The sequence below is a fragment of the Helicobacter cetorum MIT 00-7128 genome, from assembly GCF_000259255.1.
GTDB classification, from domain to species: Bacteria; Campylobacterota; Campylobacteria; order Campylobacterales; family Helicobacteraceae; genus Helicobacter; species Helicobacter cetorum_B.
Genome location: NC_017737.1, coordinates 1,151,788 through 1,209,458 on the forward strand (window position 1 = coordinate 1,151,788; position 57,671 = coordinate 1,209,458).

Sequence of the window (57,671 nt, forward strand, 5' to 3'; positions counted from 1 at the left end):
AATACACGCTTTTAGTTACAAGAAAAGATAGAATCAAGCCTATAACACTCTTTTTTATTGATAATATTAATGCGTATCGCAATGCTGATTATGCGTGGCTCAAAGATTTGTTTGAAGAGATTTTAAAAGAACAAATTACAAAAATGAAAAATAGCAAAGAAGTCAAAGAAAATAACTTTTACTATGAGTTTTTAGAAAAAAGCCTTAAAGATATTTCTAAAACGCATGGAGGGTATTTTTGCAAGGATAATAGCCAGAGTGATGAAGATATTGCTAAAGAAGTAGAAGAGATTTTGCATGACAAAGAGGCGTTATTAAGTTTAGAGAATACAAGGCGTTTTATTTTCTCGCAATGGACTTTAAAAGAGGGGTGGGATAACCCTAATGTTTTTGTGATTTGTAAAATGCGCAGTAGCGGGAGTGATATTAGCAGGATTCAAGAAGTGGGGCGAGGCTTGAGACTGCCTGTAAATGAATATCAAAACCGCATTAGTGATGAAGAATTTTTTTTAGAATACATTGTGGGCGATGATGAAAAAAACTTCATTAAAGAATTAAAAGATGAGGTAGAGGGGGCTGTTAACTATAGTAAGCTTGATGATGAGGTATGTCAAAATATTATTCAATATTATCCGGATAAAACAGATGATATTATTATCTATGAATGCTCTCAAAATAAAATTATTGATAGCATGAGAGCTTTAAATATCATTGATTTTGAAGGCTTAAAAGAGCTATACCCCTTAGCTTTTAAGGTCAGTAGTGGAAAAATAGGGAGTTCTAATAATACCAATAAGGTAAAAATTAGAGCGCATAAATACGCTGAATTGAAAGCATTATGGGAAGAAATCAATCAAAAACGCTTTTTAATCTATCATATTGAAAATGAAGAGAAGTTTTTAGAAATTGTTAAAGAATGTTTTCAAGATAGCCATTCAAAATGGAAAAAAACTCAATTAGTGTCTCAAGCAAGTGCATATTTTGGAGGCGAGGTAAAAAAATATAATAAGCAAGAATTGCAAAAAATCAAGGGCATGGAATATGAAGAGTTTTTATTAAAACTTGCTAAAAAACTCAGCGTGAAAAAAAGCACCTTACATAGAGCCTTTGAGAGCTTGAAAACACAAAAAGATTTTGATTTAAAAGATTATTTAAATGATAGCAATGTGGTTTATATAGAAAAAGAGTTCAAACGCTTTTTAGCCTATGGGAGCGTGAATTTTGAAATTAGCTATGCAAAAATAGAGGCTAATGTCCATCCAAGTGCGTTTAGTGATAATAAAGGGTATGCATTAAAAGAAATTAATGTGAGTAATTTAGGCACTTTAGGCGAAGAAGACAAAGAGGCACAAGAAAGCTTTTTGTTAGAAAAGGTGGTGTGTGATAGCAAGATTGAAAAGTCTAATATTAGTCAAATCATAGAAGATAAAGATTTTAAAATTAAAGTGTTTAGTAAAATACCTAAAAATTCTATTAAAATCCCTTTAGCTGGGGGATTTAGCTATAGTCCTGATTTTATGTATGTGATAGAAGATAAGGAGAGTAAAAAAGAGTTGCATTGCATTATTGAAAGCAAGGGCAAAAGGGACGAAGCCTTAAGCAAGGAAGAAGAAAGGAAAATCAATCAATACGCCCCTAAATTTTTTGAAAGCCTTAAGAATGTGAGCTTTAAGACACAATTTGAAGATACAGAAATCACAGAAATTCTAAGAGAGGTATTAAGCAAGAAAAATAGTTAGCTTAATATCTTGATAAATAAAAATTTGAGATATATTGGCTTGCATAATGAAACTTTATTTTTGCAAAATATTGCAATTGCTGAAATGCTTTTAGCCTATGTGATGAAAGCTTGTTTGAATTAAAAGAAAGAAAATCTTTCTTTTAAGGTGTAAAAAACTTAATCCAAAAATACATCTTTTAAAAATCTCTTTAATAAAAATATTTTAATAAAGTTTATCTTTTGTAAAAATCATTTGCTAATACGATTTATTAAATAAATCCTACAAATTAATTTTTATTGTTATTAAAAAATTGTATCAATAAGGTAAATTATTACTATTGCAACGATGATTTTAGGTGCCCATTAGCTTTTATAATAAATGCTTTTTGTGTGGTGCTAGGCTAAGAATTGACAATATCCAAAAAGCCATAAAAGAAAAGGGGTTGAGACTTTGTAATTATCTTTTAAAAAATGAAGTCTTAATAAAAATAGAGTAGGGGAGTTAATCATGTCTTTTAAAAGACATGATTAAGTGCGTTTATTTCTTTGCCCTTTTTCTCATATTGGGGTCTAAAATCTTTTTTCTAATCCTGAGATTTAAAGGCGTAACTTCTAAAATCTCATCTTCTTCAATCCATTCTAACGCCCTTTCTAAAGCCATGGTTCTTGGTGGAGTGAGTTTAATCGCATCATCGCTCCCACTAGCTCTCATGTTGGTTAAATGCTTGGACTTAATAGGGTTAACATCTAAATCATTATCTCTACTATGCTCGCCTATGACCATGCCTACATAAACCTTAGTTTGTGGATTGATAAAAAGCACGCCTCTTTCTTGGATATTAAAGAGCGAAAAAGCGGTTGCTTCGCCATTTTCCATACTAATTAACGCCCCATTTTTGCGAGATTCCACACTCCCACTAAACTCTCTAAATTCTAAAAAGCTATGGTTCATCACGCCTTCACCCTTAGTGTCGGTCAAAAACTCACTTCTATAGCCTATAAGACCCCTTGCAGGAATTTCAAATTCTAATCTTGTATAGCCATCACTCATAGGATTCATGGCTTTCATCTCGGCTTTTCTCTTGCCTAATCTCTCAATGATAGCCCCACTAAAGTCTTGGGGAGTGTCAATCACTAAATGCTCAAAGGGCTCGCATTTTTTACCATTCTCTTCTTTAATAATCACTTCAGGGCGTGAAATACTAAATTCAAACCCTTCACGGCGTAAATTCTCCGCTAGGATTGTGATTTGTAATTCCCCACGCCCACTCACTTTAAACTTACCTTCGCCCATTTCTTCGCATTTCATAGCGATATTAGTTTGCATTTCTTTTAATAATCTGTCTTTAAGTTTGTTAGCAGTTACATGCTTTCCTTCAAGCCCTGCTAGGGGGGAATCATTGACTGCAAAATACACGCTCATAGTAGGCTCTTCTAAATGCATGGGGTCTAGTGGAATAGGATTATTTGGATCTACCACGCTATCACCTACATCCATTGCATTAAATCCGGCAATCGCCACAATATCGCCCGCATGGGCACTTTCAATCTCGGTTCTTGCTAGTCCTAAAAAGCCTATAAGTTTAGTGATACGCCCACTCTCTTTGCTCCCATCACTCTTCATTAAAAGAACGCTCTCATTCTTTTTAACCGAGCCATTAAACACTCTAGCGATACCAATTTTTCCCACATAATTATCATAATCAAGCGTAAAAATTTGCATTTGCAATGGTTCGCTAGCACTTCCGCTAGGACTTGGCACATGCTCTAAAATCGTTTCAAATAAAGGCTCTAAACTTTTCTTTTCATCATCTAAATTTTTCATCGCATAGCCATCTCTAGCAGCAGCATAAACTACAGGAAAATCTAGTTGCTTATCATTAGCCCCCATGGCTACAAATAAGTCAAAAACCTCATCTACTACTCTATCAGGCTCAGCGGCAGGCTTATCAATTTTATTCACCACAACAATGGGACAAATTCCAAAGCTCAAAGCCTTTTTAACCACAAATTTGGTTTGAGGCATAACTCCTTCTTGAGCATCTACTAAGAGCAAAACGCCATCTACCATTTTTAAAACCCGCTCTACTTCGCCCCCAAAATCAGCGTGTCCGGGAGTGTCAATAATATTGATTTTAGTGTCTTTATAATGAATGGCAGTGTTTTTAGAAAGGATAGTAATCCCTCTTTCTCTTTCTAAATCATTGCTATCCATAACCCTTTCATCTACCTTTTCTCTCTCACTAAATGTGCCAGATTGAGAGAGTAAGCCATCTACTAAAGTGGTTTTTCCATGGTCAACATGCGCAATTACGGCGATATTTCTAATATTTTTCATAAATGTCCTAACAAGCAAAATTAAGCTAGAAGTATAACACAATATGGGGGTATAATAGCCCTAGATGTTGGAATTTTTTAGTTAAATCTTTTTTTGTAGAATAAGTTTTTGATATTTTTAAGAAATATTTATCCATGTAATTTTATAGCATAGAATTGTCAAGTTGATAGTCTTTGACACCATGTATAGAACCGCCCCTAAAACCTTTATTTCTTTAGATGAGAAAACCGCAAGGAAGCAGCCCTAAGGTATCATTTAAAGCAAGCTTTAGAGAGAAGTCATAGTGTAGAAGAATTTACAAACACTTTAAAGCTAAGCGCTCAAAAATCTAAATTCTCTAATGAAACGATGAAAAAAATTGAAGAGATTACAAGCGGAGTCAAAACTGCGAGTGAAGAGATAAAAGAGCAAGCTTTAGATTTTTCACATATCAAGTTAAACAACAATGAGATTAAGGAGCTTTTAAATAACCAAGAAATTCCTACAAGCGGTAAGGGAGCCATTACTTTTGGTAGAAATAATTTAAATTCTGAAATAGTAGAGTTTTTGCATAAAAACAGCAAGAAAATGATTATTGAAAAAGCTACACTAAAGAATTAGAAGTTTTAAAAGACGCTCATTTCTCACACCCAAACAATGTAAGAGCGAGTTTAGACTATCAAGCTATCAATCATATTCTAAAACGGCATGGAGTCAACTCAAACAATGCTAAAGCTGGAGAAGTGCCAATCAGCTATGATGACTTAGCTAATTATAGGAATTTTATTGATAATGCAGACGCTGTTTTTAAAACCATAGATAACGAAAATAAAAATGTTGTTATAGGTTTTAAGCAAGTAAATGGCTATTATGTAGTGGTGGAGCAAGTCAATAGTGGCAAAAATGAACTAGCACTAAAAAGCATGTATAAATCAAATGGAAGTTTTAAGAATAACACGAGTTATAAAGCATTGCAAGACACCAAACCCTCTAAGGGCGACCATGAGTTGAATGCACATGGCGATGTCTATGACAATTCTACCACAAACTTAAGCCCTTTAGAGTTAGCCAACCTAGAAAAACAACAAAAACTAGCTAAAGAGCAAGAATTAAAAGAGCTAGAAAGCCAAAGATTACAAGAAAAAATCCAACAACAAGAATTAGAAAACAAAAAAATAAGAGATGCCAAAAATTCTACTTTAGGCAAGAGCGAACTAGACAGAGAGATAACTAAGAATGCAGAAATACCTTTTAAAGAGCTAGAAAACGCCCCTAAAAATGCAAAAGAAAAAGAAAAATCATATAATGAAAGCTTTGAAACTAAAGCTAAAGATGAAAAAATGCCCAAACTCTCTTTTAACGAGATTAAAGAACTGATTGATAAAAGCCCACGATATGGCGATTCAATGGATATTATAGGAAATAATAAAGTTACGCCTGAAGTGGTGGAAATACATAGATAAAAACAACAAAAGAGTTGCAATTGAGAAACTAGAGCCTAGCATAGCTAAAGAATTAGGTTTAAAACATATTAATAATGCTAGAGCAGTGATAGATTATAGCGCTATCAAACACACTTTAAAAAGACATGGAGTAAATTCGCCTAATGCTAGATTAAGCAAACAACCGCCAATAACTTATGATGATATAGCCAACTATAGAAAAATAGCCAATAGCGCTGATGAAGTTATCAAAACAAGGGGAAACAACAATGAATTAAGGATTTTAAGCTTTAAGCAAGAGAATGGCTATTATTTCATAGTGGAACAAGTCAGTAAAAAACATAATGAAATCAGCCTTGTTACAATGTTTAAAGAGAATGGAAATTATAAGAATGGTAACACCTATATTGAAACGACTAAAAACTCAAATTAGCCACCACCATAAGGATAAACCTTTTGTGCTTTGGATTATTAGTCCAACGCTAATTCGTTTTGCCTTTAGTCTAGTGCGGATTATAGCATAGTTTTTAGTTTGCAAGATTTTTTAAGGCGTTTAAAGAAATGTTTGCTAAAACAAGCGCTAATTTTCATAACCTAAATAATGACGCTACGCTTAAAAATTTCAATCTAGCCCCCTATCTAACTGATTCATTAGATACCACCGCCAAAATGCTAGAAAGTGGCAATAGAAGTGATAATTTTAAAAAATAAGGAGCAACAAAATATGTCAAGCATAACTAACACTTTTTTAAGAGAGCAACTCTACATTGTCGTTAGGAGAGTATTCAACAAACACCACATTAACCTTAACTTTGAATTTAACGATATTTTAGGCTATAAAATAAAGAATTATCGCCTAGAAATCACTCTAAAAAGAAAGAAATCCCATACCTTAGAGCTCTTTTATCAAATCCATTTAGCAAGAGATAGATATATTAAGACTATCTAGAGCTTATATATCTCAAGTTTAATAATTCTTCAAAATAAGAAAGCTTTAGTTTTTTTAAGATAGTAGTTGTATTCAAAATGGCTCCAGATGTAGGATTCGAACCTACGACCAAGCGGTTAACAGCCGCCTACTCTACCGCTGAGCTAATCTGGAATATCGCTCAAAAAAGAAACAAAATTATAATAGATTTTTTTGATAATGTCAAGAGAATTGTAGTGTTTTTTAAAAAGCATACTAATTTTTATTGTAAGGTTTGGCTTTTAGGGGGTAAAATTCCCTAATGTCATATGCAAATATCTAAAAATCTAAAGATTTTTCCTACAAAATGTATTATTGATTTTTGCGCTTATGTGGTTATATGCAACGAGAATAACTCCATGAATCAATAAGATATTAAGCTGTTTTTTATATTTTTCATACTTTAATGTTTTTTTAATTTTGAAACTTTAAAAAGTTATTATATAAAGTAGAACCTTTGCAAGATTTATCATTAAGTGTCGGTCTTGCTGATATTGGCGCTAATTATAAGACTATTAAGAAGAAGTAAAATTTTAATATATTATCTATTAAAATTTAATATGTTTATCAAACTCTCAAACACTTAGCGCACAAAGGGTGGCAATCTTCATGGGGGTTGCTTAAAGAAAGATTACGCATATTATAGGTTAGTTGGATAGACGGAGTTGCATCATCTAAGCTATACCCCCCCTCAAAGAAAATGTGTCTATAGCTTTTAATGTGTAAATCATCAAAGCCATGGGTTAAGTCAATTTCTTCGCCCTCCATAACCATGTTGCGATACACTTTTTGATTGGCTACGCCCATATGCTCTGGATTGATAGATAAAAACCACTTGATTTTTGCATGTTCTAAAGTAAGCACTCCTCCTACACAATCAGGTTGCTCCATATCTAGGGTATTATCCAAAACATCTCCAAATAAATACAATAATGCATCAAAAATATGAACTCCAACATTAGTGGCTAACCCACCACTTCTATCTATATCCGCTTTCCATGATGAAAAATACCATTTCCCACGCACCGTAATATAGGTGAGCGTAATATCAAAAACTTTATTGGGGTTTTTCTCTAATTCTTGTTTAATTTTTTCTTTTAGCATCATTACGCTTGGGTGCAAGCGTAATTGTAAGATACTAAAAACTTTTTTTTGATACTTTTTTTCTAGGTCTTTTAAATCTTGTATTTCGCTAGGGTCTAAAACTAAAGGTTTTTCACAAATGACATTCAAACCATGTTGCAAACCAAAACGAATATAATCAAAATGTGTGTGATTAGGGGTGCAAACGCTTAAATAGTTTACTTCCTTACCCTCATTTTTAGACCTTTCTAAATAACTTTCTAATTCCTCAAGGCTTGTAAAAAATTCTGATTCTGGGAAATAGCTATCTAGTATCCCCGCACTATCATGAATGTCAAATGAACAATCTAAGGTATGACCAGTTTCTTTGATAGCCTCTAAATGTTTGGGGGCTATATAGCCTCCTGAGCCAATCATTGCAAAGAGCATGTAAAACTCCTTTAATCAATTTGCGTTTTTAGCACTTGTTTGATTGCATGTTAGCAAAAGAATGGATAATTTTTCTTTAGATTGCATTGCTTGTTGAACTTTTTAGGCAAATTTAATCATTTATCTTAATGACTATTGATTGAATTTACTTTTGATTAGCCTTAATGATAAGAAGATTAAGATTTTTATTAAGTATTAAAAGTAGGGGATGCAACTATTTTTGCACCTCCAATAAAATACTCATTTGATTATATGTTGTGATTACTGACAATTGTGGCATTCTATAGAGCGGTCTAGAACACTTTTTTCATCTAAAGTTGGGCTTTCAGAGCGTAAATAATAAGTGGATTTTAGTCCTAATCTCCAAGCGAGCGTGTAAATTTCATGCAAGGTTTTACCGCTTGCACTTTCTATGCGTAAGAAGACATTGGTGCTTTGCCCTTGGTCAATCCACTTTTGACGCACCGCTGCAACTTTGATTAAATCTTTAGCATCAATATCATAAGCAGATGTATAAAAATTCCAAGTTTCTAAGCTCAAATTAGGCACAACTACAGGAATCAGTCCGCTCAAATTTTCTTCAAACCATTTTTTCTTGTAAATAGGTTCAATCGTCTGAGTGGTGCCTACTAAAATTGAAATAGAGCTAGTGGGAGCAATCGCCATTAAATAGCCATTACGCATGCCATTTGCTTTGACTTTTTCTTTGAGACTTTGCCAATCGCAAGTGTAATCAAAAAGCCCTCTTTCTGTAAGCTTTAAGGCTTCTTTATTCGCTTTATCAATCGGAAAAATACCTTTACTCCACTCTGAGCCTTCAAAATCCTTATAAACCCCTTTTTCTTTGGCTAAATTCGCACTTGTATCAATCGCATAATAGCTGATTTGCTCCATTAAACAATCAATTTTTTCTAAATGCTCTTTAGAACCCCAAGCGATTTTATTTTCTGCAAGCATTTGTGCTTCACCCATAACGCCTAGTCCTATCGCTCTGTTTTGTAAATTTGTGGCTTTGACTTTGCGGTTAGGATAGAAGTTCAAATCAATCACATTATCTAATAGCCTCACCATAATAGGCACGACCCTTTTAATATCTTCTTCAGTGTTAATCTTGCTTAAATTGATACTTGCTAGATTACACACAGCCGTTTGCCCATCTTTTGCAACCTTAGTAGCGATATAGATTTGCTTGCCCTTAAGGGTGTCTGTGCTAGTGAGCTTGTTGGCATATTTAGTGATATGACTATCTGTGGTAACTAATTCTTTTTCTTCAAAAAACTCTATGGTGCCATCAGTGTATTCCACTTGCATATAGTAGTGGTTTGGTGCGGTATTTTGAAAAATCTCAGTGCATAGATTAGATGAGCGTATAATTCCTGCATGAGCGTTTGGATTACACCTATTTGCGTTGTCCTTAAAAGCTAGAAAAGGTAAGCCTGCTTCAAAATAATTCATTAAAACCTTTTTCCATAAGTCTTTAGCGTTAATGTATTCTTTAATGATTGTGGGGTTTTTTTCATACTCTAAATAGCGTTTTTCAAACTCTTCTCCATAAAGTTCAGCCAAATCTTTACACTCATAAGGGTCAAACAAAGTCCACATAGCATCTTCTAAAACCCTTTTCATAAATAAATCACACACCCAAAGAGCTGGAAATAAATCATGGGCTCTTCTTCTCTCATCACCACTATTTTTTCTTAAGTCAATGAACTCCATCACATCAATGTGCCAAATCTCTAAATACACCGCAATCGCACCTTTTCGTGTGCCTAGCTGGTCTACTGCAATAGCCACATCATTAGCGATTTTTAAGAATGGAATCGTGCCTGCACTGGCATTTTTATGCCCATCAATATAACTTCCAATGGAACGCACTAAAGAAAAATCCCAGCCAATGCCCCCACCATATTTGGATAATAACGCCATTTCTTTATAGCTATCAAAAATCCCTTCAATATTATCAGGCGTGCTACCAATATAGCATGAGCTTAGTTGGTGCTTTGTAGTGCGAGCGTTTGCTAGAGTTGGGGTTGCACACATCGCTTCAAATTTGCTTAAAACTTCATAAAACTCCAAAGCGATTTTATTAGGTTCTTCTTCGTTTTGAGCTAAAAACATTGCAATGCTCATAAACATGTGCTGGGGTAATTCAATAGGGTTATTGTCTGTATCTTTTAGTAAATAGCGGTCATACAAAGTTTTAATACCCAAATAGTTGAATTGAAAATCCCTTTCAGGCTTGATTTGACTATTCAAAAATTCCAAATCAAATTTCTCTTTAAAGCCCTTGAGCATGCGATTTTTTTCTTCAGCGTTTTCAAAATACTCTTTCAAATGTTTATAGCCCGTAAAACCGCTCACTTTATGATATAAATCATATAAAAAAAGTCTTGAAGCTACAAAACTCCAGTTAGGCGTGTCAATATCTATCTTATCTACAGCGGTTTTAATTAAGGTTTGCTGGATTTCTTCGGTAGTAATCTTATCTCTAAACTGCAACCTTGCATCTACTTCTAGCTCACTTTGGCTCACGCCTTCTAAATTTTCTGTAGCATCTTTAGTGTATTTTTGAATCTTTGTAATATCCAAAGGTTCAATACGCCCATTGCGTTTAGTTACCGTAATCAAAACTTATCCTTGCATGTTTTTCTAGTTAAAAAAGTCTGTATTATAGTCTTATTATTTTTTAAAAAACTTAAAATAGCCATTTTCAAAGTTGGTTTGAGTAGCACGAGAAGTCGTTAGTGAACCACTAGGAATATCTTTAGTTGCTGTTGTGCCACTACCTATTAGGACATTAGAGCCGATATTTATGGGAGCCACAAGCTGGCTATCGCTCCCTATAAAGACATTTTCGCCAATAATCGTTTTATGCTTGTTCTTACCATCATAATTACAAGTAATTACACCTGCTCCGACATTCGTGTTTTTTCCTATCTCACAATCTCCTAAATAACTCAAATGAGACGCTTTAACGCCTTGAAAATGAGCGTTTTTAGTTTCTACGAAATTTCCTATTGTGCTTTCTTTTAACATGCATTTAGGACGCACATGGGCAAAGGGTCCTATGCTACTATTAATAATTTCGCTATCTTCTATAACGCTATAGGCTTTAATGTGAGCGTTTTCTATTTGGCAAGTCCCACTCAAACGCACCCCTTGTTCCAAGATACATTCACCTTTAAAGTTAACGCCTTTTTCTAAGTAAATGCTACTTGGTAATTGCATAATAACCCCTAAATCCATAGCATTCTTTCTCAATCTTTCTAACATAATCTCTTCAGCTTTAGCTCTCTCTGCTTGGCAATTTACCCCCAAAAAACATTCTTCTTCTAATAAAATTGCATCAATCTTTTCATTTGTGCCTAGTGCAATTAAATCTGTGAGATAGTATTCTGATTGAGCGTTTTGATTTTCTAACTTGGATAGATTTTGTTCTAAAAACTTTCTTTCAAACAAATACACTCCAGCATTCACGCTTTTAATTTCTTTTTCTTTAGTATTAGCGTCCTTTTCTTCTATAATCTTTTTAACTTGATTATTTTCTAAAACAATGCGTCCATAACCTTTAGGATGAGCCAAATTTAGCATGCCTATGGCGTTATTGTTGCTTTCTAATAGGGGGGCTAGAGCGTTTTTAGTGATTAAGGGCATGTCCGCATTCAAAATTAAAATTTTTTCATATTTGGTAGGAATAGGCGTTTTATCTTCTCGCATGATAGCCCCCCCAGTGCCTGAATACTTTTCTACTAATTGCGTGTGGAAAACCACTTTATCAAAACGCTTTATGACCGCTTCTTTAATACGCTCTTGTTGATGGTGTAAGATGAGATGCACATCATCACTAATTGAAAAAGCTACTTCTAAAATGTGAAACAACATAGGCTCTCCACAAATAGTGTGTAAGCTCTTGGGCAAGCTAGAATGCATGCGAGTGCCTTTGCCAGCGGCTAGTATGATTACAGAAAGCATTGAAATCCTTAAATTTAGGGGGTTATTTTAGGGAATTTTAACATGCATTGTCTTATAATTTGGCTTGTGTTTTTAATCAAATGTTTAAGGCTAGAATTTTGCGTTTCTTAAAAATCATTCTTTTGATACTTGCCATAATTTGTCCCTTAATGAGTGCAGATAGCACCTTGCCTAGTGTCAATCTTTCTTTAAACGCTCCCACAGAGCCCAAGCAACTTGTAACTACGCTTAATGTAGTTGCACTACTCACACTCTTAGTTTTAGCTCCATCACTGATTTTAGTGATGACAAGTTTCACTCGTTTGATTGTTGTTTTTGGTTTTTTAAGAACCGCTCTAGGCACGCAACAAACCCCACCCACTCAAATTCTAGTCTCACTCTCTTTAATATTAACTTTTTTTATCATGGAACCTAGCTTGAAAAAGGCTTATGAAAATGGCATTAAACCCTACATGGATAAAAAGATTTCTTATACTGAAGCGTTTGAAAAAAGTGCTTTACCCTTCAAAGAATTTATGCTTAAAAACACACGAGAAAAGGATTTAGCCCTTTTTTTTAGGATTAGAAACTTGCCTAATCCCAAAACCCCTAATGATGTGAGTTTGAGTGTTTTAATCCCAGCGTTTATGATAAGCGAATTAAAAACGGCGTTTCAGATTGGCTTTTTACTCTACTTACCTTTTTTGGTAATTGATATGGTTATAAGCTCTATTTTAATGGCAATGGGTATGATGATGCTCCCACCTGTAATGATTTCTCTACCTTTTAAAATCTTAGTGTTTATTTTGGTAGATGGGTTTAATTTATTGACAGAAAATTTAGTAGCGAGTTTTAAGACAATTTAAAAGCAAGTTTAAAAGTGTTTTTTAAGAGAGATGTCTAGGAAAATCCTAAACATGCTATTTAGGATTTGATGTTTAGGACTTTCTAGGATTAGCCTCAGTTACCCTAATGGTGCGCCCCATAAAATCTGTATTATCCAACTCGCTAATAGCTTGATTAGCACTATCGCCTTGCATTTCTACAAAACCAAAACCCTTAGGTCTCTTTGTTTCTCTATCACAAATTAGCTTGACACTAAACACTTCGCCAAATTTACTAAAAAGTTCCTTAACCTCTTCGTTGGTTGCACTATAAACCAAGTTTCCTACATAAATATTTTTCAAAATAAAATTCTCCGTTAAACAGATAATAACTACTATAGTAATTAATGATAATGCTAAAAACAAAATAACACTTTCAAAGAAATAAAGGCGATTAAAAAGGCAATTGGATACTATAGAGTATGAGAATTCTACTTGATAATAGCTTAAAATTTTCTAAATCAACATAAAATAAATTAAAAAGAGTTTTGTAAATTTATAATTTTTATTTTAATAATCAAAAAATACAATTTTACTCATTTCTTAATACACTTAAGGGGTCAATATTAGAGGCTTTTTTAGCTGGATAATATGAAGAAAGTGCGACAATGATAATGGAACCAACAAGAGTTAAAATAAAATCTATCATAGATAAATCTAGGGGCAATTTATCCATGCCATAAACATCAGCTGGTAATGAAATAATGGGGAATGTGCTTAAAATATACATACCTAAAAATGCCAAGATAACCCCTAAAATTATCCCACCAATTCCTATAGTATTACCTAAGTAAAAGAAAGTTTTTTGAATTTCTTGTTTGCTACTTCCCATGCTAAAAAGGAGGGCAATTTCTTTGCGTCTATTCATCACTACCATTAAAAGCGAACTAATTATATTTAAAGATGCCATTAGAATAATTAGCATAAGCACAATAAAAAGCGCTCTTTTTTCTAATGCCATAGCTGAGAAAAAGTTACCATTTTGTTGCCACCAACCCTCAATGCCTATGCCATGATGATTGATAGAATTAAGGGCTGTGCGTAAAGAATGGATATCTTGCATAGGATTTTTAGAATACACATGGATACCATCATATAAACCTAGTGGTAAGCGTCTAATAGCACTTATAGCCTCAAGGCTAGTATACATGTAAGTCATATCATATGATTTGAGTCCAGAGTCAAAATCTCCTTTGATAACAAAGCGTTTCATAATTGGCGAAAGTGTTAAGCCTGTTGGCTCTAACTCAGTAAAGAATAAATCTGCTTTAGAGTTGGTTACAAGGCGTAAATTTTCTTTAAGGCTTTTTCCCATAATCAAACTAAAGGGATTATCTTTAAAAGCTTGTTTATCTATAAATTGCAACGCATTGGCTAAAACTTCATTAATGCGTGTTTCTTTAGAAATATCTACCCCAAAAACAACGCCCCCATTCATAGAACCCTTATTTCTAGCAAGTGCTTGGGTATGCAAATAGGGGCTAAAAAGCATTTTGGGGAATCTTTTTTCTAATTCTTCAAGCACTTCTTGATTGATGCCATAAGAACTTGTCGCATAGAGTGTTAGGGGGTAATTCATTACAAAGAGCTTTTTTTCAAACTCTTTTTCCATGCCATTCATAATTGCCATAGCCACAATTAAGACCATAACCCCAATAGCCACGCCAAAGAAAGCTAAAAGGGCAGTTATACTAATAAAAGGTTGGCTTTTATCAAAACGCAAATAGCGTTTTAAGAGAAAAAAAATTAGCGTTTGCTTACTTGGCAAAAATACCCTTTTTAGGACCGCTTTTACCACAGCAATGTTTGTATTTTTGTCCGCTACCACAATGACACATTTCATTTCTTGATGGGGTTTTAGCAAAAGTCTTTGTAGGGACAACTAAATCGTTTTCAAGGTTATCTTGGTATGACATGCTTTCTTGTTCTTTTTCTTCGCTTAAATTATCTAAATAACGCTCTGCATCATTAGAATCTTCTTCGCTTTCAAATTGAATCTTAGAAAAGGTTTTAATCGCCTCAATCTTGATATTATCAATGAGTTCTAAGAAGAGATTGTAACTCTCTTTTTTGTATTCTACAAGGGGGTCTTTTTGGTTATAGCCCCTTAAATTAATGCCGGTTTTGAGATTATCCATAGTGTAGAGATGTTCTCGCCATGCGTTATCTAAAATCTGTAGATACACGATGCGTTCAATCCTACTTCGTTGCTCGCTATCTATTGATTTCATTTTATTTTCGTAGGCGCTCTCTAGGGTGTTAGCAACAAAAGTTTCTATATTTTCAGCTTGCTCTAAGCTATCAAGCTCAATATCCACATTAAAATCTTCTTTTAACATGTTTTTAAGCCCTAAAAGTTCATCTTTAGATAAATCTTGATTGTCAAAGGCTTTGATTTTAGAAAAGATTTGATTGAGTGCATATTCTCTATTTTCAGAAATTTTTGCGCTAATATCATAATTGACATCAAGCAATTCATCTCTAAACTTATACACGCTTTTGCGTTGCTCATTGGCTACATCATCGTATTCTAACAAATGCTTTCGGCTTTCAAAATGCAAGTTTTCAACCTTTTTTTGTGCGTTTTCAACTGCTCTTGTTACAAGCTTTGATTCAATATGTTCGCCATCTTTAAGCCCTAGTCTTTCCATAACCCCCTTAATCCTATCGCTTCCAAAAATGCGTAACAAATTATCTTCCAAACTCAAATAGAATTGACTTACCCCTGGGTCTCCTTGTCTTCCACTGCGTCCCCTTAATTGGTTGTCAATTCTCCTGCTCTCATGCCTTTCGGTGCCAATGATATACAATCCGCCAAGCTCTTTGATTTCATCAGTAAGCTTAATATCAACGCCCCTCCCTGCCATATTAGTCGCAATCGTAACCGCCCCTTTAAGCCCAGCATCTTTGATGATTTCAGCCTCTTTGGTGTGTTGCTTGGCGTTTAAAACGGTATGCGGGATTCGCTCTTTTTTGAGTAGGGCATGCAAGGTTTCACTCTTTTCAATGCTTGCTGTGCCAACCAAAACGGGCTGACCCTTAGCATGTAATTCTTTAATCTTAAGAATCACTGCATCAAATTTTTCTTTTTCACTCTTATAGATTAAATCATTCAAATCTTTGCGTTTAATTACTAAATTTGTAGGGATAGACACCACTTCCAAATTATAGATTTCTAAAAATTCTGTCGCCTCTGTTTGAGCGGTGCCTGTCATGCCAGCAAGTTTTGAATACATTCTAAAATAGTTTTGAAAGGTAATATCTGCTAGGGTTTGACTCTCTTCTTTGATGCTCACGCCCTCTTTAGCCTCTAAAGCTTGGTGTAAGCCTTCACTAAATCGTCTTCCTTCACTTAAACGCCCTGTAAATTCATCTACAATCACCACTTCATTATTAGCTACGATATAATCTTTGTCTATAAAAAAGAGATAATTCGCTTTTAGAGCTTGGTCTAAATGGTGCGATAAAGCGGCGTTTTCAATCTTATATAAATTATCCACTCCAAAGAGATTTTCAGCTTTTTTAATGCCTTCTTCAGTAATCATAATCGTGCGATTCTTTTCATCTATGGTGAAATCAGTCTCAGCTTGCATGTTTTTAGCGACTTCATCAGCTTTGTTATAATTCTCCATGCGTTTATCCACAGGCCCTGAGATGATTAAAGGGGTTCTTGCCTCATCAATTAAAATAGAATCCACTTCATCAACAATAGCAAACGCATGAGATTTTTGCACTTTATGTTCTAAAGAATACTTCATGTTATCTCTTAGATAATCAAAGCCAAATTCGTTATTGGTGCCATAAACAATGTCTTTAGAGTATATTTCTAAGCGTTCATCTTCATCTCGCACATTTGCTGTAATAGTGCCTACACTATAGCCTAAGAAATTATATAAAGGCTCCATTTCTTTGGAGTCTCTATGAGCTAGGTAATCATTCACAGTTACTACATGCACGCTTTCACCCTTAAGAGCGTTTAAAGCCACAGCTAGAGTAGCTACTAGAGTCTTACCTTCGCCGGTTTTCATTTCAGCGATTTTGCCATCATTTAAGACCATGCCCCCAATGAGTTGCACATCAAAATGACGCATACCTAAAATTCTTTTGCTTGCCTCTCTAGTTATAGCAAAGCTCTCTGGCAATACTTCCAAAAGGGTTTTTTCTTGTAAATCTTTTTCTTGAGCTTGCACACGAGTTTTTAACTCTTTAAAAGCCTCTTGAAGTTCAACATCATTCATTTTTTCATAAGCAGGCTCTAATTCATTGATAGCTAGGACTTGCTTTTTGTATTTTTTTATCCACCTATCATTTTTAGTTCCAATGACTTTCCCAATTATTTTTTTTAGCACAACAATCCTTAAGATTAGCAAGATTAGCGCTCTTATAAGTTTATAAAAGCGTCAGTTTTTTGGGAATTTTATCATGCTTATAATAAAAGTCTTGTAAAATAGCTTGTTTTATTTGACAAAAATACAAAATTTTAAGGTCTTAGTCTGTGAAAACATTTTTTTTAAAAATCCTTATGGCTCTAAGCTTGAGTTGTGCCATTATTTATGCGCAAACTTCTTTAAAAACTTCTCTTTCAACACAAGAGCAAGTTTTAAAAAATCTACAGAGCTTTAGTGCACATTTCAAACAAGTGCTAAAAGGGGAGCGCCAATTAGTTTATAGGGGGGTTTTAAGAGCTAAAGCTCCTAATTTAGCGTTGTGGGTGTATGAAAAACCACTTAAAAAAGAAATCTATATGAATGCTAAAGAAGTTACTATTTATGAGCCTCAGCTATTTCAGGCAACTATTACTAAGTTACAAGAAAAAATGGATTTTTTTACCATTCTCAAGCAACTTAAAAAACAAAAAGATGGCTCGTTTGAAACAACCATTCATAAAACTACTTATCGTTTGCGCTTTCAAGACAATAAACCAGCATTTTTAGAATTTAAAGATGAAATGAATAATTTGGTTAATATTACTTTCTCACAAGTAGAAATTAATCCTAATATTTCTAGTGAAATCTTTATTTTTACTAAAAAAGATAAAAATATTGACATTGTGCATCAATAATTTAAACTGCTTATTAGAAAAATTTAGCTAGAATGGTGGGGTATTTAAGTAATTTGTAGCAGTGGGGCTGACTTGGATTTCGACAAGATTCTTGTTGCACAGATAGCATGTCAAGTGCTTCTTGTAAAACAGCAACAACAATAACTGTAAACAATACAAATTACGCTCCAGCTTACGCTAAAGTTGCGTAAGTTAACTCCATTTGGAGCTGGACTGATTAGAATTTCTAGTGTTTTAATCACTCCATAACCCTAAGCTAGATGCGTTTAAAAAGTGGTTCGCTTTTTAAATTAAGATAAAGAACCCTTAGGATTATCTTAAGGTTTTAGAAAATTGAACCAAAGGTAGTCTTAAGGCTAAAAAACTAATCAATTTTCTAAGCATGTAGAAGTCTGTGTTTTAGAACAAGATTTTTGGACTGGGGTTCGATTCCCCACAGCTCCACCATATCAATAATGAGCGTTTTTATTTTATAGCGTATTTTTAAGGAAAACAGATGCACAAAATTCTCTCTTCTCTTACTAAATGGTTATTGCTTTCTTTTTTTGTAAGCTCGCTAATGGCTATTGATGTAGATGAGCTTTCTGAGGCTGAGGCTGATAGTGTTAAATTGAGTGATAAGCTTGTTGTTTTAAGTGATAAATTATTGGAAAAGGCAGTAGATAGAGGGCAAAATTCTAAGCAACTTGAAGAGCTTAATGCTTTACATGAAAAAATCAAGCATTTGCGCCTTAGTTTAGAGCCTAAACCTAAGGATAAAAAAAATAATCCAAATTTTAAAAACCATGAAAGTCCTGAAGTGATTGAGATTGGCGAAACAATCCGTAAGGCGCTAGGTAGCCCTATAGACCCATCAAGTGCGTTAGAAATTGCCACTCAAATTGATAAGCAACTAGATTCTTATACGCAAGCTGATGTTGATGTTAAGCCCTTAAAAGATGTGTTGTCTCAATTGGAGGATTCTTTGAGGAAATCTATTAAATTTCAAGAAAAGTGGCTTGATTCTCAAAAACCCAATTAATGCCTAAACCCCTTGTTTAATCCCTAGAATTTATTGGGATTGAACTTAACTTTTTAACTCTTTTTTATTAAATATTGCTTTTTGATACAAATTTTGTAACTTTTGTAGCTATATAAACGCTGTAAGAATTGAGACCAACTTAGACTTTTAAGATTATTTATGATTTTCTGATTGTTATAGTGATTATGCTTAAGCGCTATTATTCTTATTTTACATATTGATTGAATGGATATTAAAAATTAAAATAATGGTTTTTAATGACTAAGTTAGTAATTTTAGTTTAAAAAATCAAATCTTGTCCGATATAGTCTTAACCATTGGCAAGGATGCCTTTGGGCTTAATAACAAGGAGTTACAAAAATGGCTTTTCAGGTCAATACAAATATCAATGCGTTGAATGCGCATGTGCAATCTTCTCTTACTCAAACTGCACTTAAGAATTCATTAGAGCGCTTAAGTTCAGGTTTGAGAATCAATAAAGCAGCTGATGACGCATCAGGCATGACAATTGCGGATTCTTTGCGTTCTCAAGCGAGTGCTTTAGGTCAAGCAATTGCCAACACTAATGATGGCATGGGGATTATCCAAGTTGCAGATAAGGCAATGGATGAGCAGTTAAAAATCTTAGATACCGTCAAGGTTAAAGCCACTCAAGCGGCTCAAGATGGTCAAACTACTCAGTCTCGTAAGGCAATTCAAGCTGACATTGTGCGCTTGATTCAAGGTTTGGATAATATTGGTAATACCACCACTTACAATGGTCAAGCATTGTTATCTGGTCAATTTACCAACAAAGAATTCCAAGTAGGTGCGTATTCTAATCAAAGCATCAAGGCTTCTATTGGTTCTACTACTTCTGATAAAATTGGTCAAGTAAGAATTGCTACTGGTGCACTCATTACAGCATCTGGTGATGTAAGTTTAACTTTCAAGCAAGTAGATGGTGTGAATGATGTAAAATTAGAGAGTGTAAAGATTTCTAGTTCAGCAGGCACTGGTATTGGTGTGTTAGCAGAGGTTATTAATAAAAACTCTGATAAAACAGGCATCAAAGCTCAAGCCAATGTTATCACTACAAGTGATGATGCGATTCAATCTGGAAGTATCACTAACTTAACTTTAAATGGTATTCAGTTGGGTAATATTGTGGATATTAAGAAGAATGACTCTGATGGAAGATTGGTTGCAGCTATTAATGCGGTTACTTCTGATACGGGCGTGGAGGCTTATACAGATAATAAGGGTCGTTTAAACTTGCGTAGCGTTGATGGGCGTGGTATTGATGTTAAAGTAGATGACAATCAAGATGGTTCTCAAATCGCTATTAAGAATGTTAATGGTGGTCAAGAATTAACACAAGGTTCTACTAACTATGGAAGACTTTCTCTTACAAGATTAGATGCTAGGGATATTAATGTGGTCTCTGCCTCAGATTCAAGTAAGATAGGTTTTACAGCAATTGGTTTTGGTCAAAATCAAGTAGCAGAAACCACAGTAAACTTGCGTGATGTTACAGGTAACTTTAATGCAAATGTAAAGTCAGCTAGTGGTGCAAACTACAATGCAGTTATTGCTAGTGGCAATCAAAGTCTTGGTTCTGGGGTTACAACCCTAAGAGGTGCGATGGTAGTTATGGATATTGCTGAGTCTGCAACTAAAATGTTAGATAAAGTGCGCTCTGATTTAGGTTCTGTGCAAAATCAAATGATTAGCACTGTGAATAATATCAGTATCACTCAAGTGAATGTAAAAGCCGCTGAATCTCAAATTAGAGATGTAGATTTTGCTGATGAAAGTGCAAACTTCAATAAAAATAATATCTTAGCACAATCTGGTAGCTATGCTATGAGCCAAGCTAATACCGTTCAGCAAAATATTTTGAGACTTTTGACTTAGTCTTAAAAGTATTTTTAAAGTGGGAGCTAATACTTTTGGTATTAGCTTTCACAAGCTACATTAACTGCTACAAATAAACTTTTAACTTCTTTTTAATTTAACACAATTCTTTTAAGGTAGAATTTATGTGGAATAGCTTAGATATTTTAAAAGCTTTAAAATCGCTCAATTTATTGGAAAAATCGCCCCCTTGTTGGTGGCCTAATGCGTTTAGTTTTCAAGCTTTAATAGGGGCAATTTTAACCCAAAATACAAAGTTTGATAATGTATTAAAATCTTTAGAAAATCTAAAAAATGCTAATATCTTAGAATGTGATGATGAAAATAATCTTAAAAAAATTGCTAGTATTGGGGTAGAAAACTTAGTAGAATATATCCGTCCTAGCGGATTTTTTAATCAAAAAGCTATGCGTTTAGTAATGTTATGTCAAAATATTCAAAAAGATTTTGAGAGTTTTGGAAAATTTAAACTTGAAGTAACTAGAGAATGGCTTTTGAATCAAAAGGGTATTGGTAAAGAAAGTGCGGATGCCATTTTGTGTTATGTGTGTGCTAGAGAAGTTATGGTAGTAGATAGATATACTTACCAATTTTTAAAAAAATTAGGTATAGAAATAGAAGATTATGATGAATTGCAGAGTTTTTTTGAAAAAGGTATTGAAGAGAATTTAAGCCATGCTCTAATGCTTTATGATAATTCTATTTCTTTAGCTGAGCTTTATGCGAGATTTCATGGAAAAATTGTAGAATTTTCAAAAAGAAAATTAGAATTAATAATTTAAAATGACCTTTTTGCTTAAAAATATTTTAGGATTGAATTTTTTTATTGCTTGTTTATTTGCGCAAACGCATTCTTTAAAGTTTTTTAAACCTTTAGAGCCGACAAAAAAATATTTTGGCATGTTTAAAATTGGCTATCTTTATCAGCATGTGCAATCTATGAAAACTGCCCCTATACGCCCTAAAAACCGAGCGCCTATTTTTGTAAAAAAGGCATATGATGATTTTTCTTTGGGTCTTGATTTTGGCAGAACCATAAAAAAGAGAGTGCTACTAGGAGGGTATTTAGATTCTGGTATGGGAGGGTCATATTTTTTGAGTGCAGGGTTTATGACTGGTGTTAGACTTTTTAAGGGGTGGGTTATTCCAAAAATTACTCTAGGTTATCAGTTGCAGATTTTAGGGGTCAAAATGGATAAACATCAATACAATATCCAATCAGCTGTAGGAACAATAGGGGTATTTTTTAATGTAGCCAAAAATTTTGGTTTAAGTATAGAGGCTAGAGGGGGGATTCCTTTTTACTTTATCCAAAGCGAATTTTCTAAAGCCTTTAAAACGCCTAGGTTAGATATTTATTCCATAGGGATAACTTTTACTTTTTATGACTTTATAAAGTTTTTAGGATAAAATACGAGATTAAGGGTTAGCCTAGACAATTGAATAAAGACAACAATAAATAAATATATAAGGATTTATAATGATTTTCATTGATGCATGTTTTAGAAAAGAAACACCTTATACACCTATTTGGATGATGCGCCAAGCGGGGCGTTATTTGAGTGAATATCAAGAGACTCGCAAAAAAGCAGGAAATTTCTTAGAATTATGTAAAAATAGTGATTTGGCTACAGAAGTTACCTTGCAACCGGTAGAAATTTTAGATGTTGATGCAGCCATTTTATTTAGTGATATTTTAGTTGTGCCTTTAGAAATGGGTTTAGATTTAGAATTTGTTCCTAAAAAAGGCCCGCATTTTTTACAAACTATCAATGATTTAAAAAGTGTAGAAAGTCTGAAAACTGGGATAGTTAAAAACTTGGATTATGTTTATGCTACGATTTCACAAACTCGCAAAAAGTTAGCTAAAGATAAGGCATTAATAGGTTTTTGTGGCTCACCTTGGACTTTAGCCACTTATATGATAGAGGGTGAGGGGAGCAAAACTTATTCTAAAAGTAAGAAAATACTCTATAGTGAGCCTAAAATTTTGCACGCCTTATTGCAGAAACTTAGTGAAGAATTAATAGAATATTTGAGCCTTCAAGTTCAAGCAGGAGCTAATGCGCTTATGCTATTTGATTCATGGGCAAACGCATTAGAAAAAGAGAAATTTTTAGAATTTAGTTGGGACTATTTAAAATACATTGCCAAGGAGCTTAAAAAGCGCCATTCTAATATTCCTATCATTCTTTTTCCTAAAGGGGTTTGTGGGTTTTTAGATGCAATTAGTGGGGAATTTGATGTGTTTGGAGTGGATTGGAGCACACCCTTAGAGATTGCAAAGAGTGTTTTAGGAGATAAATATGTCTTGCAAGGCAATTTAGAACCTGCACGCCTTTATGATAAAAATGCCTTAGAAGAGGGGGTAAAAAAGATTTTAAAAATTATGGATAATAAGGGGCATATCTTTAATTTAGGGCATGGAATGTTACCGGATTTGCCTAGAGAAAATGCCAAATATTTAGTGCAATTAGTGCGTAAGTTATCTAGTAAGTAAGGGGCTTATTGATGAAAAGAATAATAAAGTGTGCTAGTTTGTGGTGCTTATTTGGCGCTTTGTTGTTAGCCCAAGAAGATTCTATAGAAGATGAAATTTCTGTAATGTCGCATTCTAAATCCCCCCAAGAAATCAAGCAAATTCTAAAGGAGTATAACCATAAAAATTTGAGCTTAATCAATCCTAAAGATTCTCAAATTAGTGCGCCATTTAATATTTCTAATAACCCTCAAGGATTTTTACCTTTAAAGCAAATTGATGCGCCCATTGCCTCTAGTATTACACAAGAAATTGCCAAATATCATGAAAAAAGCCATAAAGTTGCCTTAGGACTTTATGAGCTTATCAAGGGTGCTGATAGCAATCTAAGCCTGCAAGCTCAAGAAATGAATGTCAAGCAAGCGATGAAAAATCATACGATTTCAAAAGCATTGTTTTTACCCACTCTTGATGTGCATTATGATTTTAAAAATGAAAATAGGGATACGCCAGAATTTAAGCGTTTTAACACACAACAACTACAAGCAAAAGTGAAGTTAAATGTGTTTAATGGGTTTAGCAATGTGAATAATGTCAGAGAAAAGTCTGCGAGCTATCGCTCTAGTGTTGCTAATTTGGAATACACACGCCAAAGCGTGTATTTGCAAGTGGTGCAACAATACTACCAATATTTTAATAACTTGGCTCGTTTAATTGCGTTGCAAAAAAAATTAGAGCAAATTAAAACAGATATAAAAAGGGTTTCTAAGCTCTATGACCAAGGCTTAAGCACTATTGATGATTTGCAAAGTTTAAAAGCACAAGGTAGTTTGAGTGAATACGATATTTTAGATGTGCAATTTGTGATTGAGCAAAACCGCTTAACTTTAGAATATTTGACAAACTTAAATATAGAAAATTTAAAAAAGACAACTATTGATGTGCCTAATTTGCAACTTAGAGAGCGTCAAGATTTAATCTCTTTAAGAGAGCAAATTGTCGCACTCAAATACCAAAACAAACAGCTTAATTACTATCCTACCGTGGATATATACGACTCTTGGCTTTATTGGATTCAAAAGCCTGCTTATGCGTTGGGGCGTTTGGGAAACTTCTATCCCGGGCAACAAAACACTGCTGGAGTAACGGTAAGCTTGAAAGTTTTTGATGATATAGGATTGTCTTTGCAAAAGCAATCCATTTTATTAGGTCAATTAGCGAGTGAAAAGAATTTAGCGTATAAGAAGTTGGAGCAAGAAAAAGATGAACAGCTATATAGAAAATCGCTTGAAATCGCACGAGCTAAAATTGAATCTTCTAAAGCTAGTTTGAAATCGGCAAGTATTTCTTTTGCAAACATTAAGAGAAAATACGATGCTAATTTAGTGGATTTCACCACTTATTTGAGGGGTTTAAGCACTCGTTTTGATGCGGAAGTAGCTTATAATATGGCATTAAATAACTATGAAATGCAAAAAGCAAATTATATTTTTTATAGCGGACATAAAATACAAGATTATGTGCATTAAAGGGGAATAAAGTGATAAAAAATTTTTTAATGGGGCTATGCTTGAGCATTTTGAGCATGCAAGCTAGTGATGAAGTTTATGCAATTTTTAATGTGCGGGCTATGCAAGATTCTAAATTAACTTTGGATAGTTCTGGCATTGTGAATACGATTAGGGTTACTGAGGGGAGCGTGGTTAAAAAAGATGAAGTGTTGCTACTTTTATACAATCAAGATAAGCAAGCCCAAAGCAATTCTATTGAACAACAACTATCTTTTGCTAAAAAACAATATGAGCGTTATAATAAAATTGGCACAGCTGTAGATAAAAATACTTTAGAGCGCTATAAATCTGATTATAAGCGATTAGAATCAGATTATGCCTTTTCGCTTGCAATGCTTGATAAAACTATCCTAAGAGCACCTTTTGATGGCGTAGTAGCGAGCAAGAGTATTCAAGTAGGTGAAGGGGTAAATCCTAATAATACGGTGCTTTTAAGGCTGATTAGCCATCAAAAAAAGCTTGTATTAGAGTTTGATTCTAAATATATTGGTGCAGTGAAAGTAGGGGATATTTTTATTTACTCTATTGATGGGGATTCTAGTAAGCATGAGGCTAAAATCACTAAAATTTATCCTGCTATTGATGAGGCCACAAGAAAAGTAAGCGCAGAAGCTCTCGCACCCAATAATATGGCAGTAGGACTTTTTGGCGATGGATTTATCCAAGTTAAAAACCGCAAATAGAAAGTATTAGAGTATGTATAAAGTAGCGATTAGTCGTCCTATTACGACATTAATGTTTGCGCTTGCGATTATCTTTTTTGGGACAATGGGGTTTAAGAAATTAAGTGTTGCTCTTTTTCCTAATATTGATATTCCTATTGTGGTAGTTAATACGATTTATCCGGGAGCTAGTGCTGAAATTATAGAAAGTAAGGTAACTGATAAGATTGAAGAGGCAGTTATGGGGGTTGATGGGATTAAAAAGGTTACTTCTAATAGCGCTAGGAATGTAAGCTCGGTTGCGATTGAATTTGAGCTAGAAAAACCTAAAGAAGAGGCTTTAAATGATATTATCAATAAGGTTTCTTCAGTCCATTTTGATGACCCCAATATTCAAAAACCTTCTATAGATAAGTTTGATACCAATTCTCAAGCTATCATTTCACTATTTGTAAGCAGTGAGAGTATTCCTATTGCGACCATTAATGACCATGCTAAGAATGTGATTAAACCCATGTTGCAAAAGATTTATGGGGTAGGGGGCGTGCAACTTAATGGTTTTAGGGAACGCCAAATTAGAATCTATGCTGACCCTACCTTAATGAATAAATACAATATCACTTATAGCGAACTTTACAATGTGCTTAAAACAGAAAATTTAGAAGTAGATGGGGGGCGCATTGTTAATAGCCAAAAAGAACTAGCCATCTTGGTGAATGCTAATAGCTATAAAGTCTCTGATGTAGAGAATATTCAAGTGGCTAATCATGTGCGTTTAGCAGATATTGCTAAAGTAGAGATAGGTTTGCAAGAGAATACTACTTTTGCAAGTTTTCAGCACAAACCGGGTGTTATTTTAGAAATTCAAAAAATTGCTGGAGCCAATGAAATTGAAATAGTAGACCATGTCTATAAAGAGCTTAAACATCTCCAAGATGCAAGTTTAGGATATGAAATCATACCCTTTATGGATACAACAACTTATATCCGCACCTCCATTGAAGATGTTAAGTTTGATTTGATTTTAGGGGGGATTTTAGCGGTTTTAGTAGTATTTGTATTCTTGCGTAATGGCACGATTACTTTGGTTTCTGCTATTTCTATTCCTATCTCCATTATGGGAACTTTTGCCCTTATTCAATGGATGGGCTTTTCTTTAAATATGCTTACTATGGTAGCTTTAACTTTAGCCATTGGTATTATTATTGATGATGCGATTGTTATTATTGAAAATATCCATAAAAAATTAGAAATGGGCATGGATAAACGCACAGCAAGCTATGAGGGGGTTAAAGAGATTGGTTTTGCGGTTGTTGCAATTTCTGCAATGTTACTATCAGTGTTTGTGCCTATAGGGAATATGAAAGGGATTATTGGACGCTTTTTTGAAAGCTTTGGAATCACGGTAGCTCTGGCAATTGCGCTTTCGTATGTAGTTGTAGTTACAATTATTCCTATGGTAAGCTCTATTGTGGTAAGCCCCAAACAATCTCGCTTTTATCATTGGAGTGAGCCATTTTTCAAGTCTTTAGAAGTTCGTTATGTGTCTTTATTGCAATGGGTTTTGAGCCATAAACTTATTATTTTTTCATCAGTGGTAGTGATTTTTTTTGGTTCGCTTTTTGTCGCCTCTAAATTAGGCATGGATTTTATGCTTAAAGAAGATAGGGGCAAGTTTAATGTGTGGCTTAAGGCAAGTCCGGGTGTGAGCATTGATTATATGGTTAATAAAACTCAAGCTTTCCAAAAAGCTATTGAAAAAAAGCCTTATGTGGATTTCACTACTTTACAGGTGGGTTATGGAAGTATTAAAAGCCCTTTTAAAGCTAAGATTTTTGTGCAACTTAAGCCTATTAAAGAGCGCTCATTAGACCAATTTAAAATCATGAGAGAATTGCGCCAAGAATTAGACAGCATGCCAGAGGCTAAAGATATGCTTAGTATTAATTTTTCAGATATTCCTTTATTAGGCGGTGGGGATAGTTCGCCTTTCCAAGTCTTTGTCTTTGCGCATTCCCAAGAGATTGTAGATAAGAGTGTAGCTAATTTGAAAAAATTCTTATTAGAAAGCCCTGAATTAAAAGGTAAGGTTGAAAATTATCACACTAGCACGAGCGATTCACAACCCCAATTACAATTAAAGGTTTTAAGGCAAAACGCTAATAAATATGGCGTAAGCGCTCAAGCAATTGCATCAGTGGTGAGTTCAGCTTTTTCAGGCGAAAATCAAGCAAGCTATTTTAAAGAAGATGGCAAAGAGTATGACATTGTTATTCGTGTGCCAGATAATAAGCGTATTTCTATAGAAGATGTTAAGCGCTTGCAAGTGCGTAATAAATATGATAAATTGATGTTTTTAGATGCTTTAGTAGAGGTGAAAGAAACGACAAGTGCCTCCAATATCACTCGCTATAATCGTGAGCGTAGCATAACCGTTTTTGCTAGTCCTAATAAAAGCATGGGAATTTCTTTGGGAGAAGTCTTAAAACAAGTTACTAAACATTCTAAAGAATGGTTAGTTGAAGGGGCTAATTATAGTTTCACAGGGGAAGCCAATAACGCTAAAGAAACAGGTCAAGAATTTATCATTGCTTTAGCAACAGCTTTTGTGCTAATTTATATGATTTTAGCAGCCTTGTATGAGTCTTTATTAGAACCTTTAATTATTATGATTACCATGCCTTTGAGTTTTTCGGGTGCTTTTTTTGCTCTAGCATTAGCGCACCAACCTCTAAGCATGTTTTCTATGATGGGCTTAATCTTGCTTATAGGAATGGTAGGAAAGAATGCAACGCTTTTAATTGATGTGGCTAATGAGCAACGCAAAAAGGGTAAAAATATTCAAGAGGCAATTTTGTATGCGGGCGAAACTCGCTTAAGACCCATTCTAATGACTACTATTGCTATGGTTTTTGGAATGCTCCCTTTAGCTCTAGCTGTTGGAGATGGAGCAGCGATGAAATCCCCTATAGGGATTGCTATGAGTGGGGGGCTTATGGTATCTATGCTTTTAAGCTTATTGGTTGTGCCAATTTTTTATCGTCTTTTAGCGCCTATAGATGATAAGATTAAGCGTTTTTATCAAAATCAAAAAGCCCTATAAATGAAAAAAGCTTTAGCAATTTTTATAGGGTTGCTTGAAATATTAGGGGCATTTGAACCTAAGAGTAGCCATATTTATTTGGGAGCTGAAGTGGGTCTTGCACCCATTCAAACCATGCCAAAATCTCCAATAGACTCTAGCTACACCGCATTTTTGTGGGGGGCTAAAGGGGGGTATCAATACGCTTTTTTAAAAACTTTGGCTTTGAGGGGGGATTTTTCTTATATTATGACTATTAAGCCCACAGCATTAAATACGATTGTAACTTCTTTGTTAAGTCTAAATGTTGATGTTTTAAGTGATTTTTACACCTATCAAAAATATAGCTTTGGAGCGTATTTTGGACTTGGGGTAGGGTATTTAGGACAAAATATGCGCTTAGGTGCAGAAAATAGCTCTTTTATGGGCTACAATGGTTTGGTGAATGTAGGCGTGGGTAGCACGATTGAAGAACATCATCGTGTTGAGCTTGGAGTAAAAATCCCTTTTTCAAAAACAAAAAACATTTTTAAGCATTCTAATTATTTAAATAGCGTGTTTATAAGCGCATCGTATAGTTACTTGTTTTAAATGAAACATTCTATGATTAGCATTGTCCCCTTTGATTTGGGGTTTTGCTATTTTGATACCTTGATTTTTAAAAATGAAATTCAAAAATTCCAAGATAGTGTCAAAAAATTATGTATGGCAAGTTGTGATTATAGTTACATAGAAACGCAAGATAAAAAAGAAATACTTGCAACCATAAAAAGCATAGTTTTAATTTGATACTAATCATATAAAAATTAGAGTATAAAAAGTTTTTTAATCTAGCATTATTGATAAAAGCCTATTAAGCCTTAAGGCTAGTGTGATAGCTTGTAATCACGCATTGAGATTTTATAAAAATCCTATTAGACTAGCTAGTATATTCCGAGTTTTTTACATGCAATATATAGTGATTTTATTTTAGTGCGCTTTTAAGCTCCTTTTGGAGCTTAATTTAAGGGTTTGATTAGAGATTAGCCACAGATTCTTTATGGCTTATAACAGAGCCTTTTACCTTTATGCAAGAGTAGTTTGCTGGGGTTAGCATATGGGTGAGTATCCATAGGGGGTAGCGTGTCTTTTTGACACTTGCATTGACTAATTTCATATCTTTAATCGCATTATTTTCTTCAATGGTTTTTGAGAATTTATAAGCTCTTTTTTTACTATTGAGATGATTTGACTTATGATTATACACATAAGAAATAAGCGCCTTTTTTATCGCCATATTTTTATGCAATTCATTTTTATGGCTCTTTTTATGCGTCCACCACCAATCTATATAGCATGACCTACCCATAGCGATTTCATTTTTATCTAGCTTGACTTTTTTATTGGTATTCACAATACCCAAATTGCTTGTGCAACCAATTAAAAAGAGCGTGCAAGTCATTCCAAGCAATCTTTTAGACCAACTTAAATTCACCAAAGTAATCTCCTTAAAAATAAATATGATTATTAAAGTAATATACTTCAGTTAATGGCTCCATTTACTAGAATACTAATGAGAATTGATTGTATAAGAAAAATGCTTACAATGATAGCTTGGATTATCCAAAGACCATAGATTAAAAGGGTATGATATTCTTATTTTAATATTAAAATATTATCTATAATATCTTTATAATATTATATATTGACAAATAAAGACGATAATTAAGGATAAAATCCAATATTAAAGAACCTTAGGATTAAGAGAAATGCCTGAATTATTTCTAATAATCTCCACACTTCGTTGTTTGAAGGTGTCTAAATTAGGGTTGCAGTTTTTTAATGCACCTAGTGAATCATTGAGGGTTGGCTGAATGTCTTTAGCATATTTTTTCATAATCATTGATAGAGAAAGGGCGGTGTTTATGGGGTTAAAGGCGCTTGTTTGAGACAAAAGAGAATATTCAACCACCACCATTTGATTAATAATATTTGTAATAATAAGCGCTATAGGCTGATAGATTGAAGTATCAAAAGCCTTTTGACAAACCTTGATAGCGTGGGGCTTGTTAGTAAGGTTAGTAAAGAGAGCATTTAAAGTATCTTGCTTGATTTGTTGGTAGGCATTATTAGCGACAAACATATCCTTTGGATAAGTTTCACTCATCAACAAACTTGCAAAAGTAAGAAAAAGAATAAGCGCACGCATTTAAAATCCAAAGACATAGTTTAAGTAAATAGAATACACTCTTCTTAATTTCACATCACCCCCCATGCCCATGTAGTAGGGGTCATTAATAGTGGGGATTCGCACCCCATATTCTGCGCCATGCAAGTAATTTGGCACATTATAAAGATGTTTTTTGAATTTAGCACCAATGCTTGAGCCCCCTTGATATTTAGAGCCATTACTTGCGCTTGTCCAATGTATTCTTACGCCAAAATTAAAAATAAATTGCACATAGGTAGAATTAATTTTGCCTACATGCTCATACTTGCTTAACAAATCAGATTTCCAACTTTGACCCGCAATAGCCACTCCTGTAAAAAATCCTACATCAACATGGCGGTTACACATTTCTTTATGATAGACATTCCATAAAGCATCCATGCCAGCTCCCCAAGTAAACAAATCTAAGGTATTCGTATAAAGCCCTAAATCCACTTGCGCATGGTTATAATCAAATAAGCCATAATATCTTAATCCAAACCATTTCTTTTTGCCAAAGAATTGGCGAAAACCAAGCATGATATTAAGACCATTAAGAGTTGCATTCTGCTGGCTCTTTCCCGGGCGAAATGCCGGAATATAAGGGGTTGTGCCGGGTTTAATAGGATTGTTATCAATAAGAGCAATTTGGTTTTTAATATATTGATTTTTGCTTTGAAGACTATTGGCAAGTTCTTGCATTGTGCCCACTTGATAGCCAATGCCAAAAAAATAGCCATTTTGCTCCGCTTGTAAAACCCCTCCTAAAAGCCCTATAGCTAAAGCATATCTTTTCATTTTTATTCCATTGTGTTTTTGAATGATAGTTCAAAACCATACTTAAAGAAAGTAAACTTAAAGACCAAAAGAGTGTTAAAACGCCTTTTTATGCAATAGAATCTAAGAGAGCTTGGCTTTGAGATTCAAGTTGTTTAAAGCCCTCTACAAGCTCATGCATGTTTTCTTGGTCATAGCCTTCCAAACAACGCTTAGCAAAATCTCTTGTAGAGGTTAAGAAGTGTTGCATAGGATAAGCTTGCAAAATAACAGAAAGCTCATCTAAATCCGTATTTAAGCGCTCTTCTTTGTTGTTAGAATGCACGGTGTCTCTATAAAGGCGCATTTTGAATGCCATCAAACGGAAAGAGGCAACAATTTTAGAGAGTTGCTCTTTAGCAGAACTAGCAATACTAGAGCCTTGTTGGCTTTGAGCGTTAAAGGAATTAAGTGTTTGACTAAAGATTTGGATAGTGCCTAAAGCGGTCTGTAAAAGCTCATTAGCCTCACTAAATGCTTTTAAAAGCGCACTTGTTTGCTCATTAAAGATTTTAAAAGTTCTTTGCACGCTTTCTACGGAATCTGAAGTTTTTTCGCTTAATTTTCTTACTTCATCAGCTACCACAGCAAAACCTCTGCCATATTCACCAGCTCTTGCAGCCTCAATAGCAGCATTTAGGGCTAAGAGATTGGTTTGACTAGCAATTTCATCAATGCTAGAGACCACCTTAGAGGCCTCTTGAAGTTCTTCATTAAGTGTGTTTAGGGTATTGCTAGAATGCTCGTTAGTTGCACTTAGGGTATTCATATGCTCTTGCATGAGTGTGAAATCTTTCAAAGCCTCTTGGCTATTTTGAGCTACTTCAGCGCAGATAGTATTAGATTGTGTGAGTAAGTCTTGACTATGAGAGAGTCCTTCTAAAATCTTTGGCATCCCAGCTGTTCCCATGCCTAATTTTTCTAATTCGTTATTAAGCTCATGCATAACCAAAGCTTTTTTAGCGCTCAAAATCCCTTCTACTCCCTCTTTAATTGCTTGAGAGTTGGTGCGGAAAGACTTACGAAAGCCCGAAGTAAATACATTACGATAAGTTACGCCTTTTTGAGCAAGACTTGTGCAAGTAGCAACTTCTCGTTGGAATGCCTCTACTTGGTCTAATAAATCGTTGATTCTTAGGGCTAGGGGATAGTAGTCGCTTTGTGGGTCAATATCAATAATGCGTGCTTCTAATTCGCCACTAGAGGCAAGGGCAACAACTTTTTCAATAGATTTTAGTTCTTTTAGAGAGGGTTTTTTATTAAAAAACATGTTCAAAGACCTTTTTAAGAATTTTGCAATGCGTTCATAAGTGCATCAAAAGTGGTATTATGAGATATTAAGAGTTCGCCTAAAGTTTTTTGAGCAAGCGCCATTCCGCCGATTTGTCGCTCTTGACTTAAAAGGGTTTGATAAATTGATGAAATTTCGCCGATAGCTTTAGGATTAGGCTTTCTGCACACTGAATAATAGCCAATCACATTACCATGCATATCAAATGAGGGGGTTACATTAGCAAATACCCAATAAAAATCTCCATTAAAACTTTTGTTCTTAACAAAAACATTAGCCTCATTTTTGGTTTGAAGTGTTTCCCAAAGGTATTTAAAAGCAGTCTTAGGCATATCTGGGTGGCGCACAATATTATGGGGCTTGCCTAATAACTCTTGCAAATTTTTAGCCCCAACAATTTTTACAAAAGGCTCATTAGCATAGGTGATTACGCCCTTAGTGGTTGTTTTTGAAACTAAAAAGCCCTCTTCTTCTACAAAGCGTTCCATGATTTTCCTTGATGAAAGATTATTTGCAACGACAACTGAATTGCTGAATTGCTGAATTGCTGAATTGCTGAATTGCTGAATTGCTGAATTGCTGAATTGCTGAATTAAATTATAGCAAATCATTATTAAAAATAAGCTTAATTCAATAAGATTATATGTGTAATTATTTTATTTTAATACCTAATTAATACCTAATACTTTTTATAAATCTTATGAGGCATGTCTGTTATGATAAATGAATGATTTGCATGGGTTTAAAATGCGCTTACTATCAAAAGAAGGGCTTAATAAATCTTTTGTAGGGTCATAATCTTTAGTCCTAATGCCAATAAGCTCTAATAAAGTATGCAAGAAATTATCACTCATAAAAGGTTTATTAAGGGCGTTTTGTATAACTTGGATTTTATCTTGGTGGTGTTTAGCATAAAGGGGCGAGGCATAGATAATAAAGGGTATTTCTACGCCATAAGCATTGCAATGATGCAAGGCTTTATCCCAACTTTCATAGACATCTTGAGCATGGTCGCTAATATAAATAACCAAACTTTCTTTATCTTTGAAAAATGAAACAATACGATTTAAAATGCTATCAGTGTAATACAAAGAATTGATATAGTCAGCTACCACTTGTTTGTCGGCATTAGTGCGTGTTTTTAAGTAGGAAAAATCAATATCTTTGGGTTTAAACTTTTCAAAACTTTTGGGGAAACGGACATTATAAAGAATATGAGAACCACTTAAATGAAATACGATAAAATTTTTATCTTTAAGTTTAGATTTTTCTAAAAGAGGCAATAACGCCTCATCATAAGTGTTAATATAGTCTGCTTTGATAAAATGGCGGTGCTTAAAAACAGAAGATAAAATTCCAAAGCTATTGCTATGCTCTTCCCAACCCTTTTCTTGATTGGAAAACCAAAAACTTTCATAACCAGCTGTATTGATAATAGCCCCTAGATTAGCATAGGTATACCATGGTCTTTTTGTGCTAGATTTTTGCGTATCATTATTAGCATAGGTCAATAGCACCTTAAAGCTTGCAGATGTGTGTGCAGCAGGGCTAATCACTCTGTTAAAAATATAAGCTTGAGATTTTGTGGGACTTACCCCCCCCCCCCATTATTTTGGGCTAACGCATTTGTAAAGGGCATGTTTAAAAGGGGGTAACCATAAGCTTGCATAAAGTTTTTGCTTGCACTCTCACCTATCACAAGCACCACATTAGGCACAAAATCTTTTTGAGAAATATGGACAATAGAAGAGCTTATTTGTCTTATTTGAGCGTAGCTTTGCAAAGCATTCCTAGAAGTATCTAAAGAGCGTTTTGTAAAAATAACGCCCTTAAATAAAGCCACATAACGAGCTGTGCCTCTTAAAGAATAGCTTTCTTGATGATAGGCTTTAATGGCATGGGGGATTTCTATGAATAAAATAATCGCACTTAGAAAAAGGGCTATTTTTCTAGGTATTTTGATTTGCCAATTAATTTTATAGATTAAAAAAATGCCTAGAGTGATAGCTAAAATAATTATGAATAAAATGCCCTTAGAATGCAAGATAAATTCCTTGCTTTCATTTAAATTGCTAGAAAGTATAATATCTATTAGTTCTTGGTCTAATGGCATGTCAAAAATAAGTTTGCCTACAATAGCCAACATGCTAAACCCTAGCCAAAGAATTAAAATTAATGGCTCTAAAAATTTTCTTAATAAATGATTACAAAAAGAAAGCACACAATAATACACTAAACACCAACTCAAAGCATAAAAGAAAGCCTTAAAAACAAAATTTAAAGAGCTATCTATATAAAAACAGCTTGCTAAAGTGTTGGCAAACACGAGCAATAAAAAAGAAAAATTTATTGCAATAAAAGAGCGAGATTTAAGCATGAAATTCCTTTGGAGATTTTACAACAACTATTTTACAACAATTTATATATAGGGGAGGGGGTTATTCTAGCTCAAATTCTTTGGCTAAGAATTTTGCTGTATAGCTTTTAGTGAGTTGATAATTTTGTGCGACTTCTAAGGGCGTGCCTTGAGCAATGACTTGTCCGCCTTTATCCCCCCCATCAGGTCCCATATCTATAATGTAATCAGCGTTTTTAATAATGTCTAAATTATGCTCAATCACTAGCATGGAGTTTCCTAATGCCACTAAGGAGTGTAAAACTTGTAAAAGATTATTTACATCTTCAAAATGTAAACCTGTGGTAGGCTCATCTAAAACATAGAGCGTTTTTCCGGTGTCTTTTCTGCTCAATTCTTTGGCTAATTTAATCCTTTGGGCTTCGCCCCCACTTAGCGTAGTGGCGTTTTGCCCTAAAGTGATATAGCCTAAGCCCACATCTATAAGCGTTTTTAATTTCACAGCGATTTTAGGAAATTTAGCAAAGAACTCATAAGCTTCTTCTACGCTCATGCTTAACACATCTGCAATGGATTTTCCCTTAACTTTGATTTCTAAGGTTTGGGGGTTGTATTTAGTGCCTTTACAGCTATCACATTGCACTAGCACATCAGGTAAGAAATGCATTTCTATTTTAATATCCCCATCGCCTTGGCATTTTTCACACCGCCCCCCCTTAACATTAAAGCTAAAACGACTCGCACTATAGCCTAAAACCTTAGCTTCTTTTTGCTCGGCAAATAAAATCCTAATTTCATCCATGACTCCTGTGTAAGTTGCGGGATTACTTCGTGGGGTTTTTCCTATAGGAGCTTGGTCTAAATAAATCACTTTATCCAAATGCTCCAAACCTAAGATTTCTACACCATTTAAGCTCTTAACTTTTTTAGCATGGTTTAAGAGAGCTTGAGCTGTAGGTAAAAGAGTTTGTAACATTAAAGAGCTTTTGCCACTCCCACTCACCCCTGTAATACACACTAATTGTTTTAAGGGGATAGTTACGCTTAAATTCTTAATATTATTGATATTGACATTTTTAATTTCTAAAAAATGTTTTTCTTTGGGTAGTTCAAATTTAGGGCGTTCAATCTTTTTAGTGCCATTGAGATACAAGGCGGTAGAATGCTTGTTTTGTAATAATTCTTCCACGCTCCCACTAAAGATGACTTCACCCCCATGCCTTCCGGCCTTTGGTCCTATATCTACAATAAAATCCGCATGCTTAATGGTCTCTTTGTCATGCTCTACTACAATAAGCGTGTTCCCTTTTTTCTGTAAATTCCTAAGGGTATTAATAAGTTTGAGCGTATCTTTTTCATGCAGACCGATACTAGGCTCATCTAAAACATATAAAACTCCTGTCAAGCCACTCCCGATTTGACTAGCAATTCTTATTCTTTGGCTCTCCCCCCCACTAATGGTTCTTGCATCTCGCCCTAAAGTTAAATACCCTAGCCCTACATCATATAAGAAAAACACCCTTTCTAAAATCTCTTTTAAAATCGGTTCAGCGATTTGCTTTTCTTGTTGATTAAGATAGTTAAAATGGTTAGGTTCTTTGAAAAAGTGATAAACTTCTTCAATAGGCTTAGTTAAAAAATCCGCCATTTTCAAGCCAGCCACCTGAACGCTCAAACTTGATGCTTTTAAGCGATGCCCACTACAAGTAGAACAAGTTTTCTCGCTCATATAATCGCTTAAATCCTTTTGCTCCTTAAACATATCATATGCAATTTGAATAATGCCTTTCCAAGGGCGTTTTAAGGGGCTATTTTTAAAATTGAAGCTAATTTCAGTGCCATTCCCATATAAAAGAGCGTCTTGTTGCTCTTTGTTTAGTTCGTTAAAACAAAGCGTGGTGTCAATGCCATTAGATTCACAAAAGCCTTCAAACATTTGAGCGTAATAATTGCGGTTATACCCAAAAATCACCTTGATAGCCCCATTATTTAAGGGGGTGTTAGGTTCTAAAATCTTACCTACATCTAGGCTAAATTTTGTCCCTAAACCTAAGCAACTCTCACACGCCCCCTTAGGCGAATTGAATGAAAAACTAAGTGGCTCTAATTCTTCAAAACTAATCTTGCATTTAAAGCATGCCTTATGCTCGCTATAATGTTTTTTAATGCTAGGAGCGTTTTCTTGCAAGATTTCTACTTCTAACTCGCCGTAGCTTTCTTTAAGGGCTTTTTCTACAGCACTAGCGATTCGTGAATGATTTTCACTATTGACTACAACTCTATCTACCACAGCTTTAATGGTGTGCTTTTTGGTCTTGTGTAAATGGATTTCTTCATCTAAACGCACCATCACCCCATCAATAAAGGCTCTCACATACCCCTTTAAGCGTAAGCTCTCTAATTTATCATTAAAAGTGCCTTTTTTATCCTTAATAATAGGGGCTAGAATGATGATTTTAGAGTTTTCTTCTAAGTTGCAAATTTGAGCAATAATATCTGTCGCACTCATAGAGCTAATAGGCTCTGAACATGTAGGGCAAAATTGCTCTCCAACCCTTGCAAATAATAACCTTAGATAATCATAAATTTCAGTGATAGTTCCCACGGTGGAGCGGGGGTTTTTAGAAGTGGTCTTTTGCTCAATGGCAATGGCTGGAGTTAGCCCTTCAATTTTATCTACATTAGGCTTGCCTACTTTGTCTAAAAATTGTCTCGCATAACTAGACAAACTCTCTAAATACCGCCTTTGTCCTTCAGCATATAAGGTATCAAACGCTAGAGTGGATTTACCCGAGCCACTTAGTCCTGTAAAAACAACAAACTGATTTTTAGGGATTTCTAAAAAAATATTTTTTAGATTATTTTCCTTAGCCCCTTGAATAATGATTTTATCTTGCAAGAGTTTCCTTATTAAAAGAGGATAGTTTAAAAATGGCTATTATACTTCAAATATGTTGGCTTATTGAAGTTTTATAGACAATTAGAATTAAAATTGTTTGCTTACAAGCGTAAAATATGCTATTATTTCGGATAAGAATGAAATTAGAATAGGAATGCAAAGGAATGGAATTAATGAAGAAGTTTGTAGCTGTGGGACTTTTGTCCTCTATTTTGAGCTCCTCATTGTTGGCTGAGGGTGATGGTGTTTATGTTGGAGCGGGTTATGAAATCGGTCAAGCTCGTGTAAAGACTAATATCAACAATTGGCATGGTGGTTGTGGCTGGCAAGGATGCCCACCGGGATTAGCGGACAATAGATTTAACATTCAAGGCACAAATATTAATTGGCATTCTCAGTTTGCTACCGGTGCGTTAAATGGTTTTGGACTAACTTTAGGTTATAAGAAGTTTTTTCAATTCAAGTCTTTAGGAATGACAAGCAGATGGTTAGGCTTTAGAGCGTATTCTATGTTTGATTATGGGCATGCGACTTTAGGTCATCAAAATAACTATCCCGGTAAGCTCCAGCTAGATATGGTCTCTTGGGGGTTTGGTTTAGATGCGTTGTTTAATGTGATTGATAAAGATAATGCATCTTTTGGTGTTTTCTCTGGTTTCTCGCTTGGTGGGGATACTTGGAAAAGTTCTGCAACAAACTATTGGAAACAACAAATCATTGATTTAACAAAAGGTAAGGGTTATAACCATGCTGTTTCAACCGTTGATTGGCAAGTATGGCTAAACTTCGGTGTGAGAACGAATCTTTTCAAGCATAATGGTGTAGAATTTGGCGTGAGACTTCCTATGTTGGTTAATAAATTTTTGAGTTCTGGACCCTTGTCTTCACAATATTATTATCATTTAAAAAGAGATTTTTCTCTTTATGTGCGTTATCTCTACACATTTTAAAATAGTTTTTATTAAAAGGAGGGGATTTAATGCCATAAGGCATTGGCTTTTTAGATATAATTTTCTTAGACTTTAAAAGGTTTGTTCTTTAATCTCAAATGGAAGGTTTAGTCTTGAACTTACATACTTTAAAAAGCAAAATAATCATTGGATTGGGTTTGAGTTTCAGTGTTCTTTTGGTCGCTGTTTGGATTTTTTTGAGCAAAGATTATAAAAGCGTAGCCCATGAACAAGGCTTGCATGTAACCAAAATGCTTAATCAAAGCATTCTTAACACCGTGGTGCAAGCTATTAATATTGGCACTAAAGAGGCGATTCATCAAGCTATTGAAGATAGCAATAAGATTGAGGGTGTCAAGGTAAAGTTCTTTCCGGGCGAAGGCGATATTAGACTTTTTAAATACAATGTCAAATTTGGCGAAAATTACCCTAAAGAAGTTTTAGAATATTTCAGAGATGTAACTAAACCTCAATACAATGTGGTGAATGAAAAAGATGGTTTTGTATGGCTCTTGCAACCTTTAGCTAATGCGAAATCTTGCATGGTTTGTCATGTGAATAATAAAGAGGGCGAAATGCTAGGGGTTATGGAGCTTAAACTAAATTTAAGTAAGATTTACGCCTCCATATCTACACACCAATATAGCACTATAAGCACGATTATTGCTGTGGTAGTAGCGCTATTATTTATTTTGCTCTTTGTGGTTAAAAGAGATTTGTTTAACCCCTTAAACAAACTCATTGAATTAAGTAATGGCTTTGTCAATACTGCTAAGGTGGATTTAAGCAAACGCTTAGGCATAAAAACTAGAGACGAAATCGGTATCGCTGCTAAAAATATTGATGGCTTTTTGGATAAGGTTCAAGAAGTGATTGTAGAGAGTGGGAAGATTTTTGAAAAAGATAAAATTCTTTATAGTGATTTAGGTAAAGTGAGCAACGAATTAGTTGGCATGGGTCAAACCCAAGTAGAGCACATGAATAACATGAATGAGGCGATTGTCAATAGTAATGAACTATTAACGCATGCGCAAAATAATTTGAATGAAAGCACTGAAAATTTAAATCATTCGTTTAATGTATTGCAAGAGTTTCGTGTAGAGCTAGAGGCAGTAGTAGGTGCTAATATGAGCATGAATGAAAAGCAAAATATGATGAGAGAGAATTTCAGTCATTTGCAAACCCAAGCTAATGAGATTAAAAATATTGGTGCAATCATTAATGATATTGCTGATAGAACTAATCTCTTAGCCTTAAATGCTGCCATTGAGGCTGCAAGAGCAGGTGAGCATGGAAGAGGCTTTGCTGTAGTAGCTGATGAAGTAAGAAAATTAAGCGAGCAAATTAAAAAGTCGCTAGGCGAAATCAATGTTTTAGTGGGGACATTGAATGAAAGCATTGGTTCTAATGGAGCAAATGCTAATCAAATTGTTGAAGAAAGTAATAGTGTAAGCGAAAAAATCAAGGAGCTTATGGAGAAAAACCACGATGTAGTTCGCATGCTAGAAGAAAGTCGCAATAAAGTTATAGGCGGTATTGAAGAAAATAGCGAAGTTTCTAGCAAGATTAATGGCATTAAAGGGTTGAGCGCATCGGTTTTAGAGACCTTTAATGTGGTAAAAGAGAGCCGAGAGCGTTTGGATAATAATATTAAACAGCTCCAAGAAAATACCGTGCTTTTAGGTAAGGAATTTGATAAATTTAATTGAGTTTTTGAGGGGGATTTTTGCCAAACTTAGATGAAATACACCAAAGTGTTTTGTTGCAAGAAGTTTTAGAAACTTTTATGCCCTTAAAAGAGGGAGTCTTCATAGATTGCACTTTGGGATTAGGGGGGCATTCTAAAGCTATTTTGTCTCAAAACCCATACCTTAAGCTTGTAGGTATTGACAAAGATAAATTTGCTAGAGAATTGGCCAAAGAGCGTTTAAAAGAATTTGAGGGGCGTTATAGCATTATGAGTGGGGGTTTTTCGCAATGTTTTAAGAATGCCTTAAGGGCTTATGGCGAGCAGATTAAGGGCGTTTTAGTAGATTTGGGGGTGAGTTCCTTACAGCTTGATGATGAAAATAGGGGTTTTAATTTCCAATCACACACACTAGATATGCGTATGGACTTAGAAAGTGAGCTAAATGCTAAAAGGGTTGTCAATTCTTATTCTTTGCATGCTTTAGAAAGAATTTTTAAAGAATATGGTGAAATAAGAGAATATAAAAAAATTGCTAGTAAGATTGTGGAGCGCCGTGCTAAAAAACCTTTTGAAGACGCTAAAGATTTAAGCAATTTTTTAGGCTCTCTTTCTAAAAATAAGAAAATTCACCCCGCCACTTTAGCCTTTCAAGCCATTCGCATAGAGGTTAATCAAGAATTAGAAGAGTTAAAAGGGTTCTTAGAAAGTGCGAAAAATCTTAAGGGAGCAATTTTATGTATTATATCGTTTCATTCTTTAGAAGATGCGTTAGTAAAGAATGCTTTTAGAAATTATGCAAAAAATTGTATTTGTGATGCTCTAAGCTTTAAATGCACTTGTTCTAACAACCATGCTTTAGGAGAGATTCTAACCAAAAAGCCCCTTGTTCCAAGCGCAAAAGAAATTACAGAAAATAGGCGCTCAAGAAGTGCAAAAATGAGAATTTTTAGGTTTAAGTGATGAATAATTTAGAAGATAATGCTTTTTTAAATCAAGAACGCTTTGTGCGTGTAGAAGATAAAGAAAAAAAAGAGCTTTTTGCCGAAGAAGTTCAAAGAGAGGAATTTTCTTATGGCTTGTCTTCAAGAATTTTATTGGCAGTTTTGATACTAGGTATTATATCTATAGGAGTGTTAGTTCCAAAAATTTATTTGAGCAATAATATTTATTATGTAAGTCGCAAAATTGATGCCTTGCAAGACCAACAACGCCTACTCTTAGAAGAGCAACAAATTTTAAAAAATGAGCTAGAAAAAGAGCGCTTTAGATATTACATAGAAAATAGCGAAAACATCGGCGATATTGCTTTTTAAGTGATTTAATCCTTTTTATAACCCTTAAGGGCAAAAAATAGCACATAAAAATAACACAAAATAGGCACGATATATGCCCATAGCAGTGAATAATGGCTTTCAATCAATCTATCAATAATATAGCCTTGTAAAGGGGTGATGATAGCTCCTCCAATAATAGCTATATTCATAAAGCCCGCTCCAAGTGCCATAAGATGTGAAAGATTTTTTAGAGTTAGAGCGCTAATAATAGGGAATATGATAGAGTTAAACATTCCTATTAATACAAATAATTCTATAGGGCTTTTATCTTGAAAGATTAAAATCAAATATAGTATAAGAATAGCCAAACAAGTATTGGTAGCTAGGCATATGTTGGGGGCAATTTTTTGCATCATGGTTGCACCAAAGATACACCCAAAAAATGCGCTCCCCCAAAAATAAGTCAAATAGATTGACGCCTCTTGTTTGTTGAGATGAAACACATCATTTAATGTTAAGACCAAAAATGACCCCACACTTGTTTCTGCCCCCATAAAAAAGAAAATCCCCAAACACCCAAGGATAAAATGCTTGTAAGACAAAAGGTTTTTAGCAGAGAGGGGCATATTTTTAGGAATATTTTGAGAGATTAAATAAAAATAGGTTTTGTGCAGAATATAAAAAATAATCGCTAAGATTAAAAAAGCGCTTGCTAGATATAAATAGGGGAGTTCTATTTTTCTTATTTCGGCAATTTTATCCAAATGAATAGAGGGGTTAAAAATAAAATGTGTGCCTACAAGGGGAGCTAAGGTTGTGCCTAAGAGAAAAAAGATTTGCACAAAGAGCATGGTGCGCTCTTCATTATTAGGCGAGATAAGCAAAATAAAAGGATTGCTCGCACTTGATAAAAATACCATGCCAGAAGAAAGGATAAATAGAGCTACTAACATAAGAGGGTATGAAAAAATACTTGCAACAAAAAACATTAAAAAACACCCCAAAGCACTCAATAAGGCTCCTAAAACAATCCCTAGAGCATAACCTATTTGACTGACAATTTTTCCTGAAAATCCCCCTATGAAATACGCTCCAAAAAAGACAAATTGGATTAAAGAGGCTTTAAAATAAGAAAGATTGAAAAGGGACTTTAAATGTGGGATTAACACATCGTTTAAAACCATAGAAAACCCTATCAAAAAGGCTAAAGATGCTAGAGATGATAAGGAAACTATTCTAAACAAAATTACCACCTTTATAGCTAAAATAGGGTATTTAATCTTTTTGTTTCAGTGGGTATGGTAGCAAAATGGATTTAATGGTTGTGTTATGTTGGCTTGAGTTAGGCTTGTATTCCTATATTATGGTTAAAATCCCCAATGAGAGAGATAGTTCAAAATCAATGCGCTTATAATCATATAACATAGATTTAATAGCTAATGAGTTTTATTAAAAGATTTTTCTATAATTCTTAATTTCTATCAATTTATTTTTCAAAATGCGTTTTTAAGTAATGCTAAAAATGATAGACAATCTTAATAAATAATCATTATGATTAAACGCTTGTTTCATTATGCTACGCTGTCTTATTTGTGAGTGCTATTACATAAGGGGTAATTTATTATTTTTGTTGTAAAATGGCGCTTTGAAAGAATTAATTTTTTAATTAAGCAATGAAAATTGTTTGGACTTATAGATTAAAAGAAATGGTTAGGAATTGATGAAAATTTCAGTATTTGGTGGCGGAGCGTGGGGGAGGTCTCTAGCTTTTGCTTTTGGAGAAAAAAATCAAGTTAGAATTATCTCAAGGCGGGATTTAAGTGAGTCTTTAAAAGAGCTTAATTATGCCTTAATCTCTAAGGGTTCTATACCTATAGAACAAGTGAGTTTAGAAGAGGGTTTGCAATCAGAATTATATGTTGTAGCAATTAGTGTGCAACATTTAAGGGAGTGGTTTAAGGGCGCTTGTTTGCCAAAAAATTCCAAAGTTTTAATTGCATCTAAGGGTATAGAAGTTTTGAATAGAGCGTTTGTGAGCGAAATTGCAAAGGATTTTATTGAGCCTAATCATTTGTGTTTTTTAGCTGGCCCAAGCTTTGCTAAAGAGATTCTTCAAGGTTTGCCATGTGCTTTGGTTATCCATTCCAACAATCAAGCTTTAGCGTTAGAATTTTCCAATGGAATGCCTACTTTTATTCGCTCTTATGCTCAAGCAGATATTATTGGCGGAGAGATTGCTGGAGCGTATAAAAATGTAATAGCCATTGCTGGGGGCGTGTGTGATGGCTTGAAACTCGGTAATAGCGCAAAAGCTAGTTTATTATCTCGTGGCTTAGTGGAAATGCAACGCTTTGGGGCGTATTTTGGGGGCAAAACGGAGACTTTTTTAGGTCTCTCTGGGGCTGGAGATTTGTTTTTAACCGCTAATTCTATTTTGTCAAGGAATTATCGTGTGGGTTTGGGACTCGCTCAAAATAAACCTTTAGAGACAATTTTACAAGAATTAGGCGAAGTGGCTGAGGGGGTGAAAACGACTAATGCTATTGTAGAAATTGCTAAAAAATACAATATTTATACACCTATTGCGAGTGAGTTAGCCTTGCTTTTAAAGGGTAAAAATGTGCTAGAGAGCATGAATGATTTGATTAGACGCACTTAAAAGGATAGAGCATGCAAGATTTTTCAAGTTTATTATTAAAATTACAGGAATATTGGAAAAATCAAGGTTGTTTAGTCATTCAGCCTTATGATATTCCTGCAGGGGCTGGGACATTCCACCCTGCAACGCTTTTAAGGAGTTTGGATAAAAAGCCTTGGAATGTGGCTTATGTAGCCCCTTCTAGAAGACCTACCGATGGGCGTTATGGGGAGAATCCTAACCGCTTAGGGAGCTATTATCAATTTCAAGTGGTGATTAAGCCAAGCCCCTCTAATATTCAAGAATTGTATTTAAAAAGTTTGGAAGTTTTAGGGATAAATCTTAATGAGCATGATATACGATTTGTAGAAGATAACTGGGAAAGCCCCACTCTAGGGGCGTGGGGGCTAGGCTGGGAAGTGTGGCTTGATGGCATGGAAGTTACACAATTTACATATTTTCAGCAAGTAGGCGGAATTGCTTGTAACCCCATTCCTGTAGAAATCACTTATGGCTTAGAAAGATTAGCGATGTATGTTCAAAAAGTAGAGAGCATACTAGAGATTGAATGGGCAAAAAATCACAAAGAAAGCGTGCGTTACGCTCAAGTGCATTTAGAAAGCGAATATGAGTTTAGCAAGTATCATTTTGAAGTAGCAAGCATTGAGAGACTACTAGAAATGTTTAAAAACGCTAAGATAGAAGCTTTGCATTGCTTGGAAAACAAACTCCCTTTACCGGCTTATGATTTTGTGATGTTATGCTCGCATTTTTTTAATATCTTAGACGCTAGAAAGGCGATTTCTGTGGCTGAGAGACAAAACTATATTTTACAAATCAGAGACCTAGCCAAAGGCTGTGCTGTGTTGTATAAAGAACAAGAAGAAGAAAGAGAAGAGCGATTAAAAAACGCTTTAGTTTCAAAGGCTTAAAAATGGCATTAGTAGGGGAAGTGCTTGAAGTTTTAAATACGATTTCGCCTTTTGAATTTCAAGAATCTTGGGATAATAGCGGACTAATTTTAGGAAGTAAAAATAATAAGTTTAGTGAGATGATTACATGTTTAGAAGTAACGCTTACTATTGCTACTAACGCTAAACAAAATGCTCTAATCATCACGCACCACCCTTTAATTTTTAAGCCCTTAAAAGCACTTGATTATACTACTTATCCTAGTAATATTTTAAAACTTTTAATTGAAAAAAATATTTCGCTCATTAGCATGCATACGAATTTTGACAAAACGCATCTAAACAAGCATTTTGCTAAGACACTTTTAGGATTTGATAATTTAATAGAAAAAAATCTCATCTTGGTTAAAGAAAATTTAAATTGGGATTTTGATAAACTTTTAGAACATGTTAAATTTCGCTTAGGGGTTGAAAAATTAGCTTGTGCTAAAGGCTCTCAAATGATTAAAGAAGTGGCGTTTGCATGTGGAGCTGGAGCGTTCGCACTTCATTCTTTAAAACCACAAACTTGCTTAATCACAGGCGATATTAAATACCATGACTCTATGATAGCCAAATCTTTAGGTATAAGCCTTATTGATGCGACGCACTATTATAGTGAAAGAGCATTCGCACAAATTATGGCTGAAATTTTGCATTCTTATGATTATTTGGTTACAATAGAGCATTTTGAAAACCCCTTGCAATTTATTTAAAGGAAAGCTATTTTATGAACATTCATCTCAGACAACTGATTGATATTTCTAATTTGGATAAAGAGATTGACTCTTTAGAGCCACTTATTAGAGAAAAGCGCAAAGACTTGGATAAGGCATTAAGCGATAAGGAGCTTAAGCAGACAGAATCTTTGAATTTAGAAGAAGAAAAAGGCGCTCTTAAATTACAAGTTTCTAAAAACGAGCAAACTTTACATGATACGAATGCTAAAATTGCTAGTATTCAAAAGAAAATGAGTGAGATAAAATCTGAAAGGGAGTTGCGCTCATTAAATATTGAAGAAGATATTGCCAAAGAGCGTTCTAGTCAAGCTAATAGAGAGATTGAGAACTTACAAAATGAAATCAAGCATAAGAGTGAGCGCCAAGAGATTCTTAAACAAGAAATTTTAGAGCTTGAAAAGCTTGCAAGTGAATTAGAAGGTTCTGTAGAAAATGAAGTCCAGCATATCAAAGACTCCCAACAGAAAATCTTCAAAAAAAAGCAAGACCTTGTAGAAAAAATGGAGCCAAAAATCCATCGTTTTTATGAGAGGATTAGGCGTTGGGCGAAAAACACTAGCATTGTAACCATAAAAAAACAGGCTTGTGGGGGTTGCTTTATTAGACTCAATGACAAGACTTATTCGGAAGTGCTAACAAGTGGAGATATTGTTGTTTGTCCGCATTGTGGGCGTATTTTATATGCAGAGAGTTTGGAAACACAAGCTCCTAGCACAAAAGCGTAATTACTTGAGCGTTGTTTAAACTTTTTTATTTTCTTATTTTAGGGTTGGGACATTTTCTTTGTTCGCCCCTAATTTTACTTTTGAGTTTTAAGGAAAAATACCGCCATTCTTTAAAGGCTCGCTTTTTTCTAAAGAATAACACCCTAAAAAGTGAACCGATTTTTTGGTTTCACGCATGCTCTTATGGGGAAGTCAAATCCTTAGAACCTATCATTCAAGTTTTAAAAGAACCTATTTTAATTAGTGTTACCACTAACACCGGTTTTGAATTAGCATCTAGGACTTATCAAAGTTTTAAGCATATAGAAGTGCGTTACTTGCCTTTTGAAACCTTATTATTTACTTGGAAAAAAAACTTAAAAAATCTAAAAACCTTAGTGGTTACAGAAGCGGAGTTGTGGTTTAATGTGTTTGATATGGCTCAAAAATTAGGGGCAAAAACCATGCTTATTAACGCTAGGATTAGCACACGCTCTTATCCTAAATATTTGCGTTTTAAATTCTTTTATAAAATTTTATTCAAACGCATTGATTTAATCCTAGCACAAAGTGAAGATGACAAAATGCGTTTATTGAGTTTGGGGGCTAAAAAGGTCATCAATTTTTTTAATATCAAGCGTTTTTCAAAACCTAGCATAACTTGCTATTACCCTAAAAACCCTAATACTTTAAATGTAGTTCTAGCCAGCACACATGAGAGTGAAGAAGAGCTAGGTTTAAAGGCGTTTTTGGAATTTAAAAAGATTCATACGCATGCAAGACTAATTGTAGTGCCACGCCACCCAGAGCGTTTTAAAAGCGTGCAAAATCTATTGCAAAATATATTAAAAACTACGCCCCTTAGCCTAGAATTTTTTTCTTCAAAGGGTTTTGTGGAATGCGATGTTTTATTAGTAGATAGCTTAGGGGAATTGAATAATTTTTACCAAATTGCAGATATTGTAATCCTAGGGGGTTCATTTATAAAAAAAGGGGGGCATAACCCCTTAGAGCCGGCGTTTTTTAACACCCGCTTAATCACAGGGGAATACATTTTTAATCAATTAGCGTTATTTGAGTTAGTCAAGCCCTATAGAATAGTTAAAAAAGAGAATTTATTAAACGCCCTTTTAGATTATGAAAATTTAGGCGTGGTGCGTTTTTTAGAGAATCAACACCATTTAAGCGGATTACTCACACTCATTAAAGGATAAATATGGAAAAAGCCTATAAATTATTAAGCATACAAGAAAATATTTCTAATAAAAAAGCAAAAGCTTTGATAGATTTAGGGTTAGTAAGCATAGGGGGGAAGAAACTTAGCATTGCTAGAAAAGAATTGCCTAAAAATACACGCTTTAGTATCCAAAAGATTGAAAAACCTAGCGTGATTTTTGAAGATGAAAATGTCCTAGCTCTTTTTAAACCCCCTTTTACAGAGAGCTATGACTTAGTGCATTTTTTCAGCGATTGGGTGTTGTTACACCGCTTGGATAAAGAGACTAGTGGAGTGATTTTATTAGTCAAAGAAAATTCAGAATTTCACTTAAAAGCTAAAAAGGCTTTTAAAGATAGGGTGGTGAAAAAGGAATATCTAGCACTCATTCAAGGTATTTTAGAAGAAGAACAAGAAATTAATGCCCCCATACTTACGACTAAAACTACCAAAGCTTTTAGTAAAATCTCGCCCAAAGGACAAGATGCCCTTACTAAGGTTACGCCCTTAAAAATTATGGGTAAAAAAACTCTTCTAAAAGTAGAGATTAAAACCGGAAGAACGCACCAAATTAGAGTGCATTTAAAGCATATCAATTACCCCATTATAGGTGATATGCTCTATGGTAATAAACAAGTTCCAGCCAAACGCTTAATGCTCCATGCTCATAAAATTGCATTATTAGGGTATGAGTTTGAAGCCAAAGCCCCTAAAGAATTTGAATTTGAGAGTTAAATATGAATGTTTGGAATACGATTTATGAGCGTTTTGACCCGATAGCCTTTAGTATTGGCGGCATTGAAGTGCATTGGTATGGTTTAGCGTATGCTTGTGCGATTATCATAGCCTTTTATATGGCATTAAGAATGATTAAAAATGACCCCAAAAGATTTCCCATTGAAAGAAAGGATTTTGAGAGTTATTTTTTATGGGCAGAGCTTGGAATAGTTTTGGGGGCAAGAATAGGATACATTCTTATTTATGACCCAAATTCTAGCTACTATTTAATGCATTTTTGGCAAATCTTTAACCCCTTTGATAGTGAAGGGAATTTTGTAGGTATTCGTGGAATGAGCTATCATGGGGGTTTAGTAGGGTTTTTAGTCGCTTCGTATCTTTATAGTCGTAAAGATTTAAAAAAGCTCTTAATCTATTTGGATTTAATCGCCATTAGCTTACCTTTAGGATATGTTTTTGGAAGGATAGGAAACTTTCTCAACCAAGAGCTTTTTGGAAGAATTGTGCCAGAGAACAGCCATTTAGGACAAATGATAGGCATTGTAATAAATAATGAATTGCGTTATCCTAGCCAGCTCATTGAAGCGTTTTTAGAAGGAATTGTGGTATTTTTTATGGTCATGCTAGCTAAGAAATACACTAAAACGCATGGACTTTTAATTGTTATCTATGGTTTGGGGTATTCACTCATGCGTTTTTTAGCAGAATTTTACAGAGAGCCTGATAGTCAAATGGGGGTTTATATTTTTAATTTGAGCATGGGGCAAATACTAAGTTTGTTTATGGTAATTGTTTCTTTAGGGATTTTATTGTATGCTAAAAAGTATTCTAAAATAAAGGAAATTTAATGGAATTTTTAAATAAAGACAAACGAAAGCAACTGCTTATGGAGCGTCATTCTTGCAAAATGTTTGATTCTAATTACAAGCTATCAAGCGAAGAGTTAGAAGAAATTGCTGAGCTTGCAAGATTATCGCCTAGTTCTTATAACACTCAACCATGGCATTTTATTATCGTTACTGATAAGAGTTTAAAAAGTCAAATCGCAACGCATGGCTATTTTAATAAGGATATGATTGAAAGTGCCTCAGCTTTAATGGTAGTATCGCATTTAGAGCCTAGCGAGCTATTACCCCATGGGCATTATATGCAACATCTCTATGATGAGCCTTACAAATCTAGGGTTATTCCATCATTTTCTATGATGTTAGAAACAAGATTTCAAAACAGCATGCAAAAGTTAGAAAATTATATGCCAGAGCAATGCTATATTGCTGTAGGGCAAATTTGTATGGGTGTGAGCTTAATGGGGTTAGATAGCTGTATTTTAGGAGGCTTTGATCCTAAGGGTGTGAGCGAAGTTTTGAATCATCATATCAATAAACCTAAAATTGCATGTTTGATTGCACTAGGCAAGAGAATTAAAGAGCCAACCCCTAAGTCAAGAAAATCTAAAGGTGCTACAATTACTTGGCTATAATGTATTATTTAAAATGTTTTTAAGTATTGTTTAGCTACCATTTTGGCTGAATGGCTGAATGGCTGAATGGCTGAATGGCTGAATGGCTGAATGGCTGAATGGCTGAATGGCTGAATGGCTGAATAGTCATTATATTTTAAATAAGGAGTTGAGTGTTGTTTGCAAAAATTGTTTTAGGTGTTCTTTTGGGAGCGTTCTTAAGCACTTCTTTAAGTGCTAAGGGTATTTTGAGAGAAAATGAAATTTTAGTTTCTGACTTGAAAAATATGAAAAAAGAGCTTGCCGGTGCGCCCAAATGGGTGTTTATGGACCCAAAGAGTCCGTATGAGGAAATGGGTGTAGCGTATATCCCTATTAAAAATAAGTATTTAGGGATTGACCAAGCTACTTTGAATGCCAAGTTAAGCATGATTATGGTATTCCATGAAGTTTTTATCAATTATAAAAAACTTTTTATGGAGCAGTTTCATGAAAGTGAGGCAACGGTTTTAGCTATTGGTGATGCTTACTATAACTATTTGATTACTAAAGTTAAAGTGGTGGATACTTACATCAATATGAAAGCAGAAGTTGCTGTGGTTAAGATTAGAATTGATGGCTGTAGAGTTGATGAGATTGAGCGTTACATTAAGGCTAGTATTAAAAATATCAACGATAATGAGCTAGATTATATTGGCAAGGTTACGCTAAAAGAGCTTGGAGATACTTGCACCGCTAAACCTAGATAAGTTATTTAAAGACTAAAGGAGTAGGGGCTTTTAGCCTTTGCTCTTTAGGGTTTTATTTTTTTGTGTTGTATTTTTAAAGTTTCTTAATCCCCTCGTAATATTTTATATAACCTTTTTAAAAATTAATTAAGCTGATGATAATTTTTCAAAAACTCTGTTTTAAAATCCAAAAAGCGTTCTTCTAGAATCGCTTTTCGTGCGTTTCTAGTCAGCTCTAAATAAAAATGCAAATTATGCAAGCTTGCTAAACGAGCATAAGTAAGCTCTTTAGCTCTAAATAAATGGTGTAAATAAGCCTTAGAATAATGCTTGCAAGTATAGCATGTGCAATTTTCTTCAATAGGGGTATTATCTGTTTTATATTGTGCGTTCTTAATAGAAATCTTACCAAAATGCGTGAATAAGGTAGCGTTTCTTGCATTTCTAGTAGGCATCACACAATCAAACATATCCACCCCCAAACTAATAGCCTCTAAAATATTTTCGGGTGTGCCAACACCCATTAAATAGCGTGGCTTATCTTTAGGAAGTAGGGGGGCAGTATGAGCGATAGTCTCATACATCTCATTGGTATTTTCGCCCACAGCTAATCCGCCTATAGCGTAGCCATCAAAATCTCTAAGAGTAAGCTCTACACTCATAGAGCGCATACTTAAGTTTGTCCCCCCTTGAATAATGGCAAAGAGATTATTATTGGGGCGATTATTCCTTTTGTGGTATTCTAGGCTAGTATTTGCCCATCTAGCACTGCGCTTTATGGATTCTTCAATGCGTTTTATTGGGGCTGGCAAGCCTACTAAATCATCTAAAACCATCATAATATCACTATTTAAAGCATATTGAATATCTAGGACTTTCGTGGGCGTAAATAGGTGTTTGCTCCCATCTATATGGGATTTAAAGATAATGCCATCTTCTTCTAATTTAACATTGGAATTTAAGCTAAAGGCTTGAAACCCCCCACTATCAGTTAAAAAGCTACCTTGAAATTGGGTGAAATTATGTAAGCCACCAAGTTTTTTAACTATATCTGCTTGGGGTCTTAAATACATATGGTAGGTATTAGCTAAAATGAGCTTGGCTTGCAAGTGTTCTTGCATATCTATGGCATCTAAAGATTTAATACATCCTTGTGTGCCTACAGGCATAAAAATAGGTGTCTCTACACTAGAATGTTTTAAGTTTAATACCCCAGCTCTTGCGCTATAGTCTGTTTTTTGGAGTTGAAAATCCATGTTTTAAAGCCTTAAATCTTGGTATAATGGCGATTTAATAGTTTAATTGTGGGAGCAATAGGTTTGAAAAAAATCGCTTTTATTTTAGATGGAATTGTAGCGAAAAATTTTTTAGACTTAGTGTTAGCACGCTATTTTAGCAATAATTTGTATGTGGTAATTGTTAAAGATGAAAGTTTGATTCCTAAATATTACCCTAGCACTTTTTCCTTTCATTGTTTTGATGCAACCTCATCTTTTAGGCTTTTGCAAGTGATTGATAGCGAAGTGAGTGATTTATTCATTATTACGCCTAATTTAGAGGAGCAACGCATTATTTGCGAAATTGCCAAAACACATTTTAAACGCATGCGTGTGGTATTGAGCTTGAAAGAAAGTCTTAATGATGAATTATTGGATAATGATAAAATTATTAGCATTGATGAGACTGAAGTCTTAGCAAGCAAGTTTTTGTCTCGTCTGCCAAATATTCCTAATACGCCCAAAGAATTTGGTTTAGAAAAGGGCGAAATTATGGAAATTGGCGTGCCTTTTGGGAGTATTTTTGCTTATAGGCATATTGGCTCAATAAGACAAAAAGAATATCGTATTGTAGGGATTTATCGTAATAATGAATTTTTGCTTTCTTCAGTATCTATGGTCATACAACCACGAGATATTTTGCTTGTGGTAGGTAATCCAGAAGTTTTAAATAGCGTGTATTTTCAAGTTAAAAGTAATGTGGGGCAATTCCCCGCACCTTTTGGAAAAAGTATTTATTTGTATATTGATATGAGCGTGCAATCTTCAAAAGAGATGATGCGAGATATCAATCAAGCGCTTTTTTTACACAAGCATTTAAAAAGCCACAAACTTTGCATTCAAATCTTACATCCTACTAGCCCTAAAATTTATCATAAAATCCATGCTTTAGAAAAGGAGGGCGTGGAAGTGAATTTGGATTTCTATGGGCAAAGTTTTGCGCAGAAGTTGGCTAAAGATAATAAGAAAAAGATTGGTTTGGTTGTGGTGGGTAAGGAGCTTTTTAAGCCAAGTAAGCATAGAAAAGCCCTCTATAAAACAGCTACACCTGTGTTTAAAACCAATCAATTAGGATTTTCTAAAATTTCTAGGAGTGTGGTAGTCTTAAATGAGAGTTTGCATATTAATGAAGATATTTCATCAGTGATTTTTGATGTGTCTTCGCAACTAGATTTAAAACTCTTGTTGTATGATTTTGACCCTAATAAGCGCTATAGAACTGAAATTATAGATAGTTATGAAAATCTTTCACACACCTACAATAGCAAGATTGATATTTTGCAAACAGATACTAAAAACCCTATTTTATACCTTAATTCTTTAAAACACCCTGTAGTGCATTTTTTGCCTTTTGAAGAGAGTATTACTAAATCTCGCTTTTTATGGTTTCTATCCACTAAAGTGGAGCGTCTAGCCTTTTTAAAAGACCATAATCCTCAGATTTTTATCCCTATTGTAGAGTAGATGCTATGAAAGAAATTCTTATTGATTTGAAAGAAAATGGCTATAAAGTTTTTTTAGGGACATTACCCAAGCTTGAAATTAAGCAAAAAGTGCTTATTGTGAGTGATAGTATTGTAGCAGGATTGCATTTATCTAAACTATTAGAATGCTTGAAAGCTAAAGAAATAAGAGTGTGTGTTTTAGAATCTGGAGAAAGGCATAAAAACATGCGCTCATTAGAGAGGATTTTAGAAAGTGCTTTTGAAATGCAATTAAACCGCCATTCATTAATGATAGGTCTTGGTGGGGGTGTAATTAGTGATATGGTAGGCTTTGCAAGCAGTGTGTATTTTAGGGGGATTGATTTTATTAGTGTGCCTACAACCTTGCTTGCTCAAGTGGATGCAAGTGTAGGGGGTAAAACAGGTATTAACACGCCTTATGGTAAGAATTTATTAGGCACTTTTCATCAGCCAAAGGCAGTCTATATTGATTCTTATTTTTTAAAGACACTACCTAGTAGAGAATTTAGAGCAGGCATGGCTGAAGTTTTAAAAATGGCGTTATGTTTTGATAAAGGGTTTGTAGAATTTTTAGAAGAGTGTTTGATAAAAGAATGTATTGATGAAGTGTTATTAAGGAGTATTAAAATTAAAGCGCAAGTAGTTAAGCAAGATGAAAAAGAGCAAAATATAAGAGCAGGGCTTAATTATGGGCATACCTTTGGGCATGTCATAGAGAATGAAACTAATTATGAGCGTTTTTTGCATGGCGAAGCAGTTGCCATTGGAATACGCATGGCTAATGCTTTAGCTCTAAATCTAGGCTTAATTAGCTCAAAAGAAAATGAGCGCATTGAAAAGTTATTAAAAAAATTTGATTTAGATTTGACTTATCAAATCCCTCATATAGAGCGATTTTATGAGCGTTTATTTATGGATAAAAAGAGTGTAGATAGTGCGATTAAATTTATTTTGCCTAAGGGAATTGGAGATTTTGAGATTGTCTCTAATGTTTCTAAAGAGCAAGTTTTAAAGGTCTTAGAACAATGGCAATAAGAATTATTTTAAGCTTAATAATGATGTTAAGCACTATATATGCAGATAATAAGCCTAATCTTCTTGTAAAGACTTTAGAAAGCAAGATGAAAGCGATTGATAAAAAATTAGAATCCAATGATAATGTATGGTTAAAAAAGTTTGAAAATTATAAGATTTATAGTCAAATCTATTCGGAAAAAGAGAGCGTGCAACAAGAGTTAAAGCATTTAAAATCTAAAAAAAATAAAGACATGTTAAAAATTAACACCTTAGAACACACACTAAAAGCTTTAGAATCTCAGCAAAAGATGCTAGAAAGTTATAGGGTTAATCCCTTTAAGGACTTGATTGAGCGCCCTCAAATCCCAAATGTTCCAAACATTAGTAATCCTATTGCTATTATTGATGGCATTTCTTTTATTAAAGCTCTTCGTGCTAGGCGTGCAAATTTTAAAAATAACCAACTTTCTTTAGAAGAAGTTTTAAAGAATTTAAATGCTAAATACACGCTTTTAAGCCAAATCCATGAATTAGAGCCAAGCAAGAAACTTAGTGATGAAATTTATCAAACTCAAGCTAAACGATTAGAATTACAAGGGGCTAAAAACATTTTAAAAACCACGATTGATATTTTTCAAAAAGATAGCGATGAAGCGATTGTGCTTGTTAAATCTCAAATTAAAGACCAGCTTTTTAAGTTTGCGTATGTTTTTTTAGCAGCCCTTTTAAGTGTGGTGTTTGCTTGGATTTTAAAGGTGGTTTCAAGCAAGTATATTGAAAATAATGAGCGAGTCTATACGGTCAATAAAGCCATTAACTTTATTAATGCCAACATTATTATCTTAATCTTTCTTTTTTCGTATTTAGAAAATGTTACTTACTTAGTAACCGTGCTAGGGTTTGCAAGTGCGGGTTTAGCCATTGCAATGAAAGATTTATTTATGAGTGTTTTAGGGTGGTTTATCATTCTAATTGGGGGGAGTGTGCATGTAGGCGATAGGGTACGTGTTGCAAAAGATGGGACAACTTTTATTGGCGATGTTTTAGATATTTCTATGCTACATATTACGATTTTAGAAGATGTTACACTTACTAGCTATATGGAAAATAGAAGAGCTGGGCGCATTATTTTTGTCCCTAATAACTATATTTTTACCACCATGTTTGCTAATTACAGCCATTTTGGCATGAAAACGGTGTGGGATGGCATAGATTTTTGCGTTACATTTGATTCTAATTTCAAAAAAGCGTCTAAAATTATGCTAGGGATTGCAACAGAGCTTTCTAAGGAATATACAGATATTACTTATAAGCAACTCAATAAAATGCGTGATAAATATTCTTTGAGAAGTCTAAGCGTGAAACCACGCTGTTTTTTAATGCCAGAAAATAATGGCGTAAAGATTACCATATGGTATCAAACAAACTCTTATGCGACCATGTCTTTAAGAAGTAGGATTACTACTGAAATTATTGAGGCATTTTTGAAAGAAGAAGATATTCATGTAGCTTATACCACAACTAAATTGATAAAAGTAGATACAAATGGAGATGGCTTTGGAGACAAAAGAAGTTAAGAAAATGAAAAAGGTGTATTTCAAAACTTTTGGGTGTAGAACTAATTTATTTGACACACAAGTAATGTTAGAAAATCTAAAAGATTTTACACACACTTTAGAAGAAGATGAGGCAGATATTATTGTTGTCAATTCTTGCACGGTTACTAATGGAGCAGATAGTGCGGTTAAAAGCTATACTAAAAAAATGGCTCGTTTAAACAAGCAAGTTCTTTTTACAGGCTGTGGGGTCAAAACTCAAGGCAAAGAGCTTTTTGAAGATGGGCATGTAAAAGGGGTTTTTGGGCATGACAATAAAGAAAAAATCAGCGTCTTTTTAAAAGAAAACAAACGCTTTTTTATAGACGATGATTTAGAAAACAAGCATTTAGATTCTACTATGGTAAGTGAGTTTGTGGGAAAAACTAGAGCGTTTATTAAGATTCAAGAGGGCTGTGATTTTGATTGTAACTATTGCATTATTCCTAGTGTAAGAGGGAGGGCAAGAAGTTTTGAAGAAAGAAAGATAGTAGAACAAGTTGAAATACTATGTTCTAAAGGCGTGCAAGAAGTGGTCTTAACAGGCACAAATGTAGGCAGTTATGGCAAAGACAAAGAAAGCAATGTTGCAAGATTGATTAAAAAGCTAAGTCTCATTCAAGGCTTAAAAAGGGTTAGAGTGGGGAGTTTAGAGCCTAATCAAATTAGTGAAGAATTTTTAGAGTTATTAGAAGAAGATTTTTTAGAAAAGCATTTACATATTGCTTTGCAACATAGCCATGATAGTATGCTAGAGAGAATGAATAGAAGAAATCGTGTTAAAAGCGATAGAGACTTATTAGAAAAAATTGCTTTAAAAGGCTTTGCGATTGGCACAGATTTTATTGTAGGACATCCGGGCGAGACACAAAGTATTTTTAAAGAGGCTTTTAAAAACATGCAAGATTTACCCTTAACACATATCCACCCCTTTATCTATAGCAAGCGTAAAGACACGCCTTCAAGCTTTATGACTGATAGCGTGAATTTGGAAGTTTCTAAAGAGCGTTTGAATGCTATAAAAAATTTGATTCTTGAAAAGAATAAAGCTTTTAGACAACTTCATTTTTCTAAAAAAACCCCCTTAAAAGCCTTAGTGGAATCTCAAAAAGA

50 protein-coding genes, 1 tRNA gene, 1 other RNA gene and 1 pseudogene (2 of these 53 only partly in view) are annotated in these 57,671 nt (G+C 34.3%); 35 read left to right on the forward strand and 18 right to left on the reverse strand.

What is annotated here, in order from left to right:
- Nucleotides 1-1,739 carry the 3' portion of a type III restriction-modification system endonuclease gene (locus tag HCW_RS05365; RefSeq protein ID WP_014661208.1) on the forward strand. The gene continues 1,105 nt to the left of window position 1, outside the view, so only the last 1,739 of its 2,844 coding nucleotides appear in the window; the start codon falls outside the window, past its left edge; its stop codon occupies nt 1,737-1,739.
- Between the two features lie 519 nt (nt 1,740-2,258).
- On the opposite strand, the gene typA is transcribed toward HCW_RS05365, so the two are convergent.
- Complete coding sequence (gene typA / locus HCW_RS05370; protein ID WP_014661209.1) at nt 2,259-4,058, reverse strand: translational GTPase TypA; 1,800 nt, start codon at nt 4,056-4,058, stop codon at nt 2,259-2,261.
- A gap of 237 nt (nt 4,059-4,295) precedes the next feature.
- Here typA and HCW_RS10020 point away from each other — a divergent pair.
- From HCW_RS10020 to HCW_RS05385, 4 genes and pseudogenes are all read left to right on the forward strand, one after another.
- Nucleotides 4,296-5,320 (forward strand): annotated as a pseudogene (locus HCW_RS10020) (hypothetical protein); the annotation flags it as partial.
- 247 nt (nt 5,321-5,567) lie between these two features.
- Complete coding sequence (locus HCW_RS09750) at nt 5,568-5,912, forward strand: hypothetical protein (protein ID WP_231283055.1); 345 nt, start codon at nt 5,568-5,570, stop codon at nt 5,910-5,912.
- Between the two features lie 128 nt (nt 5,913-6,040).
- Nucleotides 6,041-6,190: a hypothetical protein gene (locus tag HCW_RS09465; protein WP_014661211.1), complete on the forward strand. Its 150-nt coding sequence runs from the start codon at nt 6,041-6,043 to the stop codon at nt 6,188-6,190.
- Nucleotides 6,191-6,203: 13 nt separating this feature from the next.
- Complete coding sequence (locus HCW_RS05385) at nt 6,204-6,428, forward strand: hypothetical protein (RefSeq protein WP_014661212.1); 225 nt, start codon at nt 6,204-6,206, stop codon at nt 6,426-6,428.
- A 78-nt stretch (nt 6,429-6,506) separates the two neighbouring features.
- Here HCW_RS05385 and HCW_RS05390 read toward each other — a convergent pair.
- From HCW_RS05390 to glmU, 4 genes are all read right to left on the reverse strand, one after another.
- Nucleotides 6,507-6,581: transfer RNA gene (locus HCW_RS05390), tRNA-Asn, on the reverse strand.
- A 432-nt stretch (nt 6,582-7,013) separates the two neighbouring features.
- The gene (locus tag HCW_RS05395; RefSeq protein WP_014661213.1) at nt 7,014-7,958 is read right to left on the reverse strand and encodes a Gfo/Idh/MocA family protein; all 945 of its coding nucleotides are present in this window, start codon (nt 7,956-7,958) and stop codon (nt 7,014-7,016) included.
- Between the two features lie 261 nt (nt 7,959-8,219).
- Nucleotides 8,220-10,586 carry a ribonucleoside-diphosphate reductase subunit alpha gene (locus tag HCW_RS05400; RefSeq protein WP_014661214.1) on the reverse strand — a complete coding sequence of 789 codons (2,367 nt, stop codon included), beginning with the start codon at nt 10,584-10,586 and terminating at the stop codon, nt 8,220-8,222.
- A 51-nt stretch (nt 10,587-10,637) separates the two neighbouring features.
- Entirely contained in the window at nt 10,638-11,930 is a 1,293-nt protein-coding gene (gene glmU, locus HCW_RS05405) for a bifunctional UDP-N-acetylglucosamine diphosphorylase/glucosamine-1-phosphate N-acetyltransferase GlmU (protein ID WP_014661215.1), read from the reverse strand.
- 80 nt (nt 11,931-12,010) lie between these two features.
- Between glmU and fliP the strand changes: the two genes are divergently transcribed.
- The gene (fliP, locus tag HCW_RS05410; RefSeq protein WP_419470991.1) at nt 12,011-12,775 is read left to right on the forward strand and encodes a flagellar type III secretion system pore protein FliP; all 765 of its coding nucleotides are present in this window, start codon (nt 12,011-12,013) and stop codon (nt 12,773-12,775) included.
- A 72-nt stretch (nt 12,776-12,847) separates the two neighbouring features.
- Here fliP and HCW_RS05415 read toward each other — a convergent pair whose 3' ends face one another.
- The 3 genes from HCW_RS05415 to secA form a co-directional block, all read right to left on the reverse strand.
- A complete protein-coding gene (locus HCW_RS05415; RefSeq protein WP_014661217.1) occupies nt 12,848-13,096 on the reverse strand; it encodes an RNA recognition motif domain-containing protein in 249 nt (82 codons plus the stop codon).
- Between the two features lie 229 nt (nt 13,097-13,325).
- Nucleotides 13,326-14,636, reverse strand: a complete 1,311-nt coding sequence (locus HCW_RS05420) for an FtsX-like permease family protein (protein ID WP_419470985.1) — start codon at nt 14,634-14,636, stop codon at nt 13,326-13,328.
- The gene (gene secA, locus HCW_RS05425) at nt 14,551-17,142 is read right to left on the reverse strand and encodes a preprotein translocase subunit SecA (protein WP_014661219.1); all 2,592 of its coding nucleotides are present in this window, start codon (nt 17,140-17,142) and stop codon (nt 14,551-14,553) included. The genes HCW_RS05420 and secA overlap by 86 nt, the downstream gene beginning before the upstream one ends.
- Nucleotides 17,143-17,315: 173 nt before the next feature.
- Here secA and lolA point away from each other — a divergent pair, with 173 nt between their 5' ends.
- The 12 genes from lolA (at nt 17,316) to HCW_RS05480 (ending at nt 29,355) form a co-directional block, all read left to right on the forward strand.
- On the forward strand, nt 17,316-17,855 hold the full coding sequence (gene lolA / locus HCW_RS05430; RefSeq protein ID WP_043902801.1) for a LolA-like outer membrane lipoprotein chaperone: 540 nt from the start codon (nt 17,316-17,318) through the stop codon (nt 17,853-17,855).
- Between the two features lie 63 nt (nt 17,856-17,918).
- Nucleotides 17,919-18,302: a transfer-messenger RNA gene (gene ssrA / locus HCW_RS09280) on the forward strand.
- Nucleotides 18,303-18,351: 49 nt separating this feature from the next.
- On the forward strand, nt 18,352-18,876 hold the full coding sequence (locus tag HCW_RS05435; protein ID WP_014661221.1) for a hypothetical protein: 525 nt from the start codon (nt 18,352-18,354) through the stop codon (nt 18,874-18,876).
- Between the two features lie 360 nt (nt 18,877-19,236).
- Nucleotides 19,237-20,772 (forward strand): flagellin A, encoded by a 1,536-nt coding sequence (locus HCW_RS05440; RefSeq protein ID WP_014661222.1) that lies wholly within the window; start codon nt 19,237-19,239, stop codon nt 20,770-20,772.
- Between the two features lie 125 nt (nt 20,773-20,897).
- The gene (locus HCW_RS05445; RefSeq protein ID WP_014661223.1) at nt 20,898-21,554 is read left to right on the forward strand and encodes a 3-methyladenine DNA glycosylase; all 657 of its coding nucleotides are present in this window, start codon (nt 20,898-20,900) and stop codon (nt 21,552-21,554) included.
- Between the two features lie 118 nt (nt 21,555-21,672).
- Nucleotides 21,673-22,182: a hypothetical protein gene (locus tag HCW_RS05450; protein ID WP_155802309.1), complete on the forward strand. Its 510-nt coding sequence runs from the start codon at nt 21,673-21,675 to the stop codon at nt 22,180-22,182.
- A 67-nt stretch (nt 22,183-22,249) separates the two neighbouring features.
- On the forward strand, nt 22,250-23,272 hold the full coding sequence (hemE, locus tag HCW_RS05455; RefSeq protein ID WP_043902639.1) for a uroporphyrinogen decarboxylase: 1,023 nt from the start codon (nt 22,250-22,252) through the stop codon (nt 23,270-23,272).
- An 11-nt stretch (nt 23,273-23,283) separates the two neighbouring features.
- Complete coding sequence (locus tag HCW_RS05460) at nt 23,284-24,780, forward strand: TolC family protein (protein WP_014661226.1); 1,497 nt, start codon at nt 23,284-23,286, stop codon at nt 24,778-24,780.
- 29 nt (nt 24,781-24,809) lie between these two features.
- Nucleotides 24,810-25,505, forward strand: a complete 696-nt coding sequence (locus tag HCW_RS05465) for an efflux RND transporter periplasmic adaptor subunit (protein WP_418904634.1) — start codon at nt 24,810-24,812, stop codon at nt 25,503-25,505.
- 13 nt (nt 25,506-25,518) lie between these two features.
- Nucleotides 25,519-28,587 carry an efflux RND transporter permease subunit gene (locus HCW_RS05470; RefSeq protein ID WP_014661228.1) on the forward strand — a complete coding sequence of 1,023 codons (3,069 nt, stop codon included), beginning with the start codon at nt 25,519-25,521 and terminating at the stop codon, nt 28,585-28,587.
- Nucleotides 28,588-29,157 carry an outer membrane beta-barrel protein gene (locus HCW_RS05475; protein ID WP_014661229.1) on the forward strand — a complete coding sequence of 190 codons (570 nt, stop codon included), beginning with the start codon at nt 28,588-28,590 and terminating at the stop codon, nt 29,155-29,157. It begins immediately after the preceding gene.
- A gap of 12 nt (nt 29,158-29,169) precedes the next feature.
- On the forward strand, nt 29,170-29,355 hold the full coding sequence (locus HCW_RS05480; protein ID WP_014661230.1) for a hypothetical protein: 186 nt from the start codon (nt 29,170-29,172) through the stop codon (nt 29,353-29,355).
- Nucleotides 29,356-29,581: 226 nt separating this feature from the next.
- Here the strand turns inward: HCW_RS05480 and HCW_RS05485 are convergent, their stop codons facing one another.
- From HCW_RS05485 to uvrA, 8 genes are all read right to left on the reverse strand, one after another.
- Complete coding sequence (locus HCW_RS05485) at nt 29,582-30,040, reverse strand: hypothetical protein (RefSeq protein ID WP_155802247.1); 459 nt, start codon at nt 30,038-30,040, stop codon at nt 29,582-29,584.
- Nucleotides 30,041-30,289: 249 nt separating this feature from the next.
- Nucleotides 30,290-30,754 carry a hypothetical protein gene (locus tag HCW_RS05490; protein ID WP_014661232.1) on the reverse strand — a complete coding sequence of 155 codons (465 nt, stop codon included), beginning with the start codon at nt 30,752-30,754 and terminating at the stop codon, nt 30,290-30,292.
- Entirely contained in the window at nt 30,755-31,552 is a 798-nt protein-coding gene (locus tag HCW_RS05495) for an outer membrane protein (RefSeq protein WP_014661233.1), read from the reverse strand.
- A gap of 88 nt (nt 31,553-31,640) precedes the next feature.
- On the reverse strand, nt 31,641-32,840 hold the full coding sequence (locus HCW_RS05500) for a methyl-accepting chemotaxis protein (RefSeq protein WP_014661234.1): 1,200 nt from the start codon (nt 32,838-32,840) through the stop codon (nt 31,641-31,643).
- Nucleotides 32,841-32,854: 14 nt separating this feature from the next.
- Entirely contained in the window at nt 32,855-33,349 is a 495-nt protein-coding gene (locus HCW_RS05505) for a PAS domain-containing protein (RefSeq protein WP_014661235.1), read from the reverse strand.
- Between the two features lie 210 nt (nt 33,350-33,559).
- Nucleotides 33,560-34,429, reverse strand: coding sequence for a phosphoethanolamine transferase (locus tag HCW_RS05510; RefSeq protein WP_043902642.1), 870 nt, complete (start codon nt 34,427-34,429; stop codon nt 33,560-33,562).
- A gap of 23 nt (nt 34,430-34,452) precedes the next feature.
- Complete coding sequence (locus HCW_RS05515) at nt 34,453-35,238, reverse strand: sulfatase-like hydrolase/transferase (RefSeq protein ID WP_014661237.1); 786 nt, start codon at nt 35,236-35,238, stop codon at nt 34,453-34,455.
- A 61-nt stretch (nt 35,239-35,299) separates the two neighbouring features.
- Nucleotides 35,300-38,128: an excinuclease ABC subunit UvrA gene (gene uvrA, locus HCW_RS05520; RefSeq protein ID WP_043902643.1), complete on the reverse strand. Its 2,829-nt coding sequence runs from the start codon at nt 38,126-38,128 to the stop codon at nt 35,300-35,302.
- 161 nt (nt 38,129-38,289) lie between these two features.
- Here uvrA and HCW_RS05525 point away from each other — a divergent pair, with 161 nt between their 5' ends.
- The 4 genes from HCW_RS05525 to HCW_RS05540 all read left to right on the forward strand — a co-directional run bounded on the left by HCW_RS05525 (nt 38,290) and on the right by HCW_RS05540 (nt 42,069).
- Nucleotides 38,290-39,066, forward strand: a complete 777-nt coding sequence (locus HCW_RS05525) for an outer membrane protein (RefSeq protein ID WP_269208190.1) — start codon at nt 38,290-38,292, stop codon at nt 39,064-39,066.
- Between the two features lie 113 nt (nt 39,067-39,179).
- The gene (locus HCW_RS09880) at nt 39,180-40,775 is read left to right on the forward strand and encodes a methyl-accepting chemotaxis protein (protein ID WP_155802249.1); all 1,596 of its coding nucleotides are present in this window, start codon (nt 39,180-39,182) and stop codon (nt 40,773-40,775) included.
- 17 nt (nt 40,776-40,792) lie between these two features.
- Nucleotides 40,793-41,716: a 16S rRNA (cytosine(1402)-N(4))-methyltransferase RsmH gene (gene rsmH, locus HCW_RS05535; protein WP_014661241.1), complete on the forward strand. Its 924-nt coding sequence runs from the start codon at nt 40,793-40,795 to the stop codon at nt 41,714-41,716.
- Entirely contained in the window at nt 41,716-42,069 is a 354-nt protein-coding gene (locus HCW_RS05540) for a hypothetical protein (protein WP_014661242.1), read from the forward strand. The genes rsmH and HCW_RS05540 overlap by 1 nt, the downstream gene beginning before the upstream one ends.
- Nucleotides 42,070-42,074: 5 nt before the next feature.
- On the opposite strand, the gene HCW_RS05545 is transcribed toward HCW_RS05540, so the two are convergent.
- Nucleotides 42,075-43,274, reverse strand: a complete 1,200-nt coding sequence (locus HCW_RS05545; RefSeq protein WP_155802251.1) for an MFS transporter — start codon at nt 43,272-43,274, stop codon at nt 42,075-42,077.
- A gap of 476 nt (nt 43,275-43,750) precedes the next feature.
- Between HCW_RS05545 and HCW_RS05550 the strand changes: the two genes are divergently transcribed.
- The 9 genes from HCW_RS05550 (at nt 43,751) to HCW_RS05590 (ending at nt 51,224) form a co-directional block, all read left to right on the forward strand.
- A complete protein-coding gene (locus HCW_RS05550; protein ID WP_014661244.1) occupies nt 43,751-44,689 on the forward strand; it encodes an NAD(P)H-dependent glycerol-3-phosphate dehydrogenase in 939 nt (312 codons plus the stop codon).
- Between the two features lie 11 nt (nt 44,690-44,700).
- Nucleotides 44,701-45,600 (forward strand): glycine--tRNA ligase subunit alpha, encoded by a 900-nt coding sequence (gene glyQ / locus HCW_RS05555; RefSeq protein ID WP_014661245.1) that lies wholly within the window; start codon nt 44,701-44,703, stop codon nt 45,598-45,600.
- A 2-nt stretch (nt 45,601-45,602) separates the two neighbouring features.
- Nucleotides 45,603-46,334 (forward strand): Nif3-like dinuclear metal center hexameric protein, encoded by a 732-nt coding sequence (locus tag HCW_RS05560; protein ID WP_014661246.1) that lies wholly within the window; start codon nt 45,603-45,605, stop codon nt 46,332-46,334.
- Between the two features lie 14 nt (nt 46,335-46,348).
- A complete protein-coding gene (locus HCW_RS05565) occupies nt 46,349-47,083 on the forward strand; it encodes a zinc ribbon domain-containing protein (protein ID WP_014661247.1) in 735 nt (244 codons plus the stop codon).
- Between the two features lie 11 nt (nt 47,084-47,094).
- Nucleotides 47,095-48,276, forward strand: coding sequence for a lipid IV(A) 3-deoxy-D-manno-octulosonic acid transferase (waaA, locus tag HCW_RS05570; RefSeq protein WP_014661248.1), 1,182 nt, complete (start codon nt 47,095-47,097; stop codon nt 48,274-48,276).
- Between the two features lie 2 nt (nt 48,277-48,278).
- Nucleotides 48,279-49,013, forward strand: coding sequence for an RluA family pseudouridine synthase (locus tag HCW_RS05575; RefSeq protein WP_014661249.1), 735 nt, complete (start codon nt 48,279-48,281; stop codon nt 49,011-49,013).
- 2 nt (nt 49,014-49,015) lie between these two features.
- The gene (gene lgt, locus HCW_RS05580; RefSeq protein ID WP_014661250.1) at nt 49,016-49,864 is read left to right on the forward strand and encodes a prolipoprotein diacylglyceryl transferase; all 849 of its coding nucleotides are present in this window, start codon (nt 49,016-49,018) and stop codon (nt 49,862-49,864) included.
- Nucleotides 49,864-50,496, forward strand: coding sequence for an NAD(P)H-dependent oxidoreductase (locus tag HCW_RS05585; protein ID WP_014661251.1), 633 nt, complete (start codon nt 49,864-49,866; stop codon nt 50,494-50,496). Before lgt ends, HCW_RS05585 begins: the two co-directional genes overlap by 1 nt.
- Nucleotides 50,497-50,651: 155 nt before the next feature.
- Nucleotides 50,652-51,224, forward strand: coding sequence for a hypothetical protein (locus HCW_RS05590; RefSeq protein WP_014661252.1), 573 nt, complete (start codon nt 50,652-50,654; stop codon nt 51,222-51,224).
- A 122-nt stretch (nt 51,225-51,346) separates the two neighbouring features.
- Here HCW_RS05590 and tgt read toward each other — a convergent pair whose 3' ends face one another.
- On the reverse strand, nt 51,347-52,459 hold the full coding sequence (gene tgt / locus HCW_RS05595) for a tRNA guanosine(34) transglycosylase Tgt (RefSeq protein WP_014661253.1): 1,113 nt from the start codon (nt 52,457-52,459) through the stop codon (nt 51,347-51,349).
- Between the two features lie 63 nt (nt 52,460-52,522).
- Between tgt and HCW_RS05600 the strand changes: the two genes are divergently transcribed.
- The 4 genes in view from HCW_RS05600 to mtaB are tightly spaced (at most 5 nt apart) and all read left to right on the forward strand, a layout consistent with a single transcriptional unit that may run on beyond the window.
- Nucleotides 52,523-53,944 (forward strand): COG3400 family protein, encoded by a 1,422-nt coding sequence (locus HCW_RS05600; protein WP_014661254.1) that lies wholly within the window; start codon nt 52,523-52,525, stop codon nt 53,942-53,944.
- Between the two features lie 5 nt (nt 53,945-53,949).
- Complete coding sequence (gene aroB / locus HCW_RS05605; protein ID WP_014661255.1) at nt 53,950-54,981, forward strand: 3-dehydroquinate synthase; 1,032 nt, start codon at nt 53,950-53,952, stop codon at nt 54,979-54,981.
- Nucleotides 54,972-56,540 carry a mechanosensitive ion channel family protein gene (locus HCW_RS05610; RefSeq protein WP_014661256.1) on the forward strand — a complete coding sequence of 523 codons (1,569 nt, stop codon included), beginning with the start codon at nt 54,972-54,974 and terminating at the stop codon, nt 56,538-56,540. Before aroB ends, HCW_RS05610 begins: the two co-directional genes overlap by 10 nt.
- 4 nt (nt 56,541-56,544) lie before the next feature.
- Nucleotides 56,545-57,671: the 5' portion of a tRNA (N(6)-L-threonylcarbamoyladenosine(37)-C(2))-methylthiotransferase MtaB gene (gene mtaB / locus HCW_RS05615; RefSeq protein ID WP_014661257.1), read on the forward strand. It continues 130 nt past the right edge of the window; only the first 1,127 of its 1,257 coding nucleotides appear in the window; its start codon is at nt 56,545-56,547; the stop codon falls past the right edge of the window.

Excerpts from the sequence above, each read along its gene's own strand:
- typA (WP_014661209.1), bottom strand. The coding sequence starts at position 4,058 with ATGAAAAATATTAGAAATATCGCCGTAATTGCGCATGTTGACCATGGA.
- HCW_RS09465 (WP_014661211.1), top strand. The coding sequence starts at position 6,041 with ATGTTTGCTAAAACAAGCGCTAATTTTCATAACCTAAATAATGACGCT.
- HCW_RS05385 (WP_014661212.1), top strand. The coding sequence starts at position 6,204 with ATGTCAAGCATAACTAACACTTTTTTAAGAGAGCAACTCTACATTGTC.
- HCW_RS05395 (WP_014661213.1), bottom strand. The coding sequence starts at position 7,958 with ATGCTCTTTGCAATGATTGGCTCAGGAGGCTATATAGCCCCCAAACAT.
- glmU (WP_014661215.1), bottom strand. The coding sequence starts at position 11,930 with ATGCTTTCTGTAATCATACTAGCCGCTGGCAAAGGCACTCGCATGCAT.
- fliP (WP_419470991.1), top strand. The coding sequence starts at position 12,011 with ATGTTTAAGGCTAGAATTTTGCGTTTCTTAAAAATCATTCTTTTGATA.
- HCW_RS05420 (WP_419470985.1), bottom strand. The coding sequence starts at position 14,636 with ATGAAATGTGTCATTGTGGTAGCGGACAAAAATACAAACATTGCTGTG.
- lolA (WP_043902801.1), top strand. The coding sequence starts at position 17,316 with ATGGCTCTAAGCTTGAGTTGTGCCATTATTTATGCGCAAACTTCTTTA.
- HCW_RS05435 (WP_014661221.1), top strand. The coding sequence starts at position 18,352 with ATGCACAAAATTCTCTCTTCTCTTACTAAATGGTTATTGCTTTCTTTT.
- HCW_RS05440 (WP_014661222.1), top strand. The coding sequence starts at position 19,237 with ATGGCTTTTCAGGTCAATACAAATATCAATGCGTTGAATGCGCATGTG.
- HCW_RS05445 (WP_014661223.1), top strand. The coding sequence starts at position 20,898 with ATGTGGAATAGCTTAGATATTTTAAAAGCTTTAAAATCGCTCAATTTA.
- HCW_RS05450 (WP_155802309.1), top strand. The coding sequence starts at position 21,673 with ATGTTTAAAATTGGCTATCTTTATCAGCATGTGCAATCTATGAAAACT.
- HCW_RS05460 (WP_014661226.1), top strand. The coding sequence starts at position 23,284 with ATGAAAAGAATAATAAAGTGTGCTAGTTTGTGGTGCTTATTTGGCGCT.
- HCW_RS05465 (WP_418904634.1), top strand. The coding sequence starts at position 24,810 with ATGGGGCTATGCTTGAGCATTTTGAGCATGCAAGCTAGTGATGAAGTT.
- HCW_RS05470 (WP_014661228.1), top strand. The coding sequence starts at position 25,519 with ATGTATAAAGTAGCGATTAGTCGTCCTATTACGACATTAATGTTTGCG.
- HCW_RS05475 (WP_014661229.1), top strand. The coding sequence starts at position 28,588 with ATGAAAAAAGCTTTAGCAATTTTTATAGGGTTGCTTGAAATATTAGGG.
- HCW_RS05480 (WP_014661230.1), top strand. The coding sequence starts at position 29,170 with ATGATTAGCATTGTCCCCTTTGATTTGGGGTTTTGCTATTTTGATACC.
- HCW_RS05490 (WP_014661232.1), bottom strand. The coding sequence starts at position 30,754 with ATGCGTGCGCTTATTCTTTTTCTTACTTTTGCAAGTTTGTTGATGAGT.
- HCW_RS05495 (WP_014661233.1), bottom strand. The coding sequence starts at position 31,552 with ATGAAAAGATATGCTTTAGCTATAGGGCTTTTAGGAGGGGTTTTACAA.
- HCW_RS05500 (WP_014661234.1), bottom strand. The coding sequence starts at position 32,840 with ATGTTTTTTAATAAAAAACCCTCTCTAAAAGAACTAAAATCTATTGAA.
- HCW_RS05505 (WP_014661235.1), bottom strand. The coding sequence starts at position 33,349 with ATGGAACGCTTTGTAGAAGAAGAGGGCTTTTTAGTTTCAAAAACAACC.
- HCW_RS05515 (WP_014661237.1), bottom strand. The coding sequence starts at position 35,238 with ATGCTTAAATCTCGCTCTTTTATTGCAATAAATTTTTCTTTTTTATTG.
- HCW_RS05525 (WP_269208190.1), top strand. The coding sequence starts at position 38,290 with ATGAAGAAGTTTGTAGCTGTGGGACTTTTGTCCTCTATTTTGAGCTCC.
- HCW_RS05540 (WP_014661242.1), top strand. The coding sequence starts at position 41,716 with ATGAATAATTTAGAAGATAATGCTTTTTTAAATCAAGAACGCTTTGTG.
- HCW_RS05550 (WP_014661244.1), top strand. The coding sequence starts at position 43,751 with ATGAAAATTTCAGTATTTGGTGGCGGAGCGTGGGGGAGGTCTCTAGCT.
- glyQ (WP_014661245.1), top strand. The coding sequence starts at position 44,701 with ATGCAAGATTTTTCAAGTTTATTATTAAAATTACAGGAATATTGGAAA.
- HCW_RS05560 (WP_014661246.1), top strand. The coding sequence starts at position 45,603 with ATGGCATTAGTAGGGGAAGTGCTTGAAGTTTTAAATACGATTTCGCCT.
- HCW_RS05565 (WP_014661247.1), top strand. The coding sequence starts at position 46,349 with ATGAACATTCATCTCAGACAACTGATTGATATTTCTAATTTGGATAAA.
- HCW_RS05575 (WP_014661249.1), top strand. The coding sequence starts at position 48,279 with ATGGAAAAAGCCTATAAATTATTAAGCATACAAGAAAATATTTCTAAT.
- lgt (WP_014661250.1), top strand. The coding sequence starts at position 49,016 with ATGAATGTTTGGAATACGATTTATGAGCGTTTTGACCCGATAGCCTTT.
- HCW_RS05585 (WP_014661251.1), top strand. The coding sequence starts at position 49,864 with ATGGAATTTTTAAATAAAGACAAACGAAAGCAACTGCTTATGGAGCGT.
- tgt (WP_014661253.1), bottom strand. The coding sequence starts at position 52,459 with ATGGATTTTCAACTCCAAAAAACAGACTATAGCGCAAGAGCTGGGGTA.
- aroB (WP_014661255.1), top strand. The coding sequence starts at position 53,950 with ATGAAAGAAATTCTTATTGATTTGAAAGAAAATGGCTATAAAGTTTTT.
- HCW_RS05610 (WP_014661256.1), top strand. The coding sequence starts at position 54,972 with ATGGCAATAAGAATTATTTTAAGCTTAATAATGATGTTAAGCACTATA.